Genomic DNA, 57,671 nt, shown 5'->3' with positions numbered 1-57,671 from the left:
CCTCAATCGCTTTTAATATGTTCAAATAATAGAGCTCGCCGGTATAAGGCTCATGTCTTCCGGGAACTCCGGCCACGTGGAAATGCCCGATTTTATCGATATTTTGGGTAATGGTTGAAATGATATTCCCTTCCATTATCTGCATATGATAAATGTCGTAAAGCACTTTGACATAAGGGCTGCCGACTTCGTCAACAATCTGAAACGCCTCTTTGGAGTTGTATAAATAATAGCCTGGATGGTCGACCAGTGTATTAAGCGGTTCGATCACCAGCATAATTCCCGCCTGCTTCAGGAAAGGCACGCATGCCTTCAGCCCTTCTACAATGCTGCGGTGCTGCTCCTCCCGGGGAACGCCCGGTATTTCTTGTCCGACCTGAGAAATAATGTGGTTGCATCCCAGCATCTGAGCAACGGCAATCGTTTGCTTGACACCTTCAATATATTCCTGCCTTTTGGAAGGGTCGGTCAAACTGATGTATTTGGTCACAATCCCTGCAACCGTAAGTTGAAGCGCCTCTTTCGCAGCCTGAATCGCTTGCAGATTTTTATCCCACCAGCTCCAAAACTCAAAAGCGTTAAAACCTGCTCGTTTAATCTCTTGCATGCTTTTGACAAAATCTCTGCCTGAATACACGGCATCGATGGAAACGGAAAATTGCATCTACATCCCCTCCACTTTCTTGTAAAATGACTTCCGATCTGCTTCTACCGGAGTTGCTTCATCAAATAGTCCGCTGTGCGAATGGCCAGAGCGACGGTTGTGAGCGTAGGGTTCGCCGCACCGCTCGTCGGTATTACGCTGTTGTCCGCTACATAAAGGCCCTGCACACCGTGGACCTGACCGTACGGATCGGTTACGGAAGCGGCAGGGTCGTAACCCATCCGGCAAGTTCCCATATCATGGTATACCAGACCGGTAGCAAGCGTACAAACTGATGTTAACGTCGCTTGCGAGGCAGCCATTGCCCGCTTAATTCCTTCGCCCATCCGTCGAATCACTTCCTTGTCTTTGGCGCTGTACGAGAATTGGACTTCCAGTTCAGGAACGCCATATTCGTCCACTCTGAGCGGGTTCAGTGCAACATAATTCTCATACCGCGATTCGACTACACCGGAAGCGCCATATCCGAGATTTGCTTGCTCAAGCATAGGTTTTAATTCATACAAATAGTCAAAATAAGATGCGCCTATCTGAATTTGGTATTCATGTTCTGCCGTACGTGGAATTAATAGAGCTAGTACCCCCAGTGTCTCCGGAAAATCAGCGGTTTGAATAGTTCCAATGCCGTTCACCCTGGAATGTGTCGTTAAATAATGGCCGATCGCTCTTCCGGGAATGCCGGAATAAAGCAATATGCGCGGCGTCTCGAACGTGCTGGCTGATAAAACGACGGTTTTCCCTTTCAGGTCATACGTCTGTTTATCCCTGGTTATCACCTTCACGCCAACTGCCTTCCCGTTGTCGGCAAGCACCTTAGTCACGCGGGCTTTCACCGCCAGGTCAAAGCTCCCAAAGCTTAAAGCCCAGGCAAAAAATGCCATAGAGCTGAAAAATACATTGGAGCGAATATAGCCGTATTTGGTTGGCTGCATGTCTGCTGCTAACGGTTGGGGAACGGTTTCGGGAAATCCGTTGCTCAGCAGGCGGTTTAGGAGGATTTCTGAAAATGAAGAGTTTTTGCTGTAGTCTTGGGAAATGGTCATGATCTGCTCGGCTATCGTGTAATAGCGGTCCATCTCCGCCGAAGAAACGGGCCACTGCGCAATATCAAGCGGATGCATACGAGGAGTGACCGCATTCCAAAAAATACTTCTTCCGCCTAACCCGATATAGTTCTCGAAATAGTGCTGCGCCGACGCAGACAACGAAAGATCGCCCGTGCCGCTCGGCTTTGCTGCTGCTATAGGCTTCCAAAGCTTGGGGTTTCTCATAAAACGGTATAAGCGGTCGCCGTTTAAGGTTGGCACATTTTGCGCATTAGTCGGCAATACCAGATCGCCGGCTTCGACGATTGCGATTCGCTTGCCGCTTTTTCTCCATTGCTCGCATAATCTCCAGAGAACAGCGCCTCCTCCGGGCCCCGTACCCACAATGATTACATCATAATCCGTTTGGGCCATCTTCTCCAGCGGCGTGAGCGGAATCCACTGATCCAAATATTGTCCGGGACCGAGAGGAGCCGGAATGTCGCAGAAGGGCTCATTCGGCAGCGTGGACGAACCGGGGGGAGACGAAGGGAAACGGATCTGCATACCAGCCACGTTCAGATCGGGATATGCAATGACCGGATTCCACGAAAGCAGATCCTCGATGGCAATGTCATATTTTTGTGAAATCGTTCGCAGCGTATCCCCGTCATGGGCAAGGTAGATTCTCATCCATTCACCTATCCTTTCGACGCAAATTTTGATATAGGGATGCAGGTGTCAATTCAATTGAATATATGCTATTTGAAATATGTCCTATACCGCTTATGTATCGATCCTGCCTTGACGAGCAAAGTCGCATAATATAAAAAAATCTTCCTCGCGTCATTCTGAGGAAGATTCTCATAGCCGATATGGTTAACAAACTTCAAGATAAAGCTTTGTGCCGTCGTTATACTGAAAAATAGCCACATCGCGCACCATTTCAACGGATTTGATCCGTCTCCATTTTTTGCGGAAATCAAAGTCCAGTTCCAATTCGTACAATTTATGATGAAGCATATCTACAGCTGCGGATTGTTCGTTAAGGTAATAGACAGGGACAGAACGACTTTTGAAGGTAACGATTTTCATCATTTCCTATTACACCTCCGATCGATTTCCTTTCTAACAAATCTAGTTGAAGCAGCCGCTGGACCTCGAACAGCTATTAGCTGCTTATCGCCCAGCGGATGACCGCAAGAATGAATAGATGAAGCGGGTAAAAGCTGCGCCAAATGATTCGGGGTATCCGGATTTTGCCTGCGCTGCTCATGAAATCGGGCGTATAGACGAAGAGCATGGTTGCGAACAAGCTGAAGAGCTGAATGAACCAGCCCTTTACCATAAAACTTACCACGTTAAGCGAGAAGTGAAACAAAGTCATCCACTGTGCTGCGGCATAACGATAAATAAGAACGAGAATGACGATATACGCGCCGTAGCTGAACGGCAAGGTCTCGAGCAATAGCATGAAGCCGGCGGCGGCCAGGTAAGGGGTGACGCGCTTTTCCTTCCACTTGTCAAGAAGGACCAGCAGCAGGAGGCACATGAACAGGGAACCTGCTGTGTTCACTTCAAGCTGATGAAAGGCGAGTTGATAGGGCAGCTGGGAGAGGAGGGCGATGAAAGCCAAACGCTTTAAATAACGCTGCATGTCACTGGTGCGGAAGTAACCAAGCACGATAGCGTATGCATAGAACGGCATGGCCAGACGTCCAATGATTCTCCATACAGGGTCCTGCGGGAACCAGATAAGACCGATATGATCAATAAGCATTGTCAGCATGGCTAGAAATTGTATGGAGCTCACCTTCATTTTAGCTTGTTGCACTTAGTATACCATAAGGGGCTGACAAAATGATGAAGAGAAAGACCTCCGGGTCGCTTGGCGCGATTAGGGAGGTCTCCATGGTTCCATATGCGGCTACAGACCGGCATTCTTCTGCAGCCGGCGGGCGATTTCGATGAAATCCTCCTGCGATATTCCCGGCGCGAACTCCTCCGGCACCTCGCTCAAATCGGGCATAGGCGCCCCTTGCGGCGATCCTTGAATAACCTCAAGCTTCGCTCCTGTAAGCGGATTTTGACCATTCCAAATGAGGACAATATCCTTATAATCGTTTGGACTGAACGTATAAAGCTTGTTGCCAATCCCCATGGCTTCATACTTGCGGGCGGTCTCGAAGCTGTTGTTGCTAAGATCAGGGATTGGAATGAGCTTCTTCACGTCTACGCCCGTGGCTATTTCGAGCGCCTTGGCGTACGCGAGCACATGGACGCCGCCTCGTACAAGCAAATAGCCAATCATCGCACGCGCGGTCGGATGATCAGTCATTTCGTAGACACGCATCTTATGTGTTCGCGCTCCGCATTCCAGGAAGAAGTTATGCAGCAAATCCAGCACGAGGTTGCCGCTGCTGAATACGTTGTCGCCGGTCCAGGCCCGGCCCATCGAATCGCCGGGCATTGACGTTTGAGCGTTTGCGATGAAGAAATAGCTGTTGCGCTTATTTACGCCTTCCTTCAGCGGCGCCGAATTCGGATCGCCGGGATGGGTGCTCCCCGTAAGCACCATATTAATAGTATGGGATACGAGCTCCACATGGCCGAACTCCTCGGCCGTTATGCTGGAGACAAGATCATAAAACGGTTTAAGCTTTTTCCGCTCCCGAAAATTAAACGATTGATACATATAGTTATTTAATGTGGACATTTCCCCGTATTTTCCGCCAAGCAGCTCTTGAACTGCCGCCGCCGCATTCGCATCCGCATAAGGGGATGGCGGAAGCTCCACCTGAAGCCGATTTATTCGTTCTATCACGAGTCTGCTCACCTCTTTCCATCGACAATGCCTTTTCCATTCATATGTATGTCGGCTGTCGCAGCCGTAGACCGTCAATGTCAAAAGGGACAACCTTCTGTCGAATCGTTGCGTCTGAGGCCGCAGGGTTATATGCAATGAAATGATATCTGATGGATTTCAACGTTTGACGGGGATTAGTCGTCCATACCACACTCCTAAAGCGGCATAGAATAGAGTATGTTCAAGAGAGGGGGGAAATCAATGTCATCCAATTTAAAAATGAAAGTCCGCAGTGTTAAATCCAAAAGCAAAACGACTAGCCGCGCTCGCGTTTCTTATTCTAGCTGCAAATACAAAGACGATCATAAAAGCTGCGGTCATAAGCATAAGCAAGACCCGGCTGTCGAGGGCGTGCAGGAAGCAGGCAAGGAATTAAGCGACATTTTTAAACAGCTTAAAAATGAAAATGTTGCGGAAAAGCTAGTGAAGGCGATTCGTTGCCGCGATGCTAGAGCCGTTCAAAGTTTACTGGATTGCGATTGTCGCGTTGTGGACTTCTTCTGTACTCACGATAAGGATTGCGTCAGAATTTGCTGCGCATTCGGACGCTATAAAGATGTAACGGTAACGTTCGATATTTGCATCAAAAGAGTAGAAGATCCTTGCGGCCGCAAATACTGGTACTAATTTATTCAAGAAGGACTGTCTTAAAAGGAGCAAATTGCTGCTTTCGGGCAGTCCTTTCGTATTATTGCCGAACGATCATAAATATAGCTCGCCGGATGGGACGTTAAATGGCGCATAAGAGTGGGAATGCTAGTTTCTAGATCTAAGTTAGCAGAATGAGCTAGCTTGGCGGGAATAGATCTATTACTTAGACTAATTTTGGAGAGTGCTGTGTTTTTGAAGCCGTTTGGAGGGAGGAGCAGCGAATTAAGTCTAGTTTCTAGATCTAAATTTGCTGAATGGGCCAGCTTGGCGGGATTAGATCTATTTCCTAGACTAATTTTGGATAGTGCTGTGCATTTGACGCCGTTTGGGGGGAGGAGCGACGAATTAAGTCTAGTTTCTAGATCTAAATTTGCTGAATGGGCTAGCTTGGTGGTATTAGATCTATTTCTTAGTCTAATGGTGGAGAGTGTTGCATAAATCCAATTTAGCGAGTTGGTTGAGGTGTATTTTAGTTGGAATAGCCCCTTTTGGCCGCTCCGCGGAGCTGCGGCGCTAATTACCTTGCGCCGCGCCACACGGAGTTTTATAACATACATGGGTTAATTGATCAGTGGTATGCCATTTGGGAGCGGGCCTGGGGATTCCGGGGGCCGTCAAACGGTATCGGCGCTCAAATTACGTACAGCCGTACAGCTTCCGCAGGACGCTTACGTAATAGGAAGGGTCTCGCGGCACGAATTGGCCGGCCTTTACGACTCGCTGCGCAGGTACGGGCCGTCCGTCCGCATCGGATAGCTCAACGCCGATCGCCGCAGCCTCGGTTAGCGAGCCCTCGAACATCGCAATCAGCTCGTCAAGGTCAGCCTCATATACGCCGGCCACTTCTTCGGGCTGCAGCCGCAGCTCCGTCAACGGGGTCTCGCAAACAAGGGCGAACACGTCGCTAATCTCGCGGTCGATGAACAGGGCGCCGTTTACTTCGCCGCCAGCCTCCTCGCGAATTTGTCCGAGCGGTATAAGCTGCTCGAACTCGGCGGATACGCCAAGCTCCTCCTCGAGCTCGCGAATCGCCTCTCGCATCGTTTCGCCTGCAGCCAGGTGTCCGGCAGCGGTTATATCATAGCAGCCCGGATTCGTATCCTTGCCGGCCTGGCGCAGCTGGAACCGCACGAATCGGCGGTTCCCTTCCCGTCTGGTCAGCCAGCAATGAAAGGTGCGATGCCAGTGGCCTCTCGCATGCGTCTCGGTGCGTGTGGCCGTGCCCATGTGGCGAAGCTGCTCATCATATATGTCGAACCGCTCTTCAGCCATGAGCGGCTGCCTCGAGCTGGGACGTGCAGTGCCTGCAGCGAGTTGCCTTGACCGGCACCTTGGACAAGCAGTAAGGGCAATCCTTCTCGGTCGGCTCCGCAGGCGCCGCTTCCTTCTTCTCATTGCGGCGCAGCACATTGATGACCTTCACGAGCAGGAATATACAGAAAGCTACGATCAGAAAGTCCAGCAATACGTTAATGAAATTACCGTATGCGATGGCTGCGGCAGTTGATTTTGAATCTGTTGTCAATTCGGTTGTGTCTACAAGGTAAAACTTCAAATGCTTGAAATTTACTCCGCCCAATAGTCTTCCGATTGGCGGCATAATGATATCGTTTACGAGGGATGTAACGATTTTGCCGAATGCTCCTCCAATGATCACCCCGACTGCGAGGTCAATGACATTGCCTTTCATTGCAAATTCTTTAAACTCTTTGACGATTTTCATCTTGTCTTCTCCTATCAATTGGTTCTATTATTGCCCGTATCTGTTCGAGCCTCTTTTACTATAATAGCCGAAGTTGAGGAGAAGAGAAACTCTGGACACATTCTGACAAAAATTTGCAAAAAAACAGAGAAAATAAAAAGGATTTTAAAGGAAATTGTCGAATTTGAGTATTTGCACTGAAATTCAACGCAATGAAGGAGTATCATGAATTACCCTATCCTTTCCGGAAATCCTTATTTTTTGATCCTTTCGCTCGTTATCATGTGTTATGCCTCCTACACGATGCTTCATATGATTGAACAGCCGCAGTCTGGGGAAAGAGCCTATCACTTCAACTGGTTTATAGGCGGCGCTGCCGTGTTTGGACTGGGCCTTTGGACGATGCATGTCGTTTCTCTGTTGGCCTCCGATCATCGAATTGTAATGAATTGGAGAATGTTCCTTGTATTGATTGGCTGCAGCGTTATGATTTACGCGGCTTTGCTTGTTTGGAAGAAAGAGGCGCTTTCGAGCGGAAGATACCTGTACAGCACGGTCCTGATGGCGTTTGGAGCTACGATGCTCCATTACATGTCGATGCTGTCGGATTCCTTTAAGCTGCTGCATATGAACTGGCTTCTATACGGCATTTCCTACTCGGTCAGCTTCGCAGGGGCGTATGTCACCTTCTATTGGCTGGAGCGGAAAAAGGCTAAATATTTGCTGAAAAGCAGCTTAGCGCTCGGATTTTCTAACATGCTGATGCATCAGTTGGGGATACATGCGCTGGATATTGAATATAAGGATCTTTTCACGGCAGACCTTATGAATAACTATTTGCTGCTGTTTGCCTTCTTGCTTGGCGTGTCCGCCTTGATCATCCTCAGCTTTAGCCTCACGACGTGGCTCGCGGCCAATAAATACCGCCAGATCAATGAAAGATATAAGCTTCTTGTAGAAAACTCCATGGATATGATCGTTTTAATCAGCGACAGAAAGTGGGAGTATATGAACCGTGCCGGTTTGCGCATGTTCGAGGTGCAGAGCGATAAGGAGATCATCGGCACCTGCATTTATGAGCTAATGGACGAGAAGTATCATCAGATAATGGAAGACTGGCTCAAGGAAGGGCATGCGGACGAGTTTATGCCTGCGAAGCCGATGGAGCTGCAGTGGCGGTCCGTGAAGGGAACGCTGCTGCATACCGAAATGATAAGAGCCAGCACCGCCTTCTCGGGCAAACAAATTGAGCAGGTTATCATTCGCGATATCTCTGAACGCAAGAAAAATGAGGAGCTGCTTATTAATTCAGAGAAGCTGTACATTGCCGGGCAATTGGCTGCCGGTATCGCGCATGAAGTTCGCAACCCGCTCACATCCTTGAAAGGCTTCCTGCAGCTGATGAGCTCAGGACGGGGAAACAGCCAGCATTTTTATGATATTATGAAATCGGAGCTTGTTCGCATTGAATCGATCGTAAGCGAGCTGCTTATGCTCTCCAAGCCGCAGGTCTATGATTTCGCGCCGAAGGACGCGTGCCGCATTATGGCGGATACGGTCACCCTGCTAAATACGCAGGCAATCCTGCATAACGTCATCATTGAATTTCACGCCGATTATCGGCCGCTGTGGGTCATGGGCGTGGAAAATCAATTAAAGCAGGTATTCATAAATCTGATCAAAAATGCAATTGAAGCGATGCAAAGCGGGGGCGTTGTCGCCATCTATATGTCGCAGGACGAAGCGGGAGAGGTCATCATTCGCATTCGGGATGAAGGCACCGGCCTGTCGAGAGAGCAGCTGTCCACCCTTGGACAACCGTTCTATACGACAAAAGATAAGGGAACGGGTCTCGGATTAATGGTCACCTACAAGATCGTAGATAACCATCAAGGCCGCATAACGGCCGAAAGCGAGATGGGAGTAGGAACGACCTTTATTATTCGTTTGCCGTACACCCGGCCTCAAGAATGAATGTCCGGAGGCGCTCCTGATGGAGCGTTTCTGGGCTTTTTTCTATATAATAGCTGGAGGAGGGGATTAACGTTGGCGGAACCGCTTAAGGCGATATACGACGGAACATTTATAGAACAATTCGCTGCTCTGCTAAAGACGGCGTGGAGCCCTTTCGATGAGGCGGCCTTTGCAGCCGCCGTTAGAGAAGGCGACTGGGAGCAACTGGAGCTGAAGGCTCGCATGAGAAGGATAACGGAGGCTCTCGGCGCTGCTTTGCCGCAGGCCTATGAAGATGCGCTGACGATTTTATATCGAATCGATGAGAAGTGCACCGGTCTTCCTTATTTGGTTTTTCCGGATTTTGTAGAGGTATTCGGGATGGAGTCGCGTCATTGGGAACGTTCGTTAGCGGCGCTCGAGAGATTTACGGCCTATTCGACGTCCGAATTCGCGATTAGACCGTTTATATTGGCTGACCCCGAACGGCTGGTTTTCCAAATGCTCGAATGGGCTGACCATCCGAATGAGCACGTAAGGCGGCTTGCCAGCGAAGGCATCAGGCCGCGTCTGCCTTGGGCACAGGCGCTTCCGCTCTTTAAGCGCGATCCATTGCCGATCATTCCGATATTGGACAAGCTGAAGTGCGATCCGTCCCTTTACGTTCGCAAGAGCGTGGCGAATAATATCAATGATATAGCCAAGGATCATCCCGAGCTTGTGGCCGGTTTGGCCGCTTCCTGGTTCGGCGTGAATGATAGAACCGATTGGATCGTGCGGCACGGCTGTCGTACGCTGATTAAAAAGTCGAATCCGCGGATCATGGCCTTGTTCGGGTATACGGCGCATGCGGAGCAAGGCGAGGACGTTTTGCCGCTCGTTGCCGAGGCTGCATTGAAGGTGAATCCGTCTGCCGTTCCGGTCGGCGGAGAGGCGGCCTTGCTTTATCGCGTGCAGCTGCGCGAGGGAGAACGGGTGAAGCTCCGAATCGAGTACGGGATCGATTTTGTGAAATCGGGCGGCAAAACGTCGCTTAAACGGTTTTTGCTGTCAGACCGCGAATATGCCGGCGGTGAAGTCTTTGAGGGAGTACGCGTGCATCGATTCGCCGATTTGACGACACGCAAGCATTACAGCGGCACCCACCGCCTGACGCTTTGGGTGAATGGCAGGGAGTCGGCCTCTGCGGTGCTGCAGGTGACGGAGGCCGAAGCGACATGACGATAGGCGCAAGAGTGTTAAAGACGGGGATGGCCGTCGCGTTAGCGATCTACTTAAGCGGAATATTCGGCTTTGCGTCACCGCTTATTGCCGCCGTGGCAGCCATCTTCACGATTCAGCCGTCGATCTACCGATCCTGGCAGCGCGTGGCGGATCAGGTGCAAACGAACCTGCTGGGCGCCCTCATAGCGCTCGCGGCAGTTCGTCTGTTCGGACATACGCCGATCGCCGTCGGTCTCGTCTGTATTGTCGTTATTCTCATAAGCATTCGTTTAAAAATGGAAAGCACGATCAGTCTGACGCTAGTGACCGTCGTTGCCATTATGGAAGCGAACGGGCAAGGCTGGGATGTGGCTATCGAACGGTTCTGGATGGTTCTGACCGGTATCGGCTCTTCCTTCGCGGTCAATGTGCTCGTCTTTCCGCCCCGGCCGCGCAAGCAATTCACGGTGCAGGTGCATCAGGCGTACACTCAGCTCTCTTTGCTGCTTCGGACTGCGATCTCCAATGAGATGAAGGAGCATATATTCCACCGGGAAAAGGACAAGCTGCATGGGACGCTGCGCAAGCTGGAGGAGCGCTATTTAGTGTTCGAAGAGGAACGGAAATTGTTGGCGCGAACGAAGACCAGTCATGCGCGGCAACTGCTCGTATCCAATCAAATGATCAAGACGCTGCAAAAAGGGGCGGATCTGCTTGATGTCGTGGAGGAGCATTATTTTGCATCCCCTAGCGCCGGAGAATGGGCCAAGCGCTTCGACCGGCAAATCGAGGATTTGACGAAATACCACGAGTACATTCTGCTTAAGGCCGAGGATAAAATCAAACCGCATGCGTCCATTGAGCCGGAGGAGGAGCGCGAGGATCGGCTGGTCAAGGACTTGACCGCCTACATCATGGAGGATCCCGATGAGCACAAGCGTCTAGTATTTGTCGCTTCGGGCATTTTCGAATATGCATATCACCTGCGCCGCTTGGAGAAGCTGCTCGATCAGGTGCAGCAGCGGGAGGAGCACGCGAAGCGCGAGACTGCGGGTCCGGAGGAGGAGCTGGCTTAGCGGGAGCATTTCACTACGAAAAACGTTTAAAAATCCAGTATAGCGCGCCAAAAGTAGCTTGGGAGGGTGAAGTTACTGTACAAATCCAGTATAGAACACTATACGACGCACGAAAATGGACGATAATATACAAAAGAAGAGTGGATGCTAGCGGTGAAGCTAAATGGAAGCTATAGTACAATAAACTTCTGGAACAGGCTTTTTTTATCCTCTCAGGGCTACACGAAGAAGTGTTAGATGTCCGTTACAAAAAGAGGGTCAGAATCTTGGGACAGAATGTTAAAAAAAGACTGTGCAGCAAAAAACAGCAGGCCGGAATTTCGCCGTACGGCGCTCCCGCTTGCTGTTTTTTGCCTGGGTGCTGCATGCAGCTGATCCTTGCAGTAGTCTTGCAGTAGTTGCACACTGCTGTTGTTAGCTGATGCTTTCTGCTAATATAGCTTGTCGCAATCGCTATTTCTGCTGCTAATACAATTGCAGTTGCTACACGCTTCTAGCTATTGTTTGTCGCGGGTTTTATTGCTGCCCTCGTGGCGGCGAGGGTGCTGCATATGTGCTTCCGGGTTGTCGTCGTCATCATGAGGCACCAGACGAGGATCGGTATGTCCTTTGTGATGATTGTTGAATTGGAGTTCGACAAGCTCCCATTCCGTCGATCCCAGCATCAGATCGGCCGGGAACACATCGCCGCGCTTGAGTTTTTCTTCGCGGCCCCATTCGTTTTTGTAAACGCCCTCGACCTCGACCGGCTCGCCGGACATCGGATGCATTTCATTATGATTTTGATTGCTCATCGTGTCAACCAACCTTCCTGTGCTTATAATCCGTGCTTGGGAACCGCCGCGCGATCGGCTTCTGACTGCAGCTCGCTGGCCAATTGTTTGCTGGCTTCATGACGGTCAGCTTTGGATTGCGCCTTGCTGGCCTTTTGTTGCAGAGCGGATGGAAGTTTGTCTGTCATGCGGTCATCCTCCTGAGGTTTTCATTATTAGCTTTGTCTTCACGAGAAGATCCTCAACAGTTTGCCACAAAAGGAAGAAATGTATGAGTTCGGCGGGATGACATTTGAAGGCTTATAATAATCGCAGTCCGCAGGAGGGACAGAAGGAGTCGCGCTCGGTAACCGTTTCGCCGCATGCGGGACAAGGCTCGGAGAATGGCGATACAGTCGCGGCTGCAGCAGCCGTCCCGGATTTGGCCGAATCGTCGCCTGCGGAGCCTTCGGGCTGCTGCAGCAGATGGGCGGGCGTGCCGAATAGGGTCTCGACGATTTCCTTCAGCTCCTTATACCTGTCGGAATCGTCGGAGGCAATCCGAACGAACAGGAACATGCCTCCGAGCAGCGCGCCGGCTATAGCAAGCACGATTGCGGTTGCCCCGATATCGAGCCAAGTAACTAAGGGCAGCGCTTGCTGCGCCGCCCAGTTGGATTCTGTATGATGAATCGCCATATGCATCTGCGCTTCCCAGCCCGTGTTTTCATTAAAAATCATTTGCGCCACCTCATCCATTCACCTGATAGCGAGACTCCAGCATTTTACCGCCGAACCACATGACGAGTACCGCTGTAATGGTGACGAAAATACGCCATGGCTCGTTGACAAGGTTGCCGATATCAAAGCTGATTAGTGAAATGCTGAATATCATAACGGATTTGCCGAGCAGAGTGGCCAGCAGAAACGTATGAAAGGGCACCTTGCTGAGGCCGGAGACGACGGTAATGACAACAGACGGCGTGAACGGGAAGCAGGCCAGCAGGAAAAGCGGCGTGAAGCCCTTGCGTTCCACCCAATTGAAGAACCGCTCCGACTTCGGAAATCGTCTCTCGAGCCAGCCTTTGAAGTTGCGCCCAAGCGTGCGGCTAAGCCAAAAAACGGTCACCGCTCCCGCCGACACGCCGATCCATGAGAACAAAAATCCAAAACCGAGGCCGTATATGTTAGCGTTGGCCGCAATAATAAGAATTAACGGAAGGAAGGGGAGAAAGGATTCGATCATCGGAAGCAGCAGGCCGGGAAGCGGCCCCCATTGCGAATAGCTCTCCAGCGTCCATTGAATCGATTCGAGATCCATATGTTTAATATATTCCAGCCAATTGCGCCAATCGTCCATAAATTGTACTCCGTTCTACTTGTTTGTAGCTTCTTCGCTAGCCGCGAAGGCTTGAAAGGGAAACCATAAATAAAAGGCGCCGATGAGCCCGAACAGAGCGGCGCTCGTCCAGAATACGGAGGTTTCGCCGTTCCATGCCGCGATAAAACCTCCGGCAAGGGGGCCGAACATGACTCCGATTCCTTCAAAGGTGGACAGTATGCCCCAGCCCAGACCTTCCTGTTTCGGAGGCACATAGGCTGCAAGCAGCGCATTCCAAGCGGGCTGAATCGCGGCATAGGATAAGCCAAGCACAGCGACTATAAGTAAACAATACCAGAATGCAAGGCCCCATGCCAGCATGTATAATCCGATTGCGAATGTGCAAAATCCTGCGACGAGAAACCACTTCCGGCCGCCAAGCTTGTCTGAAAGCTTGCCCATCGGAATAAGTCCTGCCGCCGCGCATATTCCGCCAACCGTAAGCAAAATGGAATATTGCGCGCCGGAAAGTCCGAGCTCCCGATCGGCGAAGCCCGGCAAAATCGGAACGAGCATGCTCGCGCCCATCGTTTGCAAAATCATCCCCGGCAGCAGAAGCTTCATCCGGCTCAGCCTTCCCTTCAGTATGGACATTTGCTCGCGAAGGGGCAAGCGGCTGGGCGTAACGGCTCTTTCCTTGCTCATGAACAGCGTCAACAGGCAGGCGATCACCGACATGGTGACAAGCAGTTGATACGTAAACGATACGTTGAAGTCGAGTAAAATATTACATACGATCGGTCCGCTGCCCAGCCCGACCATCCAAATGGTATACAGCAGGCCCATCTGGGTGGCGCGCTGCTTCTCCGATACCTTCGTCAGGCAGACAATCCAAATCGGAGACATGCCGATGCCGTAAAGGGCGGCCGCGCCGATGAACATCCAAGGCAGCTCGGCGAATTGCAGCAAATAAACACCAGCAAGCGACAGGATTAGTCCCGTTTGGACGACGATGCGGATGGAGAACCGGTCCAGCAAATAGCCAATGGCCATTTTGAGCAAGGTATCGGTTATGTAATGGGCGGAAATGGCGGCGCCGATGACATCGGGTGCAAGACCTAATGTTTTGGCGCCGTAGATCGGCAGCAGACTAACGAGCACAGCTCCCCGGACAAACTCCACAAAAAACAATATAACGGAGATTAGTTGCATCTCCGCTCCAAACCAAACCTTATGATCTGAGCGCACGGACAGGCTCCTTATCCATTTATATATTCGAGGCTCTTTCCATTATATCCAAGTTGGATAAAATATCCAAAATGATGCCGTCCGCAGCCGATTGCGAGGCTTGAAGCCGCTGCGTGGACAGTCTTCTAGATGTAAGTCGCAACGGATCGCCGATCAGCTTCAAAATTTGTTCGGTCAGCTCCAGCGGATGATTCGCTATGCTTGCTGCGCCCTTGGACGCAAGGTATAACGCGTTTTGCTTCTCTTGACCGGGAACCGGCCGGTACGTGAATATAGGCAGCTCAGCGGCAATGGCTTCGGATAGCGTAACGCCTCCAGGCTTCGTAATTAGACAGTCGGAGAGCGCCATGAGCTCATGTATTTGCTCAACGAAGCCGTAAACATGCAGGCGTGCGGCGCCTGTATGGTGCTGAAATTGTTCCGAGATGGAATCCTTCAGAAGGCGATTATGGCCGCAAACGAGTGCGACTTGTACGTTCGCGTCCTGAAGCAATCCGCCGCAGATTTGCTCCACATCAGGCATGACGCCTTGCGCGCCGGCCATGATGAGGACAACCGGCTTATCCGGCCGGAGCTTATAGCGTACGAAGAGCTCTGCGGACGGGGCGATCGCACGAAAGCCGCGTTTCAGAGGAATGCCGCTCACTTGAACGGAGCTGCCCGGAATGCCAAGCAGAGTCAGCTCCTTCTTCAAATCCTCTGTCGCTACATAATAGCGATCGATGCTCGGATGTACCCAGCGGCGGTGCAAATCAAAATCGGTAATGATGGCATAAGAAGGCGGGTGATAGCCCGTGCGCTTCTTGAGCTCGGGCAAGGCAAAGGAGGGAAACGTATGGACGACGGCATCCGGCCGCTCGGCGGCCAGAATCCGTCTTATTTTGTCTCGGCCGAAGGAGTGAAGCAGACCGCCGAATAGGGAATCATGCTTCATAGGCCTTGTGAAATCATACATCCACCCGTAAAGCGAGGGCATATGCGTGTAGCTCTTCAAATAGAAGCGGCGGGTGACTTCGTTCAGCCAAGGATGCGACTCTGCCATGAGATCGACCATAACCGTCCGATAATTGCCGCGCTCCTCCATCGCGTCGCGAATGGCGCGGGCAACCTGCAGGTGCCCCTCTCCGTAAGATGCGTATAAAATTAACAATTTCGGCTGCTGTTTGTTTTCGAAACGTATCATGGGTACACCTCCTGCCGATAGTGTAAAGGATATTTGTTATGCGATTGTGAACGCAGTTTGGTTAGTTTGTGTAAATTTTGTATAATGAAAGAGCAATCCATCCTATTTCAAATTTGAAGGAGCGATGATTAAGATGCAGTACACGAAATTAGGCAAATCAGGTTTGCGGGTCAGCCGGTTATGCCTGGGTACGATGAATTTCGGCGTGGACACGGATGAGAAGGAATCCTTTCGTATTTTAGATGCGGCTTTGGATGCAGGCATTAATTTTATGGATACCGCGAACATCTACGGATGGGGCGAAAATGCAGGGCGCACGGAAGAAATTATCGGCAAATGGTTTCAGCAGGGCGACGGGCGCCGCGAGCGAACCGTTCTGGCTACCAAAGTATATGGCGACATGCACGATGAGCATGACGGTCCGAACCGCGAGGCGGGCTTGTCCGCTTACAAAATCCGCCGGCACCTGGAAGGTTCGCTGAAGCGTCTGCAAACGGATCATATTGAGCTTTATCAAATGCATCACGTCGACCGCAGCGTGAATTGGAGCGAGCTGTGGGGAGCATTCGAGACGGCCGCGGCGCAAGGGAAAATCGGCTACATAGGCTCGAGCAACTTTGCCGGCTGGGATATCGCGGTCGCGCAGGGCGAAGCGAAGGCGAGAGGCACGCTTGGTCTCGTATCCGAGCAGCACAAATATAACCTGCTCTGCCGGCTCCCCGAGCTGGAAGTGCTGCCTGCCTCAAGGGAGCTGGGCCTTGGCGTTATTCCTTGGAGCCCGCTTGACGGCGGCTTGCTCGCGGGCAATCATCGCCGCAAGGAAGGCGGACGCCGCAGCGGCGATTCGAATCGGCTCGAGCGGCACCGCAAGCAGCTTGATGCATATGCGGAATTCTGCGACGAGCTGGGCCAGCCGGAGGATCTTGTTTCGCTGGCGTGGCTGCTTTCGAACCCTGCCGTAACCGCGCCAATCATCGGCGTTCGAACGCATGATCAATTCGAACGCTCGCTTCGCGCGCTCGAAGTCGAACTGGACGAGTCCGCACTGAAGCGCATCGACGAAATATTCCCGGGCCCCGGCGGAGACGCGCCCCGCGCTTACGCCTGGTAATGCAAATCGCCCAGCCCCTCTAGAGGGGCTGGGCGATTCCTATTTTTGGCGCGCATGGTATCCGAGAATCAAATTAACAGGTTGAACAGGACGGGATCTTTGTTCAGCTCGAGAAATTGAAAGCCTTTCCTGGTCATGCGCTCGACGAGCGGACCGTAATCGGAACGGTGCTTCAACTCGATGCCGACCAGTGCGGGGCCGTTGTCTTTATTGGACTTTTTCGTATACTCGAAGCGGGTAATGTCGTCGTTTGGTCCGAGCACCTGATCGAGGAATTCCCGCAAGGCGCCCGCGCGTTGCGGGAAGCTTACCATAAAATAATGCTTGTACCCTTCGTAGATCAGCGAGCGTTCCTTAATTTCCTGCATCCGGTCGACGTCATTGTTGCCGCCGCTTACGACGCATACGACCGTTTTGCCTGCAATCCGGTCACGGTACGCATCCAGCGCGGCAATCGCCAGAGCGCCTGCGGGTTCGGCCACGATCGCATTCTCATTGTATAAATCGAGCATGGTGGTGCATACCTTGCCTTCCGGCACGGCAATCACATCATCGAGCAGCTCCTTGCACAGCTCAAACGTTAAATCGCCTACGCGCTTAACGGCTGCGCCGTCAATGAATTTGTCGATTTGGTCAAGCGGGGTCACTTCTCCTGCATCCAGCGAAACGCGAAGCGACGGGGCGCCCTCCGGCTCCACGCCGACAACCTTCGTTCGAGGGGAGACCATTTTCACATAGGAGGCAACGCCTGCGGCAAGACCGCCGCCGCCTACGGTGACGAACACGTAGTCCGGCAACGTTTCAGCGGACTCCATAAGCTCTTGCCCGACGGTTCCGTTGCCGGCAATGATTTTGCGGTCGTCGAACGGGTGAATGAAGGGCATACCGCTGCGAGCGCTCTCCGCCACCGCTTCGTCATAAGCATCGTCGAACGTATCGCCGGTAAGTATGACCTCGACTCCAGATCCGCCGAAGAAGGATACTTGTGTTACCTTTTGGCGGGGCGTCGTGCTGGGCATGTAGATTTTGCCCGGAATGCCGAGCGTTTGGCAGGAATAAGCTACGCCCTGCGCATGGTTGCCGGCGCTTGCGCATACAACCCCTTTCGCTAATGTTTCCGGGGCAAGGGAGCGCATAAGATGATAGGCGCCGCGGATTTTGAAGGAACGGACGATTTGCAGGTCCTCCCGTTTCAGCAGTACGTTACAATTGTAACGTTCGGATAATACGCGGTTATATTGGAGCGGTGTACGCGTAATGACATCCTTGAGATGCATTTGCGCCTGCACGATTTCTTCGAGGCCGATGCGTTCTGTTGGTGCGTTGCTCGTTGTCATAGGGGACCATCCTTTCTGTTTGCCCTCATCGGCATGATAGAATATTTGCTACATTATAGCACTATCATTGGGAGATGACACAGCTATTTGCTTTTTATTCTTTTTAGAGGGGGGAAGACGAATGCTCAAAGCGTTCAGAAGATTGTTAACGACATTACTTATCTTCATATTGCTGCTTGGCGGCGCCGTATGGTGGCTGCTATCCTATATAGCGCCCGACGAGCGGCTGGACATGGCTTATACCCCGATAAGCGTGAGAGACAAAGCGCTTGCCATCATCAAAAATTTAAATACGGAGCTTGTGCTCACCGAAACCGACATCAACTATGTAATCAAAGCCCGCCTTATGAGTGAATATGCAAGCGCAGGGACGAACGGAGCTGCGGTCGAGCTGAACGAGGATGTCCGCTTGGACGGAGCCGTGTTCGAGCTCGAAGAGGACAGGCTGGTCGCACGCATGAATGTCACGTATAAAGATCGTATTCCCGCGCAGCTTGATGCCGTATATGCCTTAGAATGGCAGCCGCCCAATATTGCGCTGAGGCCTCAATCTTTGGCCGTGAAGGACATCGGGCTGCCGCTTAGCTTGCTGGAGCCCATCCTCATTCCTATAGAGCTGCCGGAGCAAAATGTCGTTGCGATACGGGATGTGCAGTTCGAGCAGAACCAAATCAAAGTGCTGTTTAAGGTGGATGTGAAGCTGCCGTTTTAAACGCTGTATAAATCCAACATAGCGCGCCAATTGAGGTTCATGTGTGCGGAATTACTGTAAAAATCCAACATAGCGCACACATTGGAAAGTTTTCGAAGGGGATGGAAAAGGAGTTCGGCAGTTACCGTCTGCCGCAATGGTTTAGATTCGCGACCGGGCTTGTAGAGCTTAAGACCGGCATACTCCTCGCAGCAGGAAGCTGGCAGGACAGCTTTGCCGCCGTAACATGGATGCCATTCTGGGTTGATATATGCTTGAAACTGTTTAAGGGGGGGATTGGTTATAAACATTCAATAGCCCATGCTCCTAGTTATTCCAAAGACGTGGACCCGCAAGAAGGCGAATCTCGTTGCAGATTCGCCTTCTTGGCGTGAAATGGGAAACGCGGAGTTGAAACAATAAAGAAGAAGAATAGGAAGGATGTCGTTGACAATTTTAATGAGAATGGTTATCATATATACGAAAGTGATAATCATTATCAATTACGGGATCCGATTTTACATATGGCGGGAGGCCGGCGGTATGGGCTTGCTTTACGAGATGGTTATTAAGAAACGCAGATCGGAAATGCTTTTGCAGAAGCAGGGCAGTTGGAAGAAGGCAATAGGGAACGAAGCGCTGACGAAACGGCTGCAGCTTCCGATGGTTGAAAGACGAGTCGAGCATGTAACCAAATAAACATTATTTTGTAGGAAGGAGAAATAGAGACATGCAGACGGAAACAAGCAAGCCTTGGAATTGGCTGCTCTTTCCCTTCTCATCGGTCAAGGCTGGACCGGACTGCCTGTATGCGGCATCAGTCGGTCATGGAGTCTATCAAATCGATGCGGAGGGAAGCTGGGAGAAGCTCGGCGACGGGATGCCGGACCTGGCGAATGTGAACAGGCTGCAGCTGCAGCATGACTTGCTCCACGCTTGCACAAGCAGCGGGCTCTATGAATGGGACGGAAACGCATGGGAAAATGACGGGTTGTCGATTCCCTGCTATCAATTTCGCAAAATCGGCGGAACGAGCTATGCGGCAACGGAGTATGGGCTTTGGTCGAAAGCAGGCTCCAGGTGGGAGAAGATCGCATGCGAAGATAAACGGGTGTATGACTTCATAAACTTGCCTCAGTACCTCATCATCGCGCATGAGAGCGGCATTTCGTTATATGACCGCTTCATGGATGATTGGGCACACTTCGAGCTGAATGCGAGCGTCACGAGTCTGGCTGTATTTCGGGGGCATCTCATCGGAACGAGCGATAAGGGCGAGCTGCTTATAGGTGACAAGAAGGGGAGATTTGAACGAATACGGTTCGGTAAGCCGTTTATTTTTTCGGTGCTTGCGAAGGGGAATGATCTTTACGCATGTACGGACCGCGGCCTGTTCCAGCTCGCTTATATTCTTAATCAGATAACGCTGCTGTCGGTGAAGCTTGGCTGTCCGGTTACGGATATCGATCTGCAGGGTGACAATCTCCATATGGCAACGCTGTTTCAAGGTATTCAAACGATAAACGTATAACAAGCAGGAAGCGGAGGAATGGCAGGTGTCGAAGGTACTTGTGGTATATGCAAGCATGACGGGGAATACGGAAGAAATGGCAGAGGCCATTGCAGAGGGAGCGAAAGAAGCGGGCGCCCAGGTTGTATCGAAGGAAGCGTTCGATGCTAGCGCGGACGAGCTGAGAGGTTATGACGGCATTATTATTGGAGCGTATACGTGGGGCGACGGCGAGCTGCCGGATGAGTTTATTGATTTTTATGAAGGGATGGGCTCTCTCGATCTAAGCGGCAAGAAAGCAGCGGTATTTGGCTCCGGCGATACCTCTTATCCGATCTATTGCGGCGCGGTTGATACGATTGAAGCGAAACTCAAGGAGCTTGGAGCGGAAATTGTCGGCGAGAGCATCAAGTTCGAATATAATCCGTCCGAGCAAGAGAAAGAACAAGGCAGAAGCTTAGGGCGCCAAGTGGCGGGTCTCGAAGCGGCAGCCGGTTAATGGAACGAGAAAGGCGGCCATAATGATGGAGCAAATGCCGACGATTATCCGAATCGAGGATTATAAGCTGGAAGAGCTGCTGCGCTGTCCTATACGGTTCGCTGCAATCCATGCGGGCCGCAAACGCGAAAGCGACGTGAATTGGCGGCAAATGGTTCAATTCGCTGCAAGTCACAGCGTTAACGATTTCTATATGCTTCCGTTGGAAGCCCGCACGGAAGCAGCGATCGAGGCCGCAGTGGAGCGTTGGTGGACGAATCGCCATTACAAATTCCATTCGGATGAGCATTTTTTGCAAATGAAGCAGACGGTTAAGGAAAATTTGACGTTATTCCTGCTTGGAGGGGCATGTACCAACATGCCAATTATTTCCTTCGAGCAGCTGAGGACCTATGTGGATGAGCTTGATATGGAGCTGTCGCAAATTTTTCATACGGTAGCTGCGGATTCCGAAGGAGGCGCTGACGATTTTATCGTGCAGAAATTCGCCGTGGATGTAAATAAGGAAGCGCTTGGCTTGTTATTTCATATGACTTCCGTATTTTGCATGAGTGCCTTCGAGAAGCTTCCTTCCCGAATCGAAGTACTGTCGCTGCTGGAAGGCAAACGCATTACATTTGTTCCGAATGAAGCCTCGTTAGAGCGTTCACTCGATTATATGTATCTAATCAAAAGTCTGCTCCCCGAGGCGAACCTGTTCAAGGCAAACTATGGGCTGGACTTTAAGCCCGTGATGTAAAAAAAGAGGAAGCAGAGTTGAGCGGCAAGCTGTTTTGGCCTCAGTCAGTATCCATTAAAGGATGCGGCTGGGGCTTTGTTTTAATGTGGACAAATGAAACGGTTTTCAAGTAACATGGCAGTAGCTAGTTTAAGAGGAGAGATCAGGTTGTCAGAGGATTTATTGCTTACTTTTCGTTCGCCGCCGCTGCCTTTTTTTATAGAATCCAATCGTTTGACTTATGGTGCCGGGGAGGAGCATCCGAACCGGACGAACCTAGGCGTATTTGATTTGCTGTTCGTGAACAAGGGCTCGCTGCATGTCGCGGAGGATAACCGCAGGTGGACGTTGGAACCGGGCGATGTGCTAATCTTAAGACCGGATCGTTGGCATTATTCCACTCGCCCTTGCGAGGTGGAGACGGTGTTTGACTGGATTCATTTTCAGACGGTGGGCGCTTGGGAGGAAACGGAGGGCAATCAATGCGGCACGCTTCGCGGCGATTATTATACGTATGCGATACGTCTGCCGAAAAAAATGAAGCTAACCTATCCCGACGAGGCGAAGCTCATTTTCTCGCAGCTGCATGAAGCGGCCAAAAGCTCTTCGCACGGCGCGTTCTGGGACCGGCAGCAGCGTTTTTTGCATTTGCTGCAAATGCTCGATGAAGGCTGGCGCTCGGATGCTGCGAAAGCGGCCGTCTCGGTGGCGGAGCGTGCAGCGGCTTATTTGAAGCTCAATTATCGTTCGCCTATCAGCAATACGATGCTGAGCGATGTGCTTCAACTGCACACGAACTATATCACGCGCTGCATGACCGAGGTGTTCGATTGCACGCCGCAGCAATATTTGCTCTATTACAGGCTCGACCAGGCGAAGCTGCTGCTGATCAAAACCGACTGGACGATCGCGCGGGTAGCGGAGGAGACGGGCTTCCGGCAGACCCCGCATTTCTCGAGGCTGTTCGCGTCTCATACAGGCATGCCTCCGCTGAAGTTTCGGAAGCGGTTTACGATGTAGGGTATGATGATTTCTTGGGAACCCTGCGAAGCGCATAGAATGAATCCAAGCGATACCCACCGTTAGGCGGCCAACCTAATTACACGGTGGGTTTTCGCTTGTATAGCTTCCGTTTCATCCATCGATAGAGCCGCATGCCAACCGGACGAACAATGAAGAAAATCTTGGATGCCTTGAGGAAAATCGATCCTGAAATCAGGCAAGATGATTTGTGGAGGATGTAGAGGAATGCATGAACCGCGTTTCCAGAGCATAATATTTTTATATATATAAAGCGCTTTCAAAAAGGAGCTGGTCATATGTTCAACCCTGAAGAATGGACAAAACTATTCATGGACATTCAAGGTAAGTCTAGGGCCATCTACATCAACGAACATACGGGACTATCCAAACTGCGAGTCACCTTTACCATAGAACAGCAGAAGGCGCTGGATTGTAAAGGAGTGGACACAGGCGGTCCGTTATTGCGGAATAGCGGCGAGTAACACAGAATTTAAAATACGAACCAATGATCGAATGTATTGCGGATGGGGATTCAGTAAACGTGAATAATTTAATATCTTTTAACAAAAACTGGTTCAAACAACGTGTAAAGGGTGGTCGCGATGATTGAACGGTTTTCGTTAACGGCTGATATTGGCGATATGGTGGATATGTTTCAGGTAAAAAAGGTTATTCGGGGATATACGAATCGGTTCAACGTGGCGCCGACACAAACCGTGTCGATTGTGATGAACGATCGTTTCGATCAACGTTCGATGCAGGAGTCGAGATGGGGGCTGTTCCCTTTTTGGGCAAAAGATTCGGTGAATGCGGATCACGTCACACTGTCAGAGAAGCCCTTCTTGGAGCGAATGCTGCGTAGACAGCGGTGCATACTGCCTTGCAGCGGCTTCTTCGGGCAAAAGCAGTTCGGGAAGGAGCGCGACCCGCGTGCTATGCACATCGTCATCCCGAGCCAGCCATTATTCGGCATTGCCGGCATATACGACTGCTGGAGAAACGTGAACGGCAAGGAGGTGCGCGCCTTTACCATGCTCACGGCCGCATCGACCGGCGCGATGTCCGTTTGGCAGCCTCGGGTTCCTGTTATTTTGGACGAGGAGGGTATCGAGGATTGGCTCAACCCGCGCATAAAGGAATTCAGCGGACTGCGCAAGCATCTGGAGGCGATGGACTCCTATCTGATGCGTGCCTATCCCGTCACCAATGCGGTGCATGACGACCTGTACGAGTCGCCGGACTGCATTCGGGAAATCCGGCCGGACTTTGCTTGAGCTGGTGCGGTGGGAAGCTGTAAACCCGAAAACAGGTAAACCCGAAAACAGGTAAACCTATAAACAGGTAAACCCATAATTCTGGGTCCTCGCTCGGAGCCCAGAAACCTGGAAATTGGCTAGTCGCTGGTGGCAGTACGGGAGGGCGCTATATTGGACTTTTCCAGTAACTCTGCGACTTTGGCGTTCGGATGAGGCGCTATATTGGACATTTCCAGTAACTAAACAGGGTTTGTGAAGGTGGGAGGACCCGAGTGACGGGTTCTCCCTATTTTTATGCGCTTGCTTAGGCTGGACATTAGGAGCGAACACGCTGCAGCTCCGAGGTCAATAAAGGGACGACCTCGAACAGGTCGCCGACGATGCCGTAATCGGCGACGCCGAAAATGGGAGCGTCGGCGTCTTTGTTGATGGCGACGATGACGCGCGACTGGCTCATGCCCGCCAAGTGCTGGATGGCGCCGCTGATGCCGCAGGCGATGTAGAGCTGCGGCGTGACGACCTTGCCGGTTTGCCCGATTTGGAGGGCATAATCGCAATAGCCGGCGTCGCATGCGCCGCGGGAGGCACCGACCGCGCCGCCCAGCGCGGAGGCCAGCGCTTGCAGCGGCTCGAAGCCCGCTGCGCTGCGCACGCCCCGGCCGCCGGAAACGACGACGTCGGCTTCGGCGAGATCGAGCTGTCCGCCGGTGCGGCGCACAAGGCTGCGCACGGCGGTGTAAAGCGGCGGCACCGTGAACGGCAGAGCCGTAACGGTGCCGGTACGCTCGGCGGCGTCTTCCGGCTCCGCCGCCGGCAGGTTGTTCGGGCGCACCGTGATAACCCACGGATGGCCCGGCAGGAAGCTGCGCCGCTCGAACGCCTTGCCGGCGTAGAGCGGGCGAATGAAGCCGACGTCGCCGCCATCGTCAGATGCTTCGATGGCGGTGACGTCGGCGATGTGGCCGGCGCGGAAGGCCGCGGCCACACGGGGCGCGAGCTCGCGCCCCATAGAGGTGTGGCCGAGCAACAGCGCGTCCGGCCGCACCGCAGCCATGGCTGCGCCGAGGGCGGCGATGTACGCCTCGGGCGCAAAGGCGCGGAGGGAAGGATCGTCGGCGATATGCACGACGTCCGCGCCCCGCGCGAGCAGCGCGGCGGCTTCTTCCGCCGCGCCGCCGGAGCAGGCAAGGACGGCATGGACAGCGCCGTCCTTGCCTGCGAGCCGCCGCGCAGCGCCGAGCGCCTCCAGCGCCACGCGGCGGAGTACGCCGTCCCGGCTTTCGGCAAACACGAGAATCGTTTTGGACATCGGTGTTAGCTCCTCTCCCGTATCGTTGCAGCACACACTTGTGCCATTCTCCAACTAAACTAGCAACTTTGAACACGCTCAGGACATTCTGCCTGTAAGCTATATAAATTTACAAGCGCAGCCGCTTGTTCCGCGGACCCGCCTCACAGCAGCTTCGCCTCCGTCCGAAGCAGCTCCACAAGCGCAGCCGCTTGTTCGGCGGGCCCGCCCGCAATGCGCTTGCCGGCCGCGCGCGGCGGCGGCGGAAGCAGTTGCGTGCGAACCGTTCGCGGAGCTGCGCTATCCAGCGGTGCAGAGCCGGCACCGCCAAAAAGCTCGGAAGCCTTCACCGTGCGAAAAGGCTTCCGCTTCGCTTTCATAATGCCGGGCAGCGACGGATAACGCGGCTCGTTAAGCCCTTGCTGCGCGGTAATGAGCGCAGGCAGGGGGATCGATACCGTTTCCGTATCGCCTTCGACATCCCGTTCGACTAAAGCGTACCGTTCGGCTCTCTGCCCAGCGGCCTGCAGCGGCGTTCCCGCCGCCGGCAAGGCGTCCAGCTCGGCGGCTGACAAAATCGCTGCCTTCACCACAGCCGATGCATGCGGCAGGCCGAGGCGCTCCGCCACCTGCAGAGCTGCGCTTCCGGAGCCGCTGTCTACCGCGAATAAGCCGGCCAGCACCAGATCGGGCTTTAGCGGTTCAATGACTGCAGCGAGGGCCGACGCAATCGAATAACTGTCATCGGGCAGGGAAGAGCCGTCCAGCCGAATCGCTTCATCGGCCCCGATCGCCAGCGCAGTGCGGAGCGCCTCTTGGGAACGCTCGGGACCGCAGGTGACGACAATGACCTGTCCGCCCAGCAGTTCCCGCTGCCGAATCGCTTCCTCTAGCGCATATTCGTCGTAAGGGTTGATGACGAACTTGGCATCCCTATCGTCCACGCCCTCCGGCGTCACGATTATTTTCTCCTCGGTATCGAACGTTTGCTTGAGAAGCACCACTATTTTCAGCATAGAAGCTCCCTCACTTGTATCGATATTTTTGTTGCCCCAAACACTGTCCATCAGTGCTACGATATGTCGGCCGGCGGGCGAATAGACCGTCTGGATTCGAGGTCTGCGCGGCATGTTCGCGATTGAAGGCTCATATACATGGAGCACCGCGGCTTTTTATGTAAGCGCTTTAATGCTTGTCCGACTACTTTGCGCATACATGCTGGTTACACGAAACGGCATACAAGGAGGGCGGGGCATATGGTTTCGCTTTGGTCAGCTTTGACGCTCGAGCATACGATTTTTTGGGGAAAATGGTTCTTGTTCGCTGCCATTGTGTCATTGTCGGTTTGGATGTTCACGGCGGTCGTTTTGAGGAGGGTTTCGTATATCCGGCTTGGCGTGCCGGTTGTATTTGAACGGTATCAACGGAAGCGCGGCAGCAAAAGCAGCTTCAGCGCTCAAGTGTTCGGCCATCGCAAGCTGCTGAACGACGTGAGAAGCGGGATCATGCATTTGGTTTATTTTTATGGCTTTATTGTGCTTCAGTTCGGAGCGCTGGACCTGATTTGGAAAGGGCTGAACGGAGGCGTGCCGCTTCCGCTGCCTTATTATGAGTGGTTTTCCTGGTCGCAGGAAATAACTGTTACGCTCGTGCTGGCGGCCGTTCTATACGGCGCATTCCGCCGTTACGGCGAGAAGCTGCCTCGGCTAAAGCGCGGCTGGAAGCCATCGCTTGTCATGTGGTTTATCGGCTCGCTGATGCTCACCATCCTGCTTAGTCTGGCGTTCGAGCGGCTGTCTGCAGGCGTTAGCTCCCATCACGCCGTGGATCCAGGCTATGCTCCGGTAAGCGCGCCGCTGGCGGGTCTGCTGAATGACGCGGGCGTTCAGCCTCAGAGCTCCGCCGCGCATACGGGGTTCGAGCTGTTTTGGTGGCTGCATCTTGTCGTGCTGCTTAGCTTTCTCGTCTATGTGCCGCAGTCGAAGCATTTCCATCTGCTCACCGCTCCGGTCAACCTGTGGTTTCGGCGCAGCACGCCGCCGGGCCGGCTTACTCCGCTCAATTTGGAGGACGAGGAGGCGGAGTCCTTCGGAACGGGGAAAGTGGAGCATTTTACGCAAAAGCAGCTGCTCGACCTGTACGCATGCGTCGAATGCGGGCGCTGCACGAACGTATGTCCGGCGTCGAGCACCGGTAAAATTTTATCGCCGATGCATCTGATCGTGAAGCTGCGGGATCACCTGACGGAGAAGGGAGCTGCGATCACGTCGAAGTCGCCGTGGCTTCCGGCCGGTCTCTTGCAAAAGAAAGCAAGCGAGCCCCATGCTCATTTGATGGGAGGGGTGCTTCCGGCCTGGGAGGCTGCCGCTGAAGGGAGCACGACTATCGCGCCGACGATGGCCGCGCAAGCAGGCGCATGGAGCAAGCGCGAGGCGAGCAAGCCGGAGGAGGTGGAGCTTGTCGGCGAGGTGATGACCGAGGAAGAGCTTTGGGCATGCACGACATGCCGCAATTGCGAGGAGCAATGTCCCGTTGGCAATGAGCATGTTGATAAAATCATTGATATGCGCCGCTATCTCGTGCTCATGGAAGGCCGGCTGCCATCCGACGGCCAGCGCGCGCTGCAAAACATCGAGCGGCAAAGTAATCCATGGGGTCTGCCGCGTGCTGAACGCGCCGCTTGGATTACTGAATGCGAGAGCCGAACCGGTATACGGGTAGAGACGCTCCAGGAGCTGAAACGGCAGGGGCGAAGAGCGGACATTCTGCTGTGGGCAGGCTCGATGGGCTCTTATGATATGCGCAGCCGCCGCGTCCTATATGATTTGGTCCGTTTGCTCGATCATGCGGGCGTCAGCTTCGGGGCGCTTGGCATGGAGGAGAAAAGCTCCGGCGATACGGCAAGGCGGATCGGGAACGAGCTGCTTTTTCAGGAGCTGTGCCGGGAAAATATCGAAACGCTCAGCAAATACGGCGTAACGCGGATCGTTACCGCCTGTCCTCATACGTTTAACACGTTCAAAAATGAATACCCCGACTTCGGCCTAAGTCCGGATGTGACGGTAGAGCATCACACGGAGCTGCTGGCCCGGCTGCTGGAGGATGGAGCTTTGCGCCCGGTCAACACGATCGATGAACGCGTAACCGTACACGATTCCTGCTACCTCGGCCGCTATAACGATACGTATGAAGCGCCGCGCAGCCTGCTGCGCGCCATACCTGGCGTAACCATTGAGGAGATGGAGCGCTCGCGCTCAAATGGGATGTGCTGCGGCGCCGGGGGAGGGCTGATGTGGATGGAGGAGCATTCGGGGACGCGCATCAACCATGCCCGCACCGCTCAAGCGCTGGAAGTGAAGCCTTCGGTAATCAGCTCGGCCTGCCCGTATTGCTTGACGATGATGGAGGACGGATTGAAAGCATTGTCTGCCGATGACCGTGTCATCGCGCGGGACGTAGCGGAGCTGCTGGCCGAGAGTGTGTTTGGCGGCTGAGTGCGGCTAGCGGAGCAAGGCTGGCAAAGTAAGAACAGCTAGCCGGTTGGGGTGAGAAAGGGCGAAGTTACTGGATTAATCCAACATAACGCGCCAAAAGTGGCTTGGGAGGGCGAAGTTACTGGATTAGTCCAACATAGCGCGCCAAAAGTGGCTTGGGAGAGTAAAGTTACTGGAGAAATCCAACATAAGGAGCTTGTTAGCTGCCATCGGCTGATCAAGTCATCGCAAAATTAGAAGGAGGGTGCCTATGACGATTAAATCATCGCACAAAAACGCCGGCTCTATACGCAGAGCGGCCGTAATCGGTTCCGGCGTAATGGGAGCGGGAATTGCCGCTCATCTGGCGAATGCGGGCATGCGCGTCGTGCTGCTGGACGTTGTGCCGCAAGCGCTCACGGCGGAGGAGGAGAAGCAGGGACTGACGCTTGCGGATGCCAAGGTGCGCAGTCGGCTGGCAAGCGCGGCCGTCGCGCGAATGGGCAAGGCGCAGCCTGCGCAGCTTTATGACCCGTCTTGGGCGTCGCGCATTACGCCGGGCAATTTGTCCGATCATCTGTCAGCGCTCGGAGATGTCGATTGGATCGTCGAGGCCGTCGTCGAGCGGCTGGACATTAAGCGGGATGTGTTCGCTCTGATCGAATCGGTCCGTCAGCCGGGAACCATTGTCAGCACGAACACCTCGGGCTTGTCGGCGGCTTCCATGGCGGAGGGGAGGAGCGCGGAGTTTCGGCAGCATTTTGCGGTCACCCATTTTTTCAATCCGCCTCGTTATATGAAGCTTGTGGAGATCGTGCCTGCCGCAGACACGGCCCCCGAAATCGTGCAGCTCCTAAGCGAGGTGTGCGAGCGGCGGCTTGGCAAAGGGGTCGTTATCGCAAAGGATACGCCTAACTTTATCGCAAACCGGATAGGCACCTTCGGCATGCTGGTGACGCTGGAGGAAACATTGCGATTTGGATTGACGATTGAGGAGGCCGACGCGCTGACCGGTCCTGCTATGGGCAGGCCGAAGACGGCGACGTTCCGCATGCTTGATCTCGTTGGTCTCGATACGCTGCTGCATGTCGTGGATAATGTGCGCGAACGCAGCACGGATGCCGTCGAGCAGGCCGCTTTCGCCAGGCCGGCGCTGCTTGAGCGGCTGGTCGCAGCCGGACGCTTGGGGGAGAAGGCGGGAGCGGGCTTTTATAAGAAGGTGAAGGGAAAAGGGGGCAGCGTGATCGAGTCGCTTCAGCTGGAGACGCTCGAATATGGCCCGAAGCGTTCCGTAAGCTCGCCGGTGATCGATGCGTCTAAGGCTGTCAAAGGCGCTGCGGAGAAGGTGAAGGCGCTGCTTCACACCGAACCGAAGGATCGTTATGCGCAATTCGCCTGGTCCACGATCAAGAAAACGCTGCTCTATTCGGCAGCCCAGGTTGGCGTCATTGCCGATTCCATCAAGGACATCGACCGGGCGATGCGCTGGGGCTTTAATTGGGAGCTTGGACCGTTCGAGCTGTGGGATGCGATCGGTTTGCCGGGGTCGGTTCAGCAGATGCAGAAGGAGGGCGAGGAGGTTCCGGCGTGGGTGACGGCCTGGATCGCAGGCGGCCATCAGAGCTTTTACAGAGTGGAAAGCAATAAACGGGCATATGCGGCAAGCGGCGCTTATAAGTTGGAAGAGCAGGAACCCGATACGATTTCGTTAGCGGCATTAAAAGCTTCCGGCAAAACCGTGCTTTCTACGGCCGGCGCCAGCTTGATCGACATAGGCGACGACGTCGTATGCCTGGAGTTTCATTCGCAGAATAATGCGATAGGCGGTGATATTTTATCGGCAATTCGGCAAAGCGCGAAGGAGGTGGAGCAAAACTGGCGGGGGCTCGTGCTCGCTAACGAGGGACGCAACTTTTGCGTCGGAGCGAATTTGATGCTCCTGCTCATGGAGGCGCAAAGCGGAGAGTGGGATGAGGTCGAAGATATTATCCGTTTTTTCCAGAGCAGCATGCTGGAGCTGAAGCGGCTCGATCGGCCGGTTGTTGCGGCTCCGCACCGGATGACGCTTGGCGGCGGTGTGGAGGCCTGCTTGCCTGCGGATCAGATCATTTATTCGCCGGAAACTTATTTTGGCTTGGTGGAGACGGGGGTGGGCCTTATTCCTGCGGGCGGAGGCTGCAAGGAGGCGGCTGCGATGGCGGCTGAACGGGCTCTCGTCTCGGGTAACGGGAAGCATGGGGCAGACATACAACCATACTTAAATGCTTTGTTCGAAACGATCGCGCTGGCCAAAACGTCCACAAGCGGCTATGAGGTGGGCCGATTAGGGCTGATGCGGCCGCAGGATCGCGTCATTATGCGGCAGGAGGCGCGGATCGCCGAGGCGAAGCGAGCGGTGCTCGAGCTGGACCGGGCGGGCTATTCGGCGCCCGCGGAGGGACGCATTCGCGTTGCCGGCCGCGAGGGCAAAGCGGTGCTGAAGGTCGCGGTGCAGGCGATGCGGCTGAGCGGGCATATTAGCGGGCATGACGCATTGATCGCAGGCAAGCTCGCGCATGTGCTGGCCGGCGGCGATATTCGGCCGGGCGCCGAGGTGAGCGAGCAATATTTGCTCGATCTGGAATGCGAAGCGTTCCTCAGCCTTTGCGGAGAGCGCAAAACGCAGGAGCGCATGAGCCACATGCTGGCGACGGGCAAGCCGCTGCGCAACTAGCATTTGCCTTGCCAGTCGCGGCAAGCCGCTGCGCAGCTAGAAAACGAAAGGAGGATATGGCCATGTCAGCTGCATCACCATTTACCGATCATGAACGCGATGCCGTTATCGTCGCTGCGGTGCGGACGGCGGTAGGCAAAGCATCGAAGGGAAGCTTGGCGGAGACGAGGGCCGAGGATCTCGGCCGCGCGGTATTGCAGGGGCTGCTCGCGAGGCTGCCGGAGCTGTCGCCGGAGCACATCGAGGATGTCATTATCGGCTGCGCCATGCCGGAAGGGGAGCAGGGGCTGAACGTTGCCCGCATTATTTCGCTGTACGCGGGCCTTCCGGTTACGACGCCTGCCGTTACAATCAATCGGTTTTGCGCGTCGGGACTGCAAGCGATCGCCTATGCGGCGGAGCGCATTCGGCTTGGCGACGCGGATATTATTGCCGCCGGCGGCGTTGAAAGCATGAGCCATGTGCCCATGTCCGGCTTCAAGCTGTCGCCGCATCCGGCAATCGTGGATGCGAAGCCGGAGGTCTACATGGGCATGGGGCATACAGCCGAGGAGGTTGCCCGCCGTTATGGCGTTACGCGCGAGGCGCAGGATGCTTTCGCGGCGTCGAGCCATAACAAAGCCGCCGCAGCTATTGCAGCCGGGCGCTTCCAGGAGGAGATCGTACCGTTAACGGTCAGCCGGACGGGCGTTAACGATGCGGGCCGTCCATGGGAGAAGGTGTTCACCTTCGATAAGGATGAGGGTGTCCGGCCGGAGACGACAGTACAGTCCTTGGCTCCGCTTAAGCCATCCTTCGCCCGGGAAGGAACGGTTACTGCGGGCAACACTTCGCAAATGAGCGACGGAGCCGCGGCCGTTATGGTCATGAGCCGCGGGAGGGCAGCCGGGCTGGGCCTTAAGCCGTTGGCTGTTTTCCGCGGCTACAGCGTCGCCGGAGTCGCTCCCGAGGTAATGGGCATCGGTCCGATCGAAGCGGTGCCGAAGGCTTTGAAGAAGGCGGGCATTACGCTCGATCAGGTAGATTTATTCGAGTTGAATGAAGCATTCGCGGCGCAATGCGTGCCCATCATCGAACAGCTCGGCATCGATCCCGGGCTCGTGAATGTGAACGGCGGGGCGATTGCGCTCGGACATCCGCTCGGCTGTACCGGAACGAAGCTTTCCGTATCGCTTATCCATGAGCTGGGACGGCGGGGAGGGGGAATTGGCATGGTGACGATGTGTATCGGCGGCGGTATGGGCGCGGCTGGCGTTATTGAGGTTTACGGGGCTGATTAATGACTTAAGCCGTTTACCGCATGAATTGCTAATGACGTTAACGGAGCAAGGGACTTACCAGCCTAACTGACAGGATGGAAGGGAGAGCTGCGGCATGACGGAGACGATACGGTTTGGCGGTCGGTTTGTCGTGGAGGACAGTGTGCCGGAATCGGTCGTAACGCCCGAGGATTTCACGGAAGAGCAGCGGATGATGGCCGAGGCGGCGCAGCAGTACATGGAGGCGGAAATTACGCCGCGCGATGCGGAGCTGGAGGCTTTGAACTATGATCTGACGGTGGAGCTCATGCGCAAGGCGGGCGAGCTGGGGCTGCTCGGAGCCGATGTGCCCGAGGCTTACGGCGGGCTAGGGCTCGATAAGGTTAGCACGACGCTGCTGGCGGAAACCTTGTCGCGGGCCTCGTCCTTCGCGCTTTCGGTCGGCGCGCATACGGGCATCGGCACGCTTCCGATCGTTTTTTTTGGAACGCCCGCGCAAAAGCAAGCCTACTTGCCCGCTTTGGCCGCAGGCGAGCGGATCGCGGCATACTGCCTGACCGAGCCGGCCTCAGGCTCGGACGCGCTGGGAGCGAAGACGACTGCGAGGCTGTCGCCGGATGGCAGGCATTACGTGCTGAACGGCTCGAAGCTTTATATTACGAACGCCGGCTTTGCCGACTTGTTTATCGTATATGCGAAGGTCGACGGCGAGTTTTTTACGGCATTTATTGTCGAGAAGGGGATGCAGGGGTTCAGTATCGGACCGGAGGAGCATAAGATGGGCATCAAGGGTTCCTCGACTTGCCCTTTATATTTTGAGGATGTGGCAGTACCGGTTGAAAACTTGCTTGGGGAGGTTGGAAAAGGGCATCATATCGCCTTTAACATTTTGAATATCGGCCGGTTCAAGCTTGGGGCGGCCTGCTTGGGATCGTCGAAGGAAACGATCGAGCTTGCCGCTGCCTATGCCAATACGCGCAAGCAGTTCGGACGCGCGATTTCTTCCTATCCGCTTATTGGCGCTAAGCTGGCTGACATGAACATTCGGACGTTCGTACTGGAGAGTATGGTTTACCGGACGGCGGGCTGGATCGATGCAATGCTTCGGACGGCCGAGTCGGCAGACGGCACGGACAACGATGGCATGCAGGCAGCGAAGGCCATCAGCGAATATGCGATCGAATGCTCGATCGTGAAGGTGTTTGCATCCGAAGCGCTTGATTTCATCGCGGACGAAGGGGTGCAAATTCACGGCGGCTACGGCTATATCCGCGAGTACAAGGTGGAGCGGATCTATCGCGATTCGCGGATTAACCGGATTTTTGAAGGGACGAATGAAATCAACCGCATGCTCATCCCGGGCACCTTGATGAAAAAAGCGCTCAAGGGCGAGCTGCCCCTGCTGCGCAAAGTGCAGGCCCTGCAAGCCGAGCTCATGCAGCCGATGCCGGTTCCGTCGTTCGATAAGCCGCTCAGCAAGGAAGCCTACCGGGTCGCCCAAGCGAAAAAAACCTTTCTCGCCATCGGCGGTCTTGCGGTTCAGAAGCTCGGCTTAAGACTGGAGCAGGAGCAGGAGGTGCTATGCTCGCTTGCCGATCTGATGATTCAAATCTTCGCGATGGAAAGCGTCTGGCTCCGCGCGCAAAAAATCGCAGGGGCCAGCGGCGATGCCGCAGCGGAAAAAACGGAAAACGTGATCGCCATGACGGCCGTGTTTATTCAGGAGGCAACGGAGAGAGTCGAGTCGCTGGCGAAGCTTGCCCTCGCCTCGCTGGAGCAGGGCGACGGGCTGCAAATGCAGCTGTCCGTGCTGAAGAAGCTTATGCGGGCGCCGCTGTCGGATACGATCGCGCTTAAGCGGACGATTGCCGCTCGCGTCATTCGCAGTGAGCAATATATCGTTTAAATGTGAAAGGGGAGAGCATGTATGGATCCGCTCAGACCGCAAGACCCGCTTTTACCCGATGGGCAAGCCGCCGGCGATTCGCCGGCTGATGCCTCCGCAGCATCATTCATCCCTCTACCCGCGTCGGACGAGGAGCTTCCGCGTCCATGGCTTCGCCATTATCCGGGAGAGGTCGCTCCGTCGCTGGATTATCCCGATCAGAGCATCGCCCAGTTTTTTCTTCAAGCGGTTAATCGTTTTCCAAACCATACGGCGGTTCAATTTCTTGGCAAAACGTTGACCTACCGCGAGCTGCATACCGATGCCGTCCGACTTGCTAACGGCCTGATTTCCCTTGGCGTAGCCACGGGTGACCGGGTGGCAATTATGCTCCCGAACTGTCCGCAGGCGGTCGCAGCCTACTACGGCGTGCTGCTGGCGGGAGGCGTCGTCGTGCAGACCAATCCGCTGTACGTGGAGCGTGAGCTGGAGCATCAACTGGCGGATAGCGGGGCAGTCGCCATCATTACGGTCGACCTGCTCTATGCCCGCTTGTCCAGAGTCCGGGGCAAGCAGCCCGAGACAGGCCCGCTGCCGCAGCTTCGGCACGTTATTGTCACGTCGATAAAGGACGGGCTTCCTTTTCCGAAAAATATACTCTACCCGATCAAGCAGCGCAAGGAAGGCTTCAAAGCGGATATTCCTTATGGCAGCCTGGGCATCGTTGCCTATAAGAAGCTTCTTGCGGAGAAGCAGGGGGAGATCCAGCTTCCCGAGCTGGCGAAGGGAGCGGATCTGGCTGCGCTGCAATATACAGGCGGAACGACAGGTACGCCGAAGGGGGTTATGCTGACGCATCGCAACCTTGTTGCCAATACGTTGCAAATCTCGGCTTGGTGCTATAGGGCGGAGGACGGCAAGGAACGGTTTCTGGCGGCGCTGCCATTGTTTCATGTGTTTGGATTAACGGTATTAATGAATATGTCCGTTTTGCGCGCGGGCACGCTTATCCTTCTGCCGCGATTCGAGACGGAGACCGTGCTGCAGACGATCAACAAGGAGCAGCCGACGATTTTCCCGGGCGCGCCGACAATGTATGTCGCCCTTATTAATCATAAGGCGGCGGCCAAAACCGATTTATCTTCTATTAATGTATGCATTAGCGGTTCATCGGCGCTGCCGCTTGAGGTGCAGGAGCAGTTCGAGTCTTTAACCGGCGGCAGGCTCATTGAAGGTTACGGCTTAACGGAGGCTTCGCCGGTGACCCACGCCAATCCGATCTGGGGCAAACGCAAAATCGGCACGATCGGCGTTCCGGTTCCCGACACGGAAGCCGCTGTTATCGACCCGGCTACGGGATCCATGCTGCCGGTCGGGGAACTGGGAGAGCTGGTCGTACGCGGGCCGCAGGTGATGCAGGGCTATTGGAATAAGCCGGCGGAAACGGCCAAGGTGCTGCGGGATGGCTGGTTATATACGGGCGATTTGGGGACGATGGACGAAGAGGGATATTTTACGATTATGGATCGGATTAAGGATGTCATTATTGCTGGCGGCTTTAACATTTATCCGCGTGAGGTGGAGGAGGTGCTGTTCGAGCATCCGGCTGTGCGGGAGGCGGCCGTTATAGGCGTGAAGGATGCTTACCGGGGCGAGACGGTGAAGGCCTTTATCGTATTGAAGGAAGGCTGGCAGGTGTCGCGGGCCCAACTGGATCGCTGGTGCAGAGAAAGGCTGGCGCCGTTTAAAGTCCCGCATCACTATACCTTCAGGGATACGCTTCCGAAGACGATGGTCGGCAAGGTGCTTCGCCGCAAGCTGCAGGAGGAGGAAGAGGAGGAAATGAAGAAAGCTGCTGCCGAGGACAAGGGAGGGTGAGCGGCGTGGATGAGGATAGGCTCGTGCAGAGGGCTGATCAGGCCGGTCGCCTGTCCAGGCTTGCCGAGCTTGCGCAGGCTACCTTCTGGGGCTTGCTCGGCTGCGAGATCGTGCAAGCGGATGCGAATAAAGCGACGATTTGCTTAGATGCATCCGGGAAACATCTGAATTTGCTCGGTATCGTACACGGCGGCGTGCAAATGTCGCTGCTGGATAATGCAATGGGGTTGGTCGTTATGCTGGCGGCACCCGGCGAGAAAACCGTTACGGCGAATATGAATACGCAATTTCTCGCCAGCAGCAAGGGAGGGGTGCTGTTTTGCGAGGCGGAGCTTGTACACCGGACGGATCGGACCCTGACGCTGCAAGCGAAGGTGAGGGATGAAGGAGGCAAGCTGCTCGCATGGGGAAGCGGCGCTTATCGTCTCACTTGAAACGGAACCTTCGGAAAGTTGCTTGACCGTTCCGGATTCGCTATAATACCTAATATATGGAAAGTTGCTTACTTACAAGCGGGATTAATAAAAGCTGAAATAATGCCGATAAATCTAGTAAGGGAAAGGAGGCGAGGACATGGTTCAAGGCTGGGTAACGACACTTGTATTGGCATTTGGCATTCTGGTTGCCGTCATAGGCGTCATCGCATATTTAAGAATGTTTCGTAAAGACAGGCTGTCCAGGGCGTACCAGTCGACAACCGATGTCCCGCCTCCACATCCAACGATTGTAGGGAATACAAGGGAAAACGGTCAGGATTCGAAGGCTAAATCCGAACAAGCCGCTCCGCGAGATTAATAAATGTTAACTTTCACATTTCTAAACCAAATGTTATAATAGTAAGAAAAATGTAAACATTGCGACTAATCGCCATGGAGTTACCTGCGCCGTATGGGGGTTCTTGCGGTGTAACCGCCGCTTGCGGTCTCGTATATTGCTGTTTAGGACGACCATCCAACGTAAAGGGGAGGAGATTTCATGGCGAAGCACAGCCAGAATGAAGTCAAGGAAAGCCTGAAGGAACTCACGAGAATTTTTCAACCCAAGGACCCGCGTAAGTTTGTTAAAGATTATATTCGCAAGTACCGCATTACCGGCGGCTACGAGGATGAATTGACGACATTGGTGGAAGATGAACTAGGCAGAATCAACTCCTCGGTCAGTTAAACTAACTACGTATAAGCGGCTTTGCAGCCTGGTATTGAGCAGACTGCAGAGCCTATTTGTTGTTTATTAGGCGTGTGTCGGCTCAGAGGGCAAAGTTACTGGAGAAATCCAACATAGCGCGCCGAATGGGGCGTGCTTGGGGCCTCGGGTGCGGGATGTTACGATATAATTTTTTGTCATATTTATTCGTCATGAGCTTTCGTTTGCCGGAATAGGCTTATACATAGACAAATTCGTCTGGTGCGAATCGGAATTTATGCTCTGCATTCGCTTATATAGCCGGATTTTGCTACTGCAAACCTAGTCTACGCTTACGATGTGGATTTTGCTACCGCAAAACCTGAAGGAGGTCAGTTCACACATGGCAGTGGATCTGAAGACGAAGGAACATATTCGCGGAATACGGAAGGCCGGACGCATTGTCGCTGCCTGCCACAAGGCGCTTTCGAAGCGGATAGCGCCGGGCGTTACCACGCAGGAAATCGATAGGTTTGTCGAGCGGTTTATGCTTGACCGGGGAGCGACGCCGGCCCAAAAGGGATATAAGGGTTATCCGTTTGCCACGTGTGCTTCCGTAAATGAGGTCGTCTGCCATGGTTTTCCTGATTCGGTGCCGCTTGAGACGGGAGATATCGTAACGATTGATATGGTTGCCGATTTGGACGGCTGGAAGGCCGATTCCGCCTGGACCTACGCGATCGGCCAGACGACATCGGCGACGGATAAGCTGCTGCTCGCGGCGGAGCAAGCGCTGCTGGGTGGCATTAAGCAAGCCGTGCCCGGAAACCGGCTTGGCGATATCGGTTATGCTGTACAATCGAGGGCGGAACGGGCCGGCTTCCAGGTTGTAACCGCATTCGTCGGTCACGGCATCGGACGAAACATGCATGAATATCCGGAGGTTATGCATCGCGGCATACCGGGTCAAGGCACGCTGCTGGAGGAAGGCATGGTCATTACGATCGAGCCGATTATTACGGCGGGACGCCCGGAAATCTTTATTGCGCAGGACGGCTGGACGGCACGCACGATCGATAATGGCTGGGCGGCCCAATTCGAGCATACGATTGCAATTACAAAGGACGGTCCCGTCATCTTAACGAGGTGGGACTGACCGTTTACATTAAAAAGCCGAGCAGCGACAGGTAGATGGATGAACCTGTTGCTGCCCGGCTTTTTAAGCGTGAGCAGGGCAGTGCCGGATAGCCGCTGCGCTGCCGGTCGCCTTCCGCCCGTCTCACTGCACCTTCACCTTACGGTAATCGGTCGGCGTCACGCCAAAGCTTTTCTTGAACATTTGACAAGACATTAATTGGCCCGCCTAATCATAAAATGATTCCGATTCATATGACGAAGCGCCGAATTTGGCACATTCGATATCGACTTCCTGCTTCGGGCAGAACGTGCCGGAGGAGACAGCGGAAGAGTGTATACGATTACCTATTCCGTAACCGATCTGGCAGGTCATACGACTTTGGGCTCGGCCCAAGTGAAGGTAGCAAAATAACGTTATGAAATGAAGCGGCGATCGCTTTCCGTCTATGGAAAATATTCATTCTGGGGACCGGAACCTGCCAAGGATAAGCTTTTGTCACCGCGAGACAATTAATTTTAAATATTCCTTTACATGAATATTCCTAGTGTGGTATATTTGCATCAGCAAAAGGAAGTACAGAGGAGGTGAACGGTTATGAAGTTCCGGACCGTGATCGAGCTTGGAGGCAAAACGGCGACCGGATTCGAGGTTCCAAGCGAAGCTGTAGCGGCACTCGGAACGAGTAAGAAGCCGGCCGTTATAGTGATGATTGGCGGATATACCTACCGCAGCACGGTCGCTTCGATGGGAGGGCGCTTCATGCTCCCGCTAAGCGCGGAGAACCGCAATGGCGCCGGCGTTGCGGCAGGCGACGAGGTGGAGGTGGAGCTTGTTCTTGACACCGAGCCCCGCGAGCTTGAAGTGCCTGCGGATTTCTCCGAGGCGCTGAGCGGAGTGCCGGCAGCCAGACAGTTCTTCGACGGATTGTCTTACAGCAACAAGCGTCGGTTCGTGTTGTCGATCGATGGGGCCAAGACTGCCGAAACCCGGCAGCGGCGCATCGATAAAGCGGTGTTGATGCTGAGCGAAGGCCGAATTCAATAGTTTAAGTGAATGGATGATTTCTATGGATGCTAACATCATGAGCGCCTTGGCCGAGCCTAACCGCATGCAGATCGTTGAACTTTTGCGCGAGAGTCCTTTTACGGTAGGGGAAATCGCCGAAAGGCTTCGGCTTCGTCAGCCACAAGCGTCCAAGCATTTGCGCGTCCTGAGCGAAGCTGGCATCGTCGAGGTGCAGGCGGTCGCCAACCGACGCATTTACAAGCTTCGGCCCGATCCGTTCAAGGAAATGGACGCTTGGCTGGAATCCTACCGACGTATTTGGGAGGAACGATACGATCGGCTGGACGATTATTTGCGGGAGTTGCAAGACAAAGAAGATCGGGACGAAGAGTAATACCCGACTGTGACAGGCATAACGATTTTAAACTAATTGAGGAGGATGATAGACATGACTAATCAAAATACGGCAAAACAAATGGTATCAAAAGTAGAGGGCAGCACACTCGTGCTGGAGCGTGTATTCAATGCGCCTCGCGAGCTCGTATTCAAGGCTTTCTCGGAGGCGGAGCATTTAAAGCACTGGTGGGGGCCTAAAGGCTGGACGCTTCCCGTTTGCAACGTCGATTTCCGTCCGGGCGGCACATGGCATTATTGCATGAAGTGCGAGGATAAGAACCAGGGCGATTTCTATGGCATGGAGTCATGGGGCAAGGCGCTCTATCGCGAGATCACGGTGCCGGAGCAGATTGTCTATACGGATTGGTTCTCGGATGCGGAAGGCAATATTGCGGAAAATATGCCGGAAACGCTGGTTACGCTGGATTTCGTCGAGCAGGATGGCAAGACGAAGCTCGTGAACACCGCGCAGTATGCCACGGCAGAAGCACTGCAAACGGTGCTGGATATGGGCATGCTTCAAGGCATGTCGGAAACGTTGGATAACCTGGATACTCATCTGGAAAATGTGCAGAAGAGCAGCTAATGAAGGCTTAAATGCCCGGAAGCGGGAGATAGGCCGAAGGCAGGCTATCACGGAATAAGAAAAGCGGAGCATTCCTTAACGGGAAGCTCCGCTTTTGTTTAGGTTTCTATAATTGAAGCCGTGCAGGGATAAAAAATCGGAACTTGTTATTGCGAGGCTTCCGCAATGTAGCCGTATGCCCAATGATGTATTAAAGTGTTAGACTGTGGCTTCATTAGCTTCAACAACTTCGATCTCCGCAATAGCCTTCCAATTAATGGGTAACTGTCATGCCCTAAACAGAGAATTCTAAAGGAGGGTGTGGATGTTGGGAGATATCATTAAAACTGCGGGGATATTTATTACAATTCCAGAGGAATTAAGAAATGGAGCAAGTGGACGACAACACCATGGAGGTTTGCAATAAGGTTTGATACGTTTTGATCTAGTCGACTTAAAAAGTTTACTGCTGCCGAGGGATTATCAATCATGATGTATTCTACAATATTCGATAAATCCTGCTCTGCAGAGGGCAGGATATATCGGATAGCTTTTCTCCATTTACTCGGCTCCTCAGTTTACTCATTAGATCTGTGTGGCTGATTTTTTTAGTGGCGGGATCATTACTCTCTTTTTCTGCTACGGCCAATTTTTGGTACAATTCAATGATTGCCTGTTGTCTTTCATAAAGTGCATGACTCATTACGACTAAATCGTCTTGACCATTTTTTGTGATGAATACGGGTTCGCCTTCATTGTGGCAAGTATCAGCGATTAAATTGAAATTGTTACGAAGATCTGAAACGGGTCGAATAATCGGCATGTAATTCACCCCAACGCATACGGTCAAATGGCATCTATCGGAAGCCAAAGTCGGTGCAAGAAATCGCGCAGGATGTGGGCGTGTCGCCGATATATTTGGAGGAGGAGGTTCGGTATCTCGCATCAATTATACCAAGTGTGCGCATCCGAAATTGCCGACATGCAATTCGAGTCGCTCATGGATGTCCGCGAACAGATCGATGCTGCGGGACTGTATTACCCGGATAACGATTATAATTTCCTGTTATGGACACTTCTACCGAAATGGGTTGAAGAGCAGGCCTGGCGCAGCCAGCCATTCACCTATAAGTTTGATAAGGTTGCGCCTGCTCGCATAGATGGTGGGAAATATATCGCTTATGCGCAATTGGAGCGCAGCATTCCGCTCGAGTTAAGCTTTAACCCAAACCATTACTCCATCTGCGGGGCGATGATTCGGATGTGAACGAGTCGAACCAAGAGAAGTATGTTTTCCTGCTGGAGAAAGGCTATATTCGCAGGACGGACGGAGGCTATCTCTTTAACGCGGTATGGCTAGACTCATCGGATACACTTCGCAAATTAAACAACGCAATGCCGGATTTATCGAAGCTTTACGCTCCTGCCATAGCTAAGCTGTACGAAGGGATGCTGCAATTGTCGATGCAAAATCAACCGAAGCAAACGATAACAACATGGATGGGGCCGGTCAAGTAATGGAATAAAACTTAGTGTTAAGGCTGTCGGAGGAGATTCCCCGGCAGCCTGTTCCTTATAATCAGCATACGGTAGATTGGAGTGATTGGAGTTCTGATCCTTCGAACGAAATAGCTACCGGAGACGAGTAAGTGCCGAAAGGTGTATAACAGTATGTAAAATTTGAATACATCACTATGTAGACCGTATGCCTTGGGCGATGTATTTGTTATGCTCCGAATCAACACGGAGTCAACATCCAGATTAAAAAAACGCTTACAAAAAGCTCTGAACCGAGCGTTTGCTCTTATATCCACCAATAACACCGTACAGCTTTGAGTTCATCGCGCTTGGTGTTTGTTGTCCAGCACCCTATATATGAAATGTTTACCAACCACTTGCAGGAATAAATTGGTTGGTGTCGAATATTACTTTGTATTACATTAGACATTATTCGACAAAGGGGTTGGCTTGGATTGAAAAGCAATAAAGGGGTTTTCCTCCTGTTGCTTGCCTTGCTGTTATTTTCATCTGCGAATATAACAGTATTTGCTGCAAGCGGAAGCCAGAGCGGCGTATATTTAGAACAAGCGGAGTCGCTTAAGAAGTTAGGCTTGTTCCAAGGGGGAGCAAACGGTTTCGAATTGAACAGAAAACCTACGCGGGCTGAAGGTGCAGTCATGCTTGTGCGTATGCTGGGCAAAGAAGAGGAAGCAAAGCAAGGGAAATATTCGATTCCATTTAACGACGTGCCTTCATGGGCTGTCCCAGCTGTTGCCTACCTTTATAATCAGCAGCTCGCAAGCGGTATTTCTGCAAATAAGTATGGTTCAACGCAGCACTTGACTGCGGCCCAATATGCAACAATGCTTCTAAGGGCTCTTGGATATAGTGACCAAGCGGGCGACTTCCAATGGAATCTTGCTATCGATAAAATATTGTCCTTGGGCATGGTGACAGGCGATCAAGCCAAGGAACTTAAAAATAATTCATTTTTGAGAGATCATATCGTGATTCTTTCCTTTCAATCTTTGCTGCAGAATAAGAAAGGCGATGAACACACGCTTGCTGAGTTTCTTGTAGGGGAAGGTGTCTTTACCCATGAGGCCGCCCAATCTGCCGGGGCAATTCTGTCGCCTCCCGTATGGCTGCATGATCCAAGAGGTGTGCGTATACTGCGTCCAAGATACGGATCAATGGATATCTTCATTCGAGCAAAGGAGCTGGAAAAACCGCTGAATAAAGCTGCTTCATTTGCAATAAAATCCTTTGATCAGCTCGATGAATATAAAAAAACGGTCTCACAAATTGAAAACAATTCAATTGATTATTCCACGTTCTTAGCAGAAAACGAGCTGAAGACGAAAGATACGACTACAACGAAGTTTTATTCCCATCCTCTAATTAAAGGGGCATGGAGTCGCTCGAGCACAGATCCGCAGGTCATGTTCTCCTACGTGCTTGTTTTTTACGATCAGATCAAACGGCCAATTGCCTATATACATGAAGAGCTGCCGGAATTTGAAGATAAAGTAACGAAAAGCTCGGAAACGGTAAAAGTTACGGAGCAACTAAGAATTACTTCCGGCATTTCGATTAAAATTAAGAGTATAAGTGAAGGCGAGAACGGTGCATTAAAGAACGATCCAATTACAAATTTATTGATGACAGTAGATCCCAAAGCGTTGCCCGCATTCCAGACAGCCGACAGAAGTTATGGCATGTATTATATGGAAAAGATTTATGGTGCAAGCCCGACTAATCTGGTGGAAAACGGTGTTCCTAAGCATCTGCTCACGCCCAGAGGTCATTTTGGAAATAGCCCATTCGGAGGACAAGGATCATTCAAATACATCGCGGTTATTATCTTCGACGAGGATTCAAATATCGTAGCCTTTTATGAGACGACAACACAATAAGAATCTCTACACGAGAAACGAGCCAAGGAAGCTATTCCAGAGGCTCGTTCTTGTATGATATTGCTTCAGTATACGGAAATATATTTAAGAAGGTTATTGCCATCGTTGTAGCGTTTAACCAAAAGAAATAGACCGGCCTTGCTAGGTAAACGGTTTATACTTTCGGATCATAGTTATTTGCTGTCATAGTTGGATTCTCTTCTAATCTTAGTGGTTACTTTTTGTATAGTATCTATATTCAATATAATAAAGTGATAATTATTTCACTACTTTAAAGTTGCATCAAACTTATCTAGAATAGAGAAGCGAGCTTAGAAAGCGTTTTAGCAGCTTATTGTCATCTAATTCAAGAGGAGATGAGTAGAGATGCAATACCGTAAGTTGGGAAAAAGCGGATTGAAGGTTAGTGAGGTTAGTCTAGGAAGCTGGTTGACATATGGCGGATATGTAGAACGTGAAAATGCTGTGAAAGCGATTCAAGCGGCGTATGAGCTGGGCATTAATTTTTTTGATACGGCGAATGTGTACGAAAAGGGTGAAGCGGAGAAGCTGCTGGGAGAAACGCTGCGGGCCTTCCCGCGGGAATCCTATGTGCTCGCGACCAAGGTATTCGGCCAGATGGGCGACGGACCCAATGACCGGGGATTATCCCGCAAGCACATTATGGAGCAATGCCATGCCAGCCTAGCAAGGCTGGGAGCCGATTATGTGGATCTGTATTACTGCCACCGTCATGATCCTAATACGCCGATGGAAGAGACGCTGCGGGCATTGGATGATCTGGTGCGCCAAGGGAAAGTGCTGTACGTCGGCGTAAGCGAATGGACGGCATCGCAGATGGCGGAAGCGCATGCCATAGCGGACCGCTATCTGCTGGATCGTATCGTGGTTAATCAACCGATTTATAATATGTTCAACCGTTATATCGAGAAAGAAGTGATTCCTTACGGAGAGCGGAACGGCATCGGACAAGTTGTGTTCTCGCCGCTTGCCCAGGGCCTGCTGACAGGCAAGTACAGCTCCGCAGGCGATTTCCCAGCTGACAGCCGGGCAGCGAAGCTGGAAGGTATGCGTAAGGGAGTGACTGAAGAGAAAATTAATAAAGTGCTTGAGCTGAGCAGTGTAGCGGCCGAACTCGAACTCTCGGTTGGACAGTTAGCGCTGGCTTGGATTTTGCGGCAGCCGAATGTATCCAGCGCCTTGATCGGCGCGAGCCGTCCGGAGCAAGTCGAGGAGAATGCCAAGGCATCCGGTATTGAGCTGAGCGTAGACATCGCGGAACGTATTGAACAGATATTGGGCTAACAAAAAGAAGGAGTGACAGCTCGTGCCTAAGGTAGTGATAACAGGCGGCAGCGGCATGCTGGGCAAATGGGTGGTCAAGCATTTTGCCGAGCAAGGCTATGAAGTCGTCAATGCGGACGTCAAACATCCGGCTGAGGCGTTATGCCGTACCGTGATCGTGGATTTAACCAATCTTGGCGAGGTCTACGGCGTATTGGCCGGAGCGGATGCCGTCGTACACTTGGCGGCTATACCCGTTGCCTACTCGCATCCGAATGAAGTAACGTTCAACAATAATGTCATGTCTACTTACAATGTATTGGAGGCAGCGGCGGGGCTTGGCATCCGCAAGGCGGTCATCGCCTCCAGTGAATCCTCCTATGGCATTGTGTTTGCCGGCGAGCGATTTGGGCCCGCTTATGTTCCTATGGATGAAGCCCATCCGCAGCTTCCGCAGGACAGCTACGGATTATCAAAAATCGTAAATGAACAAACCGCGGATATGTTTCACAGACGAACGGGCATGCAGGTGGTTTCGTTCCGGCTAGGCAATGTCATAACGCCTGAGGCCTATGAACGGTTTCCGTCATTCATCCATGACCCTGAGCAGCGCGACCGCATTCTGTGGAGCTATATTGACACTAGAGATGCGGCGGAAGCTATCCAGCTGGCGATTGAGGCAGAGGGGCTGGGCAGCGTCGCGCTTAATCTGGCGGCGGATGATACCAGCATGGCTGTCCCAAGCAGAACCTTAATGGCTGCGCGCTTTCCGGAGGTAGACGATTTCCGTAAACCGCTTGAAGGCTATGAAGCTTTGCTATGCAGTGAGAAGGCTAAGAAGCTGCTGAAATGGCAGCCTAAGCATGCTTGGCGGGATTATGTTGAGAGCTTGTAAGAAGTACGCATACGTAATGTTGATGTAGTTTGTATGTATGCCTAATTATATGACGCGACTGAAGCCGTTCAGGGTTAACGCCTTGGGCGGCTTCAGTCGTATGAGTAGGGCCATCGCAGACACGGACGAGAAAGCGCTTAGCCGGATACAGCAGGCAGAAATGACGTTTTATTTTGGAGGGATTAGACTTGCATTTGTTTCGACTGAAAGTAAATGATGCCGGCATGAACCGTATGCCGACGTTTCTGGAGGACAACTATGTATGCTTCGGGCTGCCCGGAATTGGTGACTTAAATCAATTAAGCAAGACGGAGCTGCGGGATAAATTAGCCGAGGCGAACCATCTGGAAGAGCAGGAGCTTGAACGTGGCTTAGAGGAGCATAGCGTCTTCGCGCACGCAATGCAGGACGGCGATTACTTAATCGTTGATGCTGGTGAACGTATACATCTGGGTGATCTCGGCGACTATTATTACATTGATTTATTCGACAACGCTGAGGATAACAGCGGTCACAGGCGCGGCGTGACGTGGCTTAACAGCCTGCAGAGAGAAGACCTGCATCCGGAGCTGCTAGCTTTCCTCAGCGAGGAAGGGGGAATCGGGAAGTTCGGACGCCCCGTGACCCAAGAGCAGGTGGAGAGCATGTTATCAAAGCCCAAGGCAACAGGACCTGGGCTGATTGATGAAGCGATGATTCAGGAAGCTATCGACATCTTGAAGACAGCTATGCGAAGTGAAGATGCGGATCGCAGAGAGCGGGCCGCAATTGCGATTTTGCAGGCCGCACGGATCTAAAGCCAGGCGAGGTCTTCCCGTTTTTGACTAGAACCTGACCTGGCTCTTCAGTCAGCTGGATACAGCTTTGAAATATTGATAAATCTTTTGCAGCTTCTCTGTTTGCCTTCCTTTGGGGCTCTCCATCGAGCCAAACTCGAAAAATTTGACCTTTTTAATGCCCGCGTAGTTGAACAGCGCTTTTCTCATCAGCGTCTTGCGGGCGTTGTTCAGCCAGAAAAGAGGATAAAGCGCAGGTCCCTAGCGGTGCTGACGCTAAGCGAAGGTCGAATTCAATAGTTTAAGGGAATGGATGATTTATATGGATGCTAACGTAATGAGTGCCTTGGCCGAGCCTAACCGCCTGCATATCGTTGAACTTTTGCGCGTAAGTCCCCTCACGGTAGGGGAAATCGCCGAACGGCTCCGGCTTCGTCAGACTAAGCTCATCAACCGCGCGCAATATGTTTCGGAAGAGGCGCTGCAAACGGTGCTGGATATGGGTATGCTTCAAGGCACGTCGGAGACGTTCGATAACCTGGATGCTCATTTGCAGCAATTGCAGAAGAGCAGCTAATGAAGGCATAAGCGGGCGGGAGGCGGGAGTGAAGCCGAAGGCGGGCTTTCCCGGACATAGGAGAGAGAGGAGCATCCCTTGATGGGGAATGCTCCTCTTTTTGTTTCGGTATCAGGGTGATGAGCGGCAGCGAGCCGGGCGGTCTTGCCTTAATGTCCATACGCTTCCATTTCCGCCTCCTTCTGCTCTGCGTCTTCACAGGATTTCTTTTCTCAGCGATTATTGTGTATAGTAATTTCTACAGAAACATAGGCAGGGGGAAAGCAAGTGAACTTATGGGGACGTATAAATACGCTCCGCAACCAGATTTTTCTCGGTTTCATGTTTGTTATGGTGCTTGTCCTGGCCGCGGTCGGATTGTTTAATTATGAACAGGTTTCGGTTCTGCTGCGAAGCAATGCGGAGAAGCATATTCAGCAGACAGCCGTGCAAGCAACGGGCAAGCTGGACGTGCTGCTGCGGCAAATTGATACCTTCACGGCGCAGGTAGCGACGAACGCGAATATTCAGCGGCTGCTTATGCAAGAGGCCGATGGAAGACCGATTAACTTCGAGGAACGGCAGCTCCTTCAACAGGAAGTTCGCAAGCACGAGGCGTATACGACGGGTATCCGCTCTATTGAGCTGTATACGACCGAGTACCGGAGACTTTTGCCGCTCGCGGATGACACTTTGGAAAGTCGGGTACCGGACGAGTGGATCAGCCGCGTAGACGAGGGAAAAGGCCGGCTCATATGGCTGGGGCTTGATCCCCGGTATCCGGATGTCGTGATTGCAATCCGCCATGTCCGTCTGATCGACCGCTCGTTTTCGCATGCGGGGTATGTCATGGTGCAGATAGACAAAAGCTATTTTGAGCTGATGAATGCGGAATCGGCTGCAGACAATGACAGAGCGGCACGGGAATATATGGGCTTGGTCGATGAATCGGGCCAAATCATTTCTTCGGACTTTCCATCAGACATCGAAGCAGCGGCACTAATAAGCCGCCAAGAAACGATATCTTTAGATGGAAAGAAATATTTTGCAGTCCAGAAACAATCGGATACGACGGGCTGGAAAATCATTATTTTGACGCCGGTTGATTACGCGACAGAGGGGATCGCCGTGCTCCGAACGGCGATTATTGTCTCGGTGATGGTAGGAGGCCTGCTGTTTCTTATTTTAACCTTTATTTTATCGGTCATGATCACGCGTCCCATCCTGAACTTGATCAAGGCGATGCGCAATGCCCGGTTTGGAACACTGAAGCCGATACCGGTGACCTCCGCGACCATGGAAATTAACGAGCTTAATCATACCTATAATCAAATGGTCGTCTCGCTAAATGAGCTGATCGAGGTCGTGTACCAGAAGGAAATCATTCAGAGCCGAACCGAGCTCAAGGCACTGCAGGCGCAGATCAACCCTCATTTTTTGTTTAACACGCTGGAAGCATTTTATTGGGCGCTCGATGAGAAGGGGGAAGAAGAGCTGTCCGAAATCGTAGTCGCAATGTCAGGATTATTCCGCTATGTGATCAGCAGGGCGGACGAGGACGAATGGGTAACGGTCGGGGATGAGCTGGAACATGCCGAAAGATATTTGAAAATTATGGATATGAGGATGCTGGACAGGCTCTCCTGGCGGATCGAAGCGGACGACGCCAGCCGCTGCGTACCGATTCCAAAGCTGTTGATCCAGCCGCTCGTGGAGAATGCCATCCTTCATGGCGTGGAGCAGCGAGTCGGGCAGGGCACAGTCGTCCTGCGGGCAGAGCCTTCCGGCCGGAAGGGCTATACGCGGATTGTGGTGACGGACGATGGCCCGGGCATGAACGAAGATAAGATCCGCGAGTTATATGCCGCTATGGAAAGCGGCCAGAATGATTCGGCCAAAGGCAATGGGATTGGACTCGCCAACGTGGAAAGAAGACTAAGGCTATATTATGAAGCGGGCACTAACGGGCTGAATATCCGAAGCGAAGAAGCCAAAGGGACAACCATCGCATTCGAGATACCCGGCGAACAGGGGAGGGACTAGAAACGTGAAAACCATTTTGATCGTGGACGATGAACCGAGAACGAGGGAAGGCGTCCGCAAGACGCTGGAAGCTTGGTCTGCCGGCCGCTTCCGGATCGTCACGGCGTCAAATGGCGTAGAAGCATTGGATTGGCTGATGAAGCATGATGCCAACCTGCTTGTGACGGATATCAGGATGCCGGAGATCGGCGGACTTGATTTAGTGGAGAGGGTGAACGGCATGACGCATCCGCCGGTCGTCATTATCATTTCCGGGCATCCTGAATTTGACTATGCGCAGAGGGCGCTGCAGTTCGGAGTCGTTGAATATTTATTGAAGCCCCTGGATAAAACTAAGCTGGTTAAAGCAGTCGAGCTGGCTCTCAAACGGGAGGATGAGATACACCGGATTGAACGCATGGAGAAGCTGATGGATCCGAAGCTCATGGAAACCGTGCAGGAGGACAAAGTGTATTCCACTCAAGTAAAGGAAGCGATTCACTATTTGGACGACCATCTTCAGGAGCCGATATCGATGCGCGATATCGCGGACCACCTGCATATGAACGCGAGCTATTTCAGCGTGCTGTTCAAGGAACAGACGGGGTTAACCTTTACCGATTATTTGACCAGACGGAGGGTGCAGCGGGCGAAGGAGCTGTTATCGAATACGAGGAAGCCTATTGCCGAAATAGCCGAACAGGTCGGCTACCAGACGGACAAATATTTCGTGAAGGTATTCCGTTCGCTTGAGGGAGTCAGTCCGGGACAATACAGAAAGAGCGTAGTCCATTCGGAAGAAACAATCCAATAAAAGTAGAACTTTTCCCAATCCATATCCCCTTACGGTGTTGCCCGCACGTTGCTACAATGGAGCAGAGCAATGGGAAATCATTTTCATCATCAGAAAAGGGGTTGTAAACGTGTTCAACAAAAAATGGACGATGCTGTTACTGACGTTATGTCTTACTTTGATTGCGGCCGGCTGCGGTCAAAATGGAAACAACGGCGAAACTGCTGCTAACAGTGGTACAAATGAAAGCGGCTCCAGCAAAGTGACGATTAACTTCATGCACTTGTGGCCGGAAGGCGTATCCGCCGGTCAGAACAAAATCGTTAATCAAATCATTAAGGACTTCCAGACAGAGAATCCGAATATCTCGATCAAGCAAGAGGTTCTGGACAATGAACAATATAAAAACAAATTGAAAGTGCTTTCGGCTTCCAACCAGCTTCCGGACGTGGGCGTCACGTGGGCAGCCGGATTCATGCAGCCGTATGTAGAGGGCAAGCTGTTCACGCCGGTTGACGATGTACTGAGCGGCGAGCTGAACGGTAAGTTCGTATCGGGGACGACGGAGGCTTACGCCATCGACGGCAAGACGTACGCGCTTCCGCTGGAGTTCAACATCGCGCCGGTATACTACAACAAAGCGCTCTTCGAAAAAAATAATCTCGAGGTGCCGCAAACGTACGAGCAATTTAAAACCGTTGTGAAAACGTTGTCTGAAAACGGTATCGCGCCAATCGCGCTCGGCAATAAAGACCGCTGGACCGGTTCGCTGTGGTATATGTATCTGGCTGACCGTCTCGCGGGCCAAGAGACATTGGCAAGCGCGATCAGCGGCTCCGCATCGTTCATGGACGAAGGGCTTATGAAGGCAGCCGCAGAGGTTCAAACGCTTGTTGACGGCAACGCGTTCGTTAAAGGCTTCAACGGCCTGTCAAACGAAGAAGCGAAGTCGGAGTTCCTGAACGGCAAAGCCGCTATGTACATGATGGGCACATGGGAGCTTCCGAACTTCACGACGAATGAGGATATTCCGCAAGAGTTCCGTGATAGTGTAGGCTTCTTCAAATTCCCGACGGTAGACGGAGGGAAAGGTGATATCAACAGCTGGGTAGGCGGACCGGGCGTCGGCTTGTTCGTCTCGGAAAGCTCTGAGGTCAAGGAAGAAGCAAAAGCGTTCGTCGAATATTTCATCGTGAAATGGGGCGAGCAATCCGTAACGGGTGCCGGCGTCATTCCGGCAACAAAGGTAGATACGGCCGCTTTGGAGCTGCCTCAGCTGTACATCGATCTGTTTAACGAAATGAACCAAGCGAGCAGTATCACGTTGTTTGCAGATGTTCAAATGCAGGCGAGTGCGGCAGAGACTCATCTTAACCAGATCCAAGCGCTGTTCGGCAAGGCTTCAACGCCGGAGAAATTCTCGCAGGAGCATGACGCGGCCATATCCAAAGGCAACTAACGGCTTGAATGCAGCTAAGATGGACGAGGGCATATCCGGCAGATGATGCCGGATATGCCTTTCCTCCACCGACTATGAAAGAGAGGAGCCGCCCAAGTGGATAAAGTAATGTCGAATAAAAAAGTAATCGCGCTGTATGTGCTGCCAGCCCTGCTTCTGATTCTGGCCGTCGTCTACATTCCGATCGTTTTAACCGGCTACTACGGGTTGAATGAATGGAATGGCATCGGAGCCATGACCTTTATCGGGCTGGACAATTACCAAGCTCTCATCAAGGACGAAACGTTCTGGGGCAGTGCCTGGCACTCATTATTGTTAGCTTTATTCTCGGGCGTCAGCCTTATTTTGTATTTGATGGTCGCAATGGTGCTGGCCTCCCGGATCAAGGCTGCGAACCTGTTTCGCAAAATTTATCTCATTCCCATGCTGCTGTCATCGGTTGCGATCGCGCAGCTATGGCTTAAAATCTATCATCCTACTAACGGTATTTTGAATAGCTTATTGGAATCCTTTGGCGTTGCTAATCCTCCCGCCTGGCTCGCAGAACCGTCTCTTGTCCTGTTTGCCCTGTTCATTCCGATTTTGTGGCAGTATGCGGGCTTCTATATCTTGATTTATTACGCGGCTCTAAAGAATATCCCGGCCTCGCTCGAGGAAGCGGCGAAGATCGACGGCGCCAATGCGCTGCAGATCGCCTGGAAGATCAAGCTTCCGCTGGCGATGGAAGTGATCAAGGTAACGGTTGTGCTGGCCGTGGTCGGATCCTTGAAATATTTTGATCTGATCTATGTCATGACAAACGGAGGGCCGAATGGAGCCAGTGAGGTCATGGCGTCTTATATGTATAGTGAAGCATTCAAATCCTATGATTTCGGCTATGGCAGCGCGATCGGATTTTTCCTCCTTGTCATCTGTCTCATCGCTACCTGGATCATACGCAAATTGACCGTTACGAAAGATACGATCCAATACTCGTAAGGAGGGACGCTTCATGATGTCCGAAACCGCAGGGCAGCTGCAGGGGGGAATGAAGGGCTCTGGAGGGGGGATGGCAGGAAAGCTCGGATACGTTTTGTTGTATACCGTGTTGATTGCCGTTGCCGTCCTGCAATTATTTCCGCTTGTTTGGCTGCTGTTCTTCTCTTTAAAAAACAATCAGGAAGTGTTTAATCTTCCGCCTCTATCGTTGCCGATGAATCCGCACTGGGAAAATTACGGGAAGGTATGGAGCGCAGGAAACATCGATGTTTATTTCATCAACAGCGTATGGATTACCGTTGCGGCTACGGCGCTCACGGTCGTTCTTGGCAGCTTGGTTACCTTCGCCGTTACGCGAATGAAGTGGAAGGGGAGCTCCATCGTGCTCGGGCTGTTCATGGTGGCGATGATGATTCCCGTCCATTCCACGCTCATTCCGCTGTTCAGTCTATTTAATAACGCCGGCTTAATCGATCATCCTTTGTCACTGATTTTAACCTATGTCGCATTTAACATGCCGATCACGATTATGATTCTGCTTGGATTCTATTACGCGCTGCCGCGGGAGGTCGAGGAAGCCGCCATCATTGACGGCTGTTCCGTTAACCGCATGTTCTTCCGCATCGTGTTCCCGATGACGAGCTCCGTTCTCGCGACGACGGCCATCATTAACATGATTTATAATTGGAACGAGTTTATATTCGTCAACACGTTTATTAGCTCCGACGCTTATAAGACGCTGACAGTCGGCGTGCAAAACTTCATCGGGCAATACACGACCGATTGGGGCGCGATCGGGGCAACGCTGATGATCAGCATCCTGCCAATACTAATTACGTTTCTGTTTCTGAGCGACCGGATCGTCGAAGGCATCGCGGCGGGCTCGGTCAAAGGTTAATCATGCACAAAAAAAAGGCCTGAATTTCTCCCGCCGGGAAGAAGTTCAGGCCTTTTTGAAATATAAGAATTTATAAGTTTTACCCTTATAAGCTGCTTATATTTCTCCGCGAAACGAGCTTTTGCCGCCAAAGGACGGCGTCAGCCGTTTACGCTTGAAATATAGGAAAGTATATCATTTCGCCATACTTTCTCTATATTTCTCCGGAATGAAACGAGCTGCGCCGCCAAAGGACAGCGACAGCCGTTTCACCTTGCATATAGTCAGTTTGGAGTGCTTATTGGTCAAGTTTATCTATAGCGATAAAGGGCGGGCGTCTGACCGGATTCTCATGGTAAAATTAGGTCACTATAGCTTCAGGCGGAGGTGTATTCATGACTCATTTTATTGAGATCAGACAAATGACGGGTGAAGATGTGGAAACGGTGTATCGTGTTTTCGCTGAACATAAGATCAATAAGCCCAAAGAGTATGTCATGAGTTGTTGGGAAGAGAACGTCACAGGCGAAAGAATAACGTTATTGGCATTTTATCAGGGTGGATTCGCTGGAAGTCTCCATTTGCTTTCCGCATCGGATTATCCTTACTTCTATCAGAACGGCATACCGGAAATTAACGATTTTAACGTGATCCCGCCGCTCCGCAAGCTGGGTATCGGAAATGCTCTAATGGACGCCGTGGAGCAGCTGGCATTCGAAAAATACGGAATCGTCGGAATTGGCGTGGGGCTTTATGACAGCTACGGGAGCGCGCAGCGTTTATACGCCAAGAGAGGCTATATACCGGACGGCCGGGGCGTCATGTACAGGCTGGAGCCGGTCATCCCCGGCTCCGAGGTTCCGGCGGATGATGATTTAAACTTATTTTTTACTAAAGTTCAAGGCGGTTGGGCCAAGCGTTTCGAACACCGCGCTGGTTGTCCATGATTTGCTGACCCGGGTCGGCCTTCCTTATATTATTATCATTCCTTTACACGGGCAAAATGGCTCAAGGAGCCGCAACGCCGCACGATCAAGAACGAACGGTCAGAGGAGGGCATTCATCCAGCGGCACCTCAGCCGGTCTATACGCGGCGGTCTTTTATTCGGGGTGCGATTGGAGCGGGCCTCGCCATTACATTGGGTCCGTCCTTTATCAAATGGGCAGGTAATTCGATTGGCAGCATCGACGGCAGCCAAACGATCGACAGGCTCATTGAGAACAATGCGAATACGCTCGTTGCCGATCCGGTGCCGCTGCCGGCATCTGCGCCGCCTATAGGCGGGGGAGCGCAGGGACAATTCCGGGTATATACGGTTACGCCGATCCCGAGCTTTTCGAATGCGAATTGGTCGTTCAAGATCGATGGCCTGGTGGACAATTCGTTTAACTGGGATTGGGAGCAGTTTGTTGAGCTAAAGCGGACCGAGCAGGTGAGCGATTTCCACTGTGTAACGGGCTGGTCCGTCTATAAGAATACGTGGGAGGGCATACCGCTTAAGGAGCTATTGAAGCAGGCAGGCGTGAAGGCGAATGCGAAAACGGTAAAATTTTATTCCGGCGATGGCGTATATACCTTACCTTAACGCTGGAACAGGCTGACATGGATGACGTTATGGTTGCGGTTATGCATGACGGCAAGCCGATTCCGAGCGATCTCGGCGGTCCGGTCCGGCTCGTCGTGCCGATGATGTACGCATACAAATCCGTCAAATGGCTGAACCGTATCGAACTCATTGAGGGCGAGCATGTCGGTTACTGGGAAGAGTGCGGATACTCGAATGACGCGTGGGTTTAACTTCCGCTGCTGTGGGAGATGGAATTATAAATTAGATTGAGGAGCTGAAGGAAATGACTTATTTTAAAAAATCGGAATGGTTGGCAGAGCGGTTGGGTCAGGCTGGGCTTGTTATTGTGGATACGCGTTATGCGTTGAACGATTCGGAGGCGGGAATCAGAGCTTATGCGGAGGCGCATATTCCAGGCGCTTATTACTTGAAGCTCAGCCATGATCTGTCGGGACCGAAGCGCCCCGGCGGAGAAGGCGGGCGTCATCCTCTGCCGGAGCCCGCGGCGCTTGCGGAAGTATTAGGACGTATTGGCATCGGCAGAAGCACGACGGTTATTTCGTATGACGACCAGGGCGGCGCAATGGCTTCCCGTCTGCGCTGGCTGCTGCAGTGGATCGGCCACGATGGCGATGTCTTCTTGCTTGAAGGCGGCTTCGCGGCTTGGCAGGCAGCAGGCCATCCGGTCAGCAGCGAAACGCCAGCGGTGGTGGAGGGAATTACATACGAGCCGGTCGTTCAGAACGGGCTTCTCATCAGCCAAGCCGAGGTCCGCGCCAAAATCGGGCAAGCCGGCACGGTTATCATCGACTCGCGCGAAGCCCCGCGTTATCGCGGTGAGGTTGAGCCGCTCGATCCGGCGGCAGGCCACATTCCAGGCGCGATCAATCGCTTCTGGAATGAAGGCAAACGTGCCGACGGCACGTGGAAGTCGCCCGAGGAGCAGGCTGAGCGCTTCGCCGGGCTTTCGAAGGACGATGAAATCATCGTCTACTGCGGGTCGGGTGTTACGGCTACGCCGAATGTTTTTGCGTTGCAGGACGCGGGCTTCCGTAATGTGAAGCTTTATGCGGGGAGTTGGAGTGATTGGAGTTCTGATGTGGAAAATCCGGTAGCGGTGGGGGATGAGGAAAAAGCTTAGAACGGCATAGTAGTATGCAATTCGAGTGTACAGCGCCATATAAGGCGAATATCTTGGGCAATGTGCTCTGAGGGGCTTCAAGTCAACACGGAATAAACACTCGCACTCTGAAAGTACTTTCATGAAGCCCCGAGCCGAGCGCATGTATGTGTTTCTCCTGATGTATTTATAATCCGCGCTTGTCGCTTCTTCAACCTTCCATGTACCAAAGAAGGCCGGCAGCCCTCCTCTTTCGAGTGGCTAACCGGCCCTTACTGTTTTAAATTTAAAGTAACGTAAAGGTAAATAAGTCAACAACTCGATTTTATGAAATGAGCGATCAACACAAGATCAACATAGTATTTTATCTCGTACCTGTAATCATATCCGAAATTTCAGATGAGATTTCTTCTACCGTATGTGATGCCGTACTTCTTGCTAATTTATCTGCTAGAGAGGGGCTGAACTCAATTACCTCTTTTTTAGTTATATTGTGCCAGATAGGAAGAACTACTTGCTCACCGGTGACAGCTCTTGTTATGATGCCATCCAACTCATAGTTGGTCCATCCTTTACCTAGAAACGAGGGGGATAAAACTACAATTCCGAATTTACTTTTCGCAAGTCCCCGATCAATCTTTCGTCTAAGGCTATCACCTATTCGTAATTCGAATTCATCGTACCAAACCCTCAATCCATGACTTTGTAGTGCTAGTGCAAGAGGACGAACAACTTGGTCTTTATCTTCTGATGCATGAGAAATAAACACATCAAACTCTCGAAGGTCCTCTTCACTGTTAGGTATAAAAGGGTTACTGTCAGAGTTTCCTTGTACTAATGAGGGAACTGAGGATAAAGGCCTTTCTTTTATTTCAGGCAACACTCCGGGAAGAACTCTAATTGAAGATTTCACTGATCCCTGATATCCACCTAAATCAACAGTCACATGCCAATTTCCTGATCTAGGAATGGCCAGACGAACGGGGGACTTAGTGGCATGGCCGCCCATATATCTATGTTTTCGTCCAGCTTTATAGGCACTAAAGTTAAGGCTATCCATCAGTTTTACATTTGCAGAACTCCCAGATAGTGAAACTTCAACAACTTCACCTGCTTTACGAGATCCTAGACCATAGTGTCGAAAATTCATGAAGTAACTACCCCCAATTGCTAAATGATAGAACTATTCTACCATAATTAGATTATATTAACAAACCAATATGAGTCTTACGTTCTATCCATTTGTGATTGTTTTAGTAGAGAAATAAGTCCATCCGCTGCTTTATAATCTACCCCATACGTATGCGAGTAGCGATCCAAAGCCCCTATTTAGACTTGGACAGAACACCCCTTACTTAGATACAATGAAATCAAGCGGAGGGGAACACAATATGACGAAGAAACAGTACGACTTAA

The 57,671-nt window shown here is 52.5% G+C and carries 59 protein-coding genes and 1 pseudogene (1 of these 60 running past the window's edge); 41 read left to right on the top strand and 19 right to left on the bottom strand.

Features of this window, described 5'->3' with window-relative positions; translation table 11 throughout:
- The 5 genes from L1N85_RS10535 to L1N85_RS10515 all read right to left on the bottom strand — a co-directional run.
- Window positions 1–664: the 5' portion of a hydroxypyruvate isomerase family protein gene (locus L1N85_RS10535; protein WP_235237522.1), read on the bottom strand. 113 nt of this gene lie to the left of the window's left edge; the window shows 664 of its 777 coding nt (coding positions 1–664); the start codon lies at window positions 662–664; its stop codon lies beyond the left edge, outside the window.
- 44 nt (window positions 665–708) lie between these two features.
- The gene (locus L1N85_RS10530) at window positions 709–2,382 is read right to left on the bottom strand and encodes a GMC oxidoreductase (RefSeq protein WP_235237521.1); all 1,674 of its coding nucleotides are present in this window, start codon (window positions 2,380–2,382) and stop codon (window positions 709–711) included.
- A gap of 186 nt (window positions 2,383–2,568) precedes the next feature.
- Window positions 2,569–2,787, bottom strand: coding sequence for a hypothetical protein (locus tag L1N85_RS10525; protein WP_235237520.1), 219 nt, complete (start codon window positions 2,785–2,787; stop codon window positions 2,569–2,571).
- Between the two features lie 73 nt (window positions 2,788–2,860).
- Window positions 2,861–3,508, bottom strand: a complete 648-nt coding sequence (locus L1N85_RS10520) for a TraX family protein (protein ID WP_235237519.1) — start codon at window positions 3,506–3,508, stop codon at window positions 2,861–2,863.
- Window positions 3,509–3,616: 108 nt separating this feature from the next.
- Window positions 3,617–4,513, bottom strand: coding sequence for a manganese catalase family protein (locus tag L1N85_RS10515; protein ID WP_235237518.1), 897 nt, complete (start codon window positions 4,511–4,513; stop codon window positions 3,617–3,619).
- Between the two features lie 243 nt (window positions 4,514–4,756).
- On the opposite strand from L1N85_RS10515, the gene L1N85_RS10510 reads away from it, so the two are divergent.
- Window positions 4,757–5,182 (top strand): hypothetical protein, encoded by a 426-nt coding sequence (locus L1N85_RS10510; RefSeq protein ID WP_235237517.1) that lies wholly within the window; start codon window positions 4,757–4,759, stop codon window positions 5,180–5,182.
- A gap of 660 nt (window positions 5,183–5,842) precedes the next feature.
- On the opposite strand, the gene L1N85_RS10505 is transcribed toward L1N85_RS10510, so the two are convergent.
- Window positions 5,843–6,478 (bottom strand): NUDIX hydrolase, encoded by a 636-nt coding sequence (locus tag L1N85_RS10505; protein ID WP_235237516.1) that lies wholly within the window; start codon window positions 6,476–6,478, stop codon window positions 5,843–5,845.
- Complete coding sequence (gene mscL, locus L1N85_RS10500) at window positions 6,471–6,929, bottom strand: large-conductance mechanosensitive channel protein MscL (protein ID WP_268818226.1); 459 nt, start codon at window positions 6,927–6,929, stop codon at window positions 6,471–6,473. The genes L1N85_RS10505 and mscL overlap by 8 nt, the downstream gene beginning before the upstream one ends.
- A 204-nt stretch (window positions 6,930–7,133) precedes the next feature.
- Here mscL and L1N85_RS10495 point away from each other — a divergent pair, with 204 nt between their 5' ends.
- From L1N85_RS10495 to L1N85_RS10485, 3 genes are all read left to right on the top strand, one after another.
- Window positions 7,134–8,882: an ATP-binding protein gene (locus L1N85_RS10495; RefSeq protein ID WP_235237515.1), complete on the top strand. Its 1,749-nt coding sequence runs from the start codon at window positions 7,134–7,136 to the stop codon at window positions 8,880–8,882.
- 72 nt (window positions 8,883–8,954) lie between these two features.
- Window positions 8,955–10,082 (top strand): hypothetical protein, encoded by a 1,128-nt coding sequence (locus L1N85_RS10490; protein ID WP_235237514.1) that lies wholly within the window; start codon window positions 8,955–8,957, stop codon window positions 10,080–10,082.
- Window positions 10,079–11,140 (top strand): FUSC family protein, encoded by a 1,062-nt coding sequence (locus L1N85_RS10485; RefSeq protein ID WP_235237513.1) that lies wholly within the window; start codon window positions 10,079–10,081, stop codon window positions 11,138–11,140. The genes L1N85_RS10490 and L1N85_RS10485 overlap by 4 nt, the downstream gene beginning before the upstream one ends.
- Before the next feature lie 497 nt (window positions 11,141–11,637).
- On the opposite strand, the gene L1N85_RS10480 is transcribed toward L1N85_RS10485, so the two are convergent.
- The 6 genes from L1N85_RS10480 to L1N85_RS10455 form a co-directional block, all read right to left on the bottom strand.
- On the bottom strand, window positions 11,638–11,934 hold the full coding sequence (locus L1N85_RS10480; RefSeq protein ID WP_235237512.1) for a transposase: 297 nt from the start codon (window positions 11,932–11,934) through the stop codon (window positions 11,638–11,640).
- A gap of 23 nt (window positions 11,935–11,957) precedes the next feature.
- Complete coding sequence (locus tag L1N85_RS10475) at window positions 11,958–12,101, bottom strand: hypothetical protein (protein ID WP_235237511.1); 144 nt, start codon at window positions 12,099–12,101, stop codon at window positions 11,958–11,960.
- Window positions 12,102–12,213: 112 nt separating this feature from the next.
- The gene (locus L1N85_RS10470) at window positions 12,214–12,633 is read right to left on the bottom strand and encodes a zinc ribbon domain-containing protein (RefSeq protein WP_235237510.1); all 420 of its coding nucleotides are present in this window, start codon (window positions 12,631–12,633) and stop codon (window positions 12,214–12,216) included.
- 10 nt (window positions 12,634–12,643) lie between these two features.
- Window positions 12,644–13,252 carry a TVP38/TMEM64 family protein gene (locus L1N85_RS10465; protein WP_235237509.1) on the bottom strand — a complete coding sequence of 203 codons (609 nt, stop codon included), beginning with the start codon at window positions 13,250–13,252 and terminating at the stop codon, window positions 12,644–12,646.
- 15 nt (window positions 13,253–13,267) lie between these two features.
- Complete coding sequence (locus L1N85_RS10460; protein WP_235237508.1) at window positions 13,268–14,461, bottom strand: MFS transporter; 1,194 nt, start codon at window positions 14,459–14,461, stop codon at window positions 13,268–13,270.
- 19 nt (window positions 14,462–14,480) lie between these two features.
- Complete coding sequence (locus L1N85_RS10455; protein ID WP_235237507.1) at window positions 14,481–15,644, bottom strand: MGDG synthase family glycosyltransferase; 1,164 nt, start codon at window positions 15,642–15,644, stop codon at window positions 14,481–14,483.
- Between the two features lie 133 nt (window positions 15,645–15,777).
- Between L1N85_RS10455 and L1N85_RS10450 the strand changes: the two genes are divergently transcribed.
- Window positions 15,778–16,755 (top strand): aldo/keto reductase, encoded by a 978-nt coding sequence (locus L1N85_RS10450; protein ID WP_235237506.1) that lies wholly within the window; start codon window positions 15,778–15,780, stop codon window positions 16,753–16,755.
- A gap of 68 nt (window positions 16,756–16,823) precedes the next feature.
- Here the strand turns inward: L1N85_RS10450 and ilvA are convergent, their stop codons facing one another.
- Window positions 16,824–18,092, bottom strand: a complete 1,269-nt coding sequence (gene ilvA, locus L1N85_RS10445) for a threonine ammonia-lyase IlvA (RefSeq protein WP_235237505.1) — start codon at window positions 18,090–18,092, stop codon at window positions 16,824–16,826.
- Between the two features lie 121 nt (window positions 18,093–18,213).
- On the opposite strand from ilvA, the gene L1N85_RS10440 reads away from it, so the two are divergent.
- The 8 genes from L1N85_RS10440 (at window position 18,214) to L1N85_RS10405 (ending at window position 23,807) form a co-directional block, all read left to right on the top strand.
- Window positions 18,214–18,804: a hypothetical protein gene (locus L1N85_RS10440; RefSeq protein ID WP_235237504.1), complete on the top strand. Its 591-nt coding sequence runs from the start codon at window positions 18,214–18,216 to the stop codon at window positions 18,802–18,804.
- A 426-nt stretch (window positions 18,805–19,230) separates the two neighbouring features.
- Window positions 19,231–19,482 carry a hypothetical protein gene (locus L1N85_RS10435; RefSeq protein ID WP_235237503.1) on the top strand — a complete coding sequence of 84 codons (252 nt, stop codon included), beginning with the start codon at window positions 19,231–19,233 and terminating at the stop codon, window positions 19,480–19,482.
- Between the two features lie 31 nt (window positions 19,483–19,513).
- Window positions 19,514–20,314: a hypothetical protein gene (locus L1N85_RS10430; protein WP_235237502.1), complete on the top strand. Its 801-nt coding sequence runs from the start codon at window positions 19,514–19,516 to the stop codon at window positions 20,312–20,314.
- 25 nt (window positions 20,315–20,339) lie between these two features.
- Window positions 20,340–20,792: a flavodoxin gene (locus L1N85_RS10425; RefSeq protein ID WP_235237501.1), complete on the top strand. Its 453-nt coding sequence runs from the start codon at window positions 20,340–20,342 to the stop codon at window positions 20,790–20,792.
- 22 nt (window positions 20,793–20,814) lie between these two features.
- Window positions 20,815–21,531 (top strand): hypothetical protein, encoded by a 717-nt coding sequence (locus L1N85_RS10420; protein ID WP_235237500.1) that lies wholly within the window; start codon window positions 20,815–20,817, stop codon window positions 21,529–21,531.
- A gap of 147 nt (window positions 21,532–21,678) precedes the next feature.
- On the top strand, window positions 21,679–22,530 hold the full coding sequence (locus L1N85_RS10415) for an AraC family transcriptional regulator (protein ID WP_235237499.1): 852 nt from the start codon (window positions 21,679–21,681) through the stop codon (window positions 22,528–22,530).
- 299 nt (window positions 22,531–22,829) lie between these two features.
- Window positions 22,830–23,015, top strand: a complete 186-nt coding sequence (locus L1N85_RS10410; RefSeq protein ID WP_235237498.1) for a hypothetical protein — start codon at window positions 22,830–22,832, stop codon at window positions 23,013–23,015.
- Between the two features lie 120 nt (window positions 23,016–23,135).
- Window positions 23,136–23,807 (top strand): SOS response-associated peptidase, encoded by a 672-nt coding sequence (locus tag L1N85_RS10405; RefSeq protein ID WP_235237497.1) that lies wholly within the window; start codon window positions 23,136–23,138, stop codon window positions 23,805–23,807.
- Between the two features lie 298 nt (window positions 23,808–24,105).
- Here the strand turns inward: L1N85_RS10405 and L1N85_RS10400 are convergent, their stop codons facing one another.
- Together L1N85_RS10400 and L1N85_RS10395 are read right to left on the bottom strand one after the other, a co-directional pair.
- Window positions 24,106–25,098, bottom strand: a complete 993-nt coding sequence (locus L1N85_RS10400) for an electron transfer flavoprotein subunit alpha/FixB family protein (protein ID WP_235237496.1) — start codon at window positions 25,096–25,098, stop codon at window positions 24,106–24,108.
- 143 nt (window positions 25,099–25,241) lie between these two features.
- Entirely contained in the window at window positions 25,242–26,090 is an 849-nt protein-coding gene (locus L1N85_RS10395; RefSeq protein ID WP_235237537.1) for an electron transfer flavoprotein subunit beta/FixA family protein, read from the bottom strand.
- Between the two features lie 243 nt (window positions 26,091–26,333).
- On the opposite strand from L1N85_RS10395, the gene L1N85_RS10390 reads away from it, so the two are divergent.
- From L1N85_RS10390 to L1N85_RS10335, 12 genes are all read left to right on the top strand, one after another.
- Window positions 26,334–28,571, top strand: a complete 2,238-nt coding sequence (locus tag L1N85_RS10390) for a (Fe-S)-binding protein (protein WP_407946357.1) — start codon at window positions 26,334–26,336, stop codon at window positions 28,569–28,571.
- 250 nt (window positions 28,572–28,821) lie between these two features.
- Complete coding sequence (locus L1N85_RS10385; protein WP_235237495.1) at window positions 28,822–31,263, top strand: 3-hydroxyacyl-CoA dehydrogenase/enoyl-CoA hydratase family protein; 2,442 nt, start codon at window positions 28,822–28,824, stop codon at window positions 31,261–31,263.
- Window positions 31,264–31,325: 62 nt separating this feature from the next.
- The gene (locus L1N85_RS10380) at window positions 31,326–32,543 is read left to right on the top strand and encodes an acetyl-CoA C-acyltransferase (RefSeq protein ID WP_235237494.1); all 1,218 of its coding nucleotides are present in this window, start codon (window positions 31,326–31,328) and stop codon (window positions 32,541–32,543) included.
- Between the two features lie 94 nt (window positions 32,544–32,637).
- The gene (locus L1N85_RS10375) at window positions 32,638–34,428 is read left to right on the top strand and encodes an acyl-CoA dehydrogenase family protein (RefSeq protein WP_235237493.1); all 1,791 of its coding nucleotides are present in this window, start codon (window positions 32,638–32,640) and stop codon (window positions 34,426–34,428) included.
- A gap of 21 nt (window positions 34,429–34,449) precedes the next feature.
- Entirely contained in the window at window positions 34,450–36,285 is a 1,836-nt protein-coding gene (locus tag L1N85_RS10370; RefSeq protein ID WP_235237492.1) for a long-chain-fatty-acid--CoA ligase, read from the top strand.
- A gap of 5 nt (window positions 36,286–36,290) precedes the next feature.
- On the top strand, window positions 36,291–36,719 hold the full coding sequence (locus L1N85_RS10365; RefSeq protein WP_235237491.1) for a PaaI family thioesterase: 429 nt from the start codon (window positions 36,291–36,293) through the stop codon (window positions 36,717–36,719).
- Window positions 36,720–36,858: 139 nt separating this feature from the next.
- A complete protein-coding gene (locus tag L1N85_RS10360) occupies window positions 36,859–37,080 on the top strand; it encodes a hypothetical protein (RefSeq protein ID WP_235237490.1) in 222 nt (73 codons plus the stop codon).
- A gap of 180 nt (window positions 37,081–37,260) precedes the next feature.
- Window positions 37,261–37,449 carry a hypothetical protein gene (locus L1N85_RS10355; RefSeq protein ID WP_235237489.1) on the top strand — a complete coding sequence of 63 codons (189 nt, stop codon included), beginning with the start codon at window positions 37,261–37,263 and terminating at the stop codon, window positions 37,447–37,449.
- A 361-nt stretch (window positions 37,450–37,810) separates the two neighbouring features.
- Complete coding sequence (gene map / locus L1N85_RS10350) at window positions 37,811–38,563, top strand: type I methionyl aminopeptidase (RefSeq protein WP_235237488.1); 753 nt, start codon at window positions 37,811–37,813, stop codon at window positions 38,561–38,563.
- 576 nt (window positions 38,564–39,139) lie between these two features.
- Window positions 39,140–39,589, top strand: a complete 450-nt coding sequence (locus L1N85_RS10345) for a YdeI/OmpD-associated family protein (protein ID WP_235237487.1) — start codon at window positions 39,140–39,142, stop codon at window positions 39,587–39,589.
- Between the two features lie 22 nt (window positions 39,590–39,611).
- Window positions 39,612–39,944 carry an ArsR/SmtB family transcription factor gene (locus tag L1N85_RS10340; RefSeq protein ID WP_235237486.1) on the top strand — a complete coding sequence of 111 codons (333 nt, stop codon included), beginning with the start codon at window positions 39,612–39,614 and terminating at the stop codon, window positions 39,942–39,944.
- A gap of 54 nt (window positions 39,945–39,998) precedes the next feature.
- The gene (locus L1N85_RS10335) at window positions 39,999–40,532 is read left to right on the top strand and encodes an SRPBCC domain-containing protein (protein WP_235237485.1); all 534 of its coding nucleotides are present in this window, start codon (window positions 39,999–40,001) and stop codon (window positions 40,530–40,532) included.
- A 478-nt stretch (window positions 40,533–41,010) separates the two neighbouring features.
- Here L1N85_RS10335 and L1N85_RS10330 read toward each other — a convergent pair whose 3' ends face one another.
- Window positions 41,011–41,334, bottom strand: a complete 324-nt coding sequence (locus tag L1N85_RS10330; protein WP_235237484.1) for a type II toxin-antitoxin system Phd/YefM family antitoxin — start codon at window positions 41,332–41,334, stop codon at window positions 41,011–41,013.
- Between the two features lie 72 nt (window positions 41,335–41,406).
- On the opposite strand from L1N85_RS10330, the gene L1N85_RS10325 reads away from it, so the two are divergent.
- The 6 genes from L1N85_RS10325 to L1N85_RS10300 all read left to right on the top strand — a co-directional run bounded on the left by L1N85_RS10325 (window position 41,407) and on the right by L1N85_RS10300 (window position 46,903).
- Complete coding sequence (locus L1N85_RS10325; protein ID WP_235237483.1) at window positions 41,407–41,778, top strand: hypothetical protein; 372 nt, start codon at window positions 41,407–41,409, stop codon at window positions 41,776–41,778.
- Window positions 41,775–42,029: a hypothetical protein gene (locus tag L1N85_RS10320; RefSeq protein ID WP_235237482.1), complete on the top strand. Its 255-nt coding sequence runs from the start codon at window positions 41,775–41,777 to the stop codon at window positions 42,027–42,029. Before L1N85_RS10325 ends, L1N85_RS10320 begins: the two co-directional genes overlap by 4 nt.
- Window positions 42,030–42,484: 455 nt before the next feature.
- The gene (locus L1N85_RS10315; protein ID WP_235237481.1) at window positions 42,485–43,927 is read left to right on the top strand and encodes a hypothetical protein; all 1,443 of its coding nucleotides are present in this window, start codon (window positions 42,485–42,487) and stop codon (window positions 43,925–43,927) included.
- A 366-nt stretch (window positions 43,928–44,293) separates the two neighbouring features.
- Window positions 44,294–45,232: an aldo/keto reductase family protein gene (locus L1N85_RS10310; RefSeq protein WP_235237480.1), complete on the top strand. Its 939-nt coding sequence runs from the start codon at window positions 44,294–44,296 to the stop codon at window positions 45,230–45,232.
- A gap of 22 nt (window positions 45,233–45,254) precedes the next feature.
- Window positions 45,255–46,106 carry an NAD-dependent epimerase/dehydratase family protein gene (locus L1N85_RS10305; protein WP_235237479.1) on the top strand — a complete coding sequence of 284 codons (852 nt, stop codon included), beginning with the start codon at window positions 45,255–45,257 and terminating at the stop codon, window positions 46,104–46,106.
- 188 nt (window positions 46,107–46,294) lie between these two features.
- Window positions 46,295–46,903, top strand: a complete 609-nt coding sequence (locus L1N85_RS10300; RefSeq protein ID WP_235237478.1) for a hypothetical protein — start codon at window positions 46,295–46,297, stop codon at window positions 46,901–46,903.
- Window positions 46,904–46,954: 51 nt separating this feature from the next.
- Here the strand turns inward: L1N85_RS10300 and L1N85_RS10295 are convergent.
- A pseudogene (locus L1N85_RS10295) lies at window positions 46,955–47,143 on the bottom strand (NAD(P)H-dependent oxidoreductase); the annotation flags it as partial.
- Between the two features lie 61 nt (window positions 47,144–47,204).
- Between L1N85_RS10295 and L1N85_RS10290 the strand changes: the two are divergent.
- From L1N85_RS10290 to L1N85_RS10250, 10 genes are all read left to right on the top strand, one after another.
- Window positions 47,205–47,459, top strand: a complete 255-nt coding sequence (locus tag L1N85_RS10290) for an ArsR family transcriptional regulator (RefSeq protein ID WP_235237477.1) — start codon at window positions 47,205–47,207, stop codon at window positions 47,457–47,459.
- Between the two features lie 267 nt (window positions 47,460–47,726).
- Window positions 47,727–49,481, top strand: a complete 1,755-nt coding sequence (locus L1N85_RS10285) for a sensor histidine kinase (RefSeq protein ID WP_235237476.1) — start codon at window positions 47,727–47,729, stop codon at window positions 49,479–49,481.
- A 4-nt stretch (window positions 49,482–49,485) separates the two neighbouring features.
- On the top strand, window positions 49,486–50,274 hold the full coding sequence (locus tag L1N85_RS10280) for a response regulator transcription factor (RefSeq protein WP_235237475.1): 789 nt from the start codon (window positions 49,486–49,488) through the stop codon (window positions 50,272–50,274).
- A gap of 109 nt (window positions 50,275–50,383) precedes the next feature.
- Window positions 50,384–51,712, top strand: a complete 1,329-nt coding sequence (locus L1N85_RS10275; RefSeq protein WP_235237474.1) for an extracellular solute-binding protein — start codon at window positions 50,384–50,386, stop codon at window positions 51,710–51,712.
- A 96-nt stretch (window positions 51,713–51,808) separates the two neighbouring features.
- Window positions 51,809–52,690, top strand: a complete 882-nt coding sequence (locus L1N85_RS10270; protein ID WP_235237473.1) for a carbohydrate ABC transporter permease — start codon at window positions 51,809–51,811, stop codon at window positions 52,688–52,690.
- A gap of 13 nt (window positions 52,691–52,703) precedes the next feature.
- Window positions 52,704–53,588 (top strand): carbohydrate ABC transporter permease, encoded by an 885-nt coding sequence (locus L1N85_RS10265; RefSeq protein ID WP_235237472.1) that lies wholly within the window; start codon window positions 52,704–52,706, stop codon window positions 53,586–53,588.
- A 374-nt stretch (window positions 53,589–53,962) separates the two neighbouring features.
- Complete coding sequence (locus tag L1N85_RS10260) at window positions 53,963–54,514, top strand: GNAT family N-acetyltransferase (RefSeq protein ID WP_235237471.1); 552 nt, start codon at window positions 53,963–53,965, stop codon at window positions 54,512–54,514.
- A 192-nt stretch (window positions 54,515–54,706) separates the two neighbouring features.
- A complete protein-coding gene (locus L1N85_RS27125; protein ID WP_328285196.1) occupies window positions 54,707–55,153 on the top strand; it encodes a molybdopterin-dependent oxidoreductase in 447 nt (148 codons plus the stop codon).
- Window positions 55,154–55,170: 17 nt separating this feature from the next.
- On the top strand, window positions 55,171–55,365 hold the full coding sequence (locus tag L1N85_RS27565; RefSeq protein ID WP_328285195.1) for a molybdopterin-dependent oxidoreductase: 195 nt from the start codon (window positions 55,171–55,173) through the stop codon (window positions 55,363–55,365).
- Between the two features lie 53 nt (window positions 55,366–55,418).
- A complete protein-coding gene (locus L1N85_RS10250) occupies window positions 55,419–56,276 on the top strand; it encodes a sulfurtransferase (protein ID WP_235237470.1) in 858 nt (285 codons plus the stop codon).
- Window positions 56,277–56,619: 343 nt separating this feature from the next.
- Here the strand turns inward: L1N85_RS10250 and L1N85_RS10245 are convergent, their stop codons facing one another.
- A complete protein-coding gene (locus L1N85_RS10245; protein ID WP_235237469.1) occupies window positions 56,620–57,405 on the bottom strand; it encodes a DUF1883 domain-containing protein in 786 nt (261 codons plus the stop codon).
- Window positions 57,406–57,671: the final 266 nt, after the last annotated feature.

Origin of the sequence: Paenibacillus alkaliterrae, from assembly GCF_021532375.1 — a bacterium.
Taxonomy (GTDB): Bacteria; Bacillota; Bacilli; order Paenibacillales; family Paenibacillaceae; genus Pristimantibacillus; species Pristimantibacillus alkaliterrae.
This window is presented reverse-complemented; position numbering and strand designations above follow the sequence as displayed.

Coding starts and splice junctions, on each gene's coding strand:
- L1N85_RS10530 (WP_235237521.1), bottom strand. CDS start 2,382: ATGAGAATCTACCTTGCCCATGACGGGGATACGCTGCGAACGATTTCA.
- L1N85_RS10525 (WP_235237520.1), bottom strand. CDS start 2,787: ATGATGAAAATCGTTACCTTCAAAAGTCGTTCTGTCCCTGTCTATTAC.
- L1N85_RS10520 (WP_235237519.1), bottom strand. CDS start 3,508: ATGAAGGTGAGCTCCATACAATTTCTAGCCATGCTGACAATGCTTATT.
- L1N85_RS10510 (WP_235237517.1), top strand. CDS start 4,757: ATGTCATCCAATTTAAAAATGAAAGTCCGCAGTGTTAAATCCAAAAGC.
- L1N85_RS10505 (WP_235237516.1), bottom strand. CDS start 6,478: ATGGCTGAAGAGCGGTTCGACATATATGATGAGCAGCTTCGCCACATG.
- mscL (WP_268818226.1), bottom strand. CDS start 6,929: ATGAAAATCGTCAAAGAGTTTAAAGAATTTGCAATGAAAGGCAATGTC.
- L1N85_RS10495 (WP_235237515.1), top strand. CDS start 7,134: ATGAATTACCCTATCCTTTCCGGAAATCCTTATTTTTTGATCCTTTCG.
- L1N85_RS10485 (WP_235237513.1), top strand. CDS start 10,079: ATGACGATAGGCGCAAGAGTGTTAAAGACGGGGATGGCCGTCGCGTTA.
- L1N85_RS10480 (WP_235237512.1), bottom strand. CDS start 11,934: ATGAGCAATCAAAATCATAATGAAATGCATCCGATGTCCGGCGAGCCG.
- L1N85_RS10475 (WP_235237511.1), bottom strand. CDS start 12,101: ATGACAGACAAACTTCCATCCGCTCTGCAACAAAAGGCCAGCAAGGCG.
- L1N85_RS10470 (WP_235237510.1), bottom strand. CDS start 12,633: ATGATTTTTAATGAAAACACGGGCTGGGAAGCGCAGATGCATATGGCG.
- L1N85_RS10465 (WP_235237509.1), bottom strand. CDS start 13,252: ATGGACGATTGGCGCAATTGGCTGGAATATATTAAACATATGGATCTC.
- L1N85_RS10455 (WP_235237507.1), bottom strand. CDS start 15,644: ATGATACGTTTCGAAAACAAACAGCAGCCGAAATTGTTAATTTTATAC.
- L1N85_RS10450 (WP_235237506.1), top strand. CDS start 15,778: ATGCAGTACACGAAATTAGGCAAATCAGGTTTGCGGGTCAGCCGGTTA.
- ilvA (WP_235237505.1), bottom strand. CDS start 18,092: ATGACAACGAGCAACGCACCAACAGAACGCATCGGCCTCGAAGAAATC.
- L1N85_RS10440 (WP_235237504.1), top strand. CDS start 18,214: ATGCTCAAAGCGTTCAGAAGATTGTTAACGACATTACTTATCTTCATA.
- L1N85_RS10430 (WP_235237502.1), top strand. CDS start 19,514: ATGCAGACGGAAACAAGCAAGCCTTGGAATTGGCTGCTCTTTCCCTTC.
- L1N85_RS10420 (WP_235237500.1), top strand. CDS start 20,815: ATGATGGAGCAAATGCCGACGATTATCCGAATCGAGGATTATAAGCTG.
- L1N85_RS10410 (WP_235237498.1), top strand. CDS start 22,830: ATGTTCAACCCTGAAGAATGGACAAAACTATTCATGGACATTCAAGGT.
- L1N85_RS10405 (WP_235237497.1), top strand. CDS start 23,136: ATGATTGAACGGTTTTCGTTAACGGCTGATATTGGCGATATGGTGGAT.
- L1N85_RS10400 (WP_235237496.1), bottom strand. CDS start 25,098: ATGTCCAAAACGATTCTCGTGTTTGCCGAAAGCCGGGACGGCGTACTC.
- L1N85_RS10390 (WP_407946357.1), top strand. CDS start 26,334: ATGGTTTCGCTTTGGTCAGCTTTGACGCTCGAGCATACGATTTTTTGG.
- L1N85_RS10385 (WP_235237495.1), top strand. CDS start 28,822: ATGACGATTAAATCATCGCACAAAAACGCCGGCTCTATACGCAGAGCG.
- L1N85_RS10380 (WP_235237494.1), top strand. CDS start 31,326: ATGTCAGCTGCATCACCATTTACCGATCATGAACGCGATGCCGTTATC.
- L1N85_RS10375 (WP_235237493.1), top strand. CDS start 32,638: ATGACGGAGACGATACGGTTTGGCGGTCGGTTTGTCGTGGAGGACAGT.
- L1N85_RS10370 (WP_235237492.1), top strand. CDS start 34,450: ATGGATCCGCTCAGACCGCAAGACCCGCTTTTACCCGATGGGCAAGCC.
- L1N85_RS10360 (WP_235237490.1), top strand. CDS start 36,859: ATGGTTCAAGGCTGGGTAACGACACTTGTATTGGCATTTGGCATTCTG.
- L1N85_RS10355 (WP_235237489.1), top strand. CDS start 37,261: ATGGCGAAGCACAGCCAGAATGAAGTCAAGGAAAGCCTGAAGGAACTC.
- map (WP_235237488.1), top strand. CDS start 37,811: ATGGCAGTGGATCTGAAGACGAAGGAACATATTCGCGGAATACGGAAG.
- L1N85_RS10345 (WP_235237487.1), top strand. CDS start 39,140: ATGAAGTTCCGGACCGTGATCGAGCTTGGAGGCAAAACGGCGACCGGA.
- L1N85_RS10340 (WP_235237486.1), top strand. CDS start 39,612: ATGGATGCTAACATCATGAGCGCCTTGGCCGAGCCTAACCGCATGCAG.
- L1N85_RS10335 (WP_235237485.1), top strand. CDS start 39,999: ATGACTAATCAAAATACGGCAAAACAAATGGTATCAAAAGTAGAGGGC.
- L1N85_RS10330 (WP_235237484.1), bottom strand. CDS start 41,334: ATGCCGATTATTCGACCCGTTTCAGATCTTCGTAACAATTTCAATTTA.
- L1N85_RS10325 (WP_235237483.1), top strand. CDS start 41,407: ATGTGGGCGTGTCGCCGATATATTTGGAGGAGGAGGTTCGGTATCTCG.
- L1N85_RS10310 (WP_235237480.1), top strand. CDS start 44,294: ATGCAATACCGTAAGTTGGGAAAAAGCGGATTGAAGGTTAGTGAGGTT.
- L1N85_RS10290 (WP_235237477.1), top strand. CDS start 47,205: ATGGATGCTAACGTAATGAGTGCCTTGGCCGAGCCTAACCGCCTGCAT.
- L1N85_RS10265 (WP_235237472.1), top strand. CDS start 52,704: ATGATGTCCGAAACCGCAGGGCAGCTGCAGGGGGGAATGAAGGGCTCT.
- L1N85_RS10260 (WP_235237471.1), top strand. CDS start 53,963: ATGACTCATTTTATTGAGATCAGACAAATGACGGGTGAAGATGTGGAA.
- L1N85_RS27565 (WP_328285195.1), top strand. CDS start 55,171: ATGGATGACGTTATGGTTGCGGTTATGCATGACGGCAAGCCGATTCCG.
- L1N85_RS10250 (WP_235237470.1), top strand. CDS start 55,419: ATGACTTATTTTAAAAAATCGGAATGGTTGGCAGAGCGGTTGGGTCAG.
- L1N85_RS10245 (WP_235237469.1), bottom strand. CDS start 57,405: ATGAATTTTCGACACTATGGTCTAGGATCTCGTAAAGCAGGTGAAGTT.